Origin of the sequence: Streptomyces sp. NPDC098101 (genome assembly GCF_044760185.1) — a bacterium.
Classification (GTDB): domain Bacteria; phylum Actinomycetota; class Actinomycetes; order Streptomycetales; family Streptomycetaceae; genus Streptomyces.
This window is the reverse complement of sequence record NZ_JBIWAS010000001.1, coordinates 1476175-1529888: the sequence shown is the minus strand read 5'-3', so window position 1 is coordinate 1529888 and position 53714 is coordinate 1476175. Positions and strand designations below refer to the sequence as shown.

Here is a 53714-nt window from a genome sequence, read left to right as displayed (position 1 = left end):
GCTCCGCAAGACCCCGCTGATGCGGGTCGAGCACGACGGGGCGTACGCGCTGGTGGCGTCGAACGGCGGGGCCGTGAAGCACCCCGTCTGGTACCACAACCTCGTCGCCTCGCCGCAGGTCGAGCTGCGCGACGGCACCGAGGTGTGGGACATGGAGGCGCGTGTCGTCACCGGCGAGGAGCGCCGGGAGTGGTGGGACCGGGCCGTCGCCGCCTTCCCCGACTACGCCGACTACCAGCGCAAGACGGACCGGGAGATCCCCGTGTTCGTGGTGGAGCGCACCGGCTGACCGGCCGGTCGGCGGGAGGGCCCGGGCCGGTGCCGGCCCGGGCCCTCCCGCGTGCGACCGCTCAGCCGGTGCGAAGGACCCGGAAGCGGCCGGGCTCCGCCGGGTCCCGGTCGGCGACCTGGACCGGCGCCCAGGTCCACTGCCGGACGCCGATGCCCGGCGCGCGGGAGAACCGGATCGGCCCCCGGGTGCCCTCCACCGCCACGCGCGGCCACGACGCGGCGACGGTCGCCCGGTCCGTGCCGTGGGAACGCAGGATTGCGGCGAGGACGGTGACGGTGTCCCAGCCCTCGAAGGCGACGAAGGAGGGCGCTTCGCCGAGCCGTTCGCGCAGTTCCTTGCCGACGCGTTCACCGAGCGGGCCGAGGTGCTCGGGCAGGTAGCGCAGGAACGGGATCCCGGCGCCGTCCCCGCCCAGGGCCTCGGCCCATTCCGCGAACTCCGGCTGTCCTGCGGGAGCCCCGATCAGGACGTCCGCGAGCCGCCGGTCTCCCCGGACGGCCCGGACGATCGGCACCGCGGGCTCCGGGTGGCCGACCAGAAGGAGGAGCGCCGTCGCGCCGTGCTCAACGAGCGCGTCGCACAGGGCCTCGGGGGTGAGGGCGTTCGCGTCGAGTGCGACGACGCTTCCGCCGAGGGGAGCGAGGCGGTCCCGCAGGATCCGGGTCCCGGACGCCCAGTAGACGCTCGGCTGGGTCGCCACGGCGATCCGGTGCCGGCCCGTGCCGAGGAGGAAGTCCGCGTAGAGCCGCCAGCCGTGGGACTGGGCCGGGGCGAGGCGCGCGACCCACTCCGTCGGTTCCTCGGTGAGCGCGTCGAGCACGGCGGACGAGCAGAGGAACGGCACGCCGAGGGCGTCGGCGCGGGCGGCGGCCGCACGGGCGACGACGCTGTGGTACTCCCCCGCCACGGCGGTCACGCCCAGGCCGGCCAGTTCGTCCACGGCCGCCTCGGCCCGCTCCGGGTCGGCCGCGGTGTCCCGGACCAGGAGCTCCAGCGGTCTGCCATCGATCCCGCCGGTGTCGTTGACCTCGCGGACGGCCAGGTCGAGTCCCGCGAGCAGGTGCCGGCCCGCCTCGGCCCAGCCGGGCCGCGTCAGCGGGACGAGGGCGCCCAGCCGGATGGAAGACCCGCTCCGGTGCTCCGCTCCGGACGGCGACGGCAACGTGCTCGGCGACGGCGACGACGTACTCGGTGACGGTGACGTGCTCGGCGGCGTGTTCGGTCGCGGGTTCATCGGGCGGCGTCTCCCCTGGGGATGGTCACGCCGGACATTGGATCCACCGCCCTCGTCGGCGGGCAACCGATTATCCGTCCGCCGGGCCGCCGGGCCGCACCGCCGCTCGCCTCTTCCCCCGGGCCCGGTCGCCCGCCCCCGCACCGAGGCCCGGTCCCCCGGTCACCCGGGTCAGGCCCACCCCCAGCAGGACGACCGTCATGCCCGTCACCGTCCGTACGGTCAGCGGCTCGTCGAGGACGAGGGCGCCCAGGGCCACGGAGACCACCGGCAGCAGGTAGCCGACCGTCGCGGCGCTGGTGGGGCCCTCCTCCGCGATCATGCGGTAGTTCAGGTGGAAGGTGACCCCGGTCGCGAGGACGCCGAGGACGACGACGGCGACCACCCCGGTCCAGGTCACCGCCGCCGGACCGCCGACGGCCGGGGCGGGCGCGCTCAGGGCGGTCGCCGCCAGGAGCTGCGAGGCGGAGAGGGCCAGGGGCGCGGTGCCCCGGCCGGTGAGACGGCGGGCCATGTACGCGAAGGCCACCGCGTAGCTCGCGGACGCTCCGAGCAGCGCGAGCGCGCCCGCGCCCAGGAGGCCGGAGCCCCCGCTCCAGGGCGCGAAGATCAGCAGGACGCCGGCGAAGCCGAGGACGAGGCCGCCGAGGCGGGCGGCGCGGAGCGGGCGTTCGGTGCCCAGCGCCAGGCCGACGAGGAGGGACCAGAGCGGGGTGGTGGCGTTCAGGACGCCCGCCACTCCGCTGTCGACGGTCTGTTCGCCGATCGAGAAGAGCAGGAACGGAAGCGCGTTGCAGAAGAAGGCCGCGACGGCGAGGCGCCCCCAGGTGCCCCGGTCCCGGGGCAGCCGCTGCCCGGCCCCGTACGCGAGCGCCAGGAGCACCGCCGCGCCGAGGAGGCACCGCACGAAGGTGATCCACCCGGGGGTGAGGCCCTCGTCGAGGGAGATCTTGATCCAGAGGAAGCCCGAGCCCCAGAGCAGGGCGAGGACGCCCATGCGTATCGCCGATGTCATGGCTCCACGCTCCCCCCGCCCCGGCGTGCAGGACAAGCGAAGGATTGTGCATCCGGCGTTAAGCTCTGCTACATGCTGGACGTGAGACGTATGCAGGTGCTCCGGGCCGTCGTCGCCAGCGGCTCCGTCACGGGCGCCGCCGCGCACCTGGGTTACACCCCTTCCGCCGTGAGTCAGCAGATCGCCGTCCTGGAGAAGGAGGCGGGCATCGCGCTGCTCGAACGCTTCGGCCGGGGCGTGCGGCCGACCGCCGCCGGGCGGCTGCTGACCGAGCACGCCGCCGCCATCGGCCGGCGGGTGGCGGAGGCCGAGACCGCCCTCGCGGATCTGCGGGCGGGGCGTACGGGGCGGATCGCGGTCCGCTACTTCGCCACGGCGGGCGCCGACCTCGTCGCCCCCGCCCTGGCCCGCTTCCGGGCCGAGCACCCCGGTGTGCGGGTCGATCTGAGGATCGCGGAGGGCGCGCCCGACGCGGACGCGGACCTCACCCTCGTCGTACGGCCCCGGGGCGGCGCCCCGGACGCGTACGGCGAGGGTCTCCGGCTCGTCCACCTGGTCGACGACCCGTACCGGGTCGTGCTGCCGAAGGGGCATCCGCTGGCCGGTCGCCGCGCCGCCGTCGACCTGGCGGAGCTGGCCGCCGAGCCGTGGGTCGGCAGCGAGCGCCCGGGCCCCTGTCTCGACGCGGTCCTGGACGCCTGCGCGGCGGCCGGGTTCAGCCCGGACATCGCGGTGGAGTGCGAGGAGTACGCCACCGCGCAGGGTTTCGTCGCCGCCGGTCTCGGGATCAGTCTGGTCCCGCTGATGGGCCTGGGCGGCCGCCACCCGGGCGTGGTCGTCCGCAGGGTCCGGGGCCCGGAGCCGGTGCGCGCGATCCACGCGGCGGTACGGGAGTCCTCGCTGGACCTGCCCGCCGTACGGAGCCTCCTGACCGCGCTCCGGGAGGTCTGAGCGTCCGGGTCAGGCCGGGGCCAGGACCGTCAGGAGGCGGGCGACCTCCCGGGCCACGGCCGCGCGGGCCGGGGTCAGGTAGTGGCGGGGGTCGACCGCGTCCGGGTGGTCGGCGAGGTGGGTGCGGACCGCCCGGGTGAAGGCCTTGTTGAGATGGGTGGAGACGTTCACCTTGGTCATGCCGGCCGTGACGGCGGTGGCGAGGTCCGCGTTCGAGACGCCCGAGGAGCCGTGCAGGACCAGCGGGACGTCGACCGCGACGCGCAGCCGGGCGATCAGGTCGAAGTCGAGGACGGCGTCCCGGGTCAGCATCTGGTGGGAGCTGCCGACGGCGACGGCGAGGGCGTCGACCCCGGTGGCGGCGACGAAGGCGCGGGCCTCCTCCGGGTCCGTGCGGACGCCCGGGGTGTGGGCGCCGCCCTTGCCGCCGACCTCGCCGAGTTCGGCCTCGACCCAGACGCCGTGGCGGTGGCACTCCTCCACGACCTCGCGGGTCGCGGCGACGTTCTCGGCGTAGGGGAGCTTCGAGGCGTCGAACATGACGGAGCCCAGGCCGAGTCCGACGGCCTCGCGGACGAGGTCGGGGTTCTCGGCGTGGTCGAGGTGGACGGCGACGGGGACCTTGGCGGCGCGGGCGATCGCCAGGGAGGCGAGGGCGACCGGCTCCAGGGCCCCGTGGTAGCGGACGGTGTTCTCGCTGATCTGGAGGACGACCGGGCGGTCGGCGTTCTCGGCGCCGGCCACGATGGCCTGGGCGTGTTCGAGCTGGAGGACGTTGAAGGCCCCCACTCCGGTGCCCGCCGCGCGGGCGCGGCGGGCGATCTCGTCGGTCGGCGTCAGCGGCATGGCGCGTCTTCTTCCGGGGTGTCGGGCAGGGGTGTCGGAGCGTCGGGCACGGACGCCGGGGTGTCGGGTACGGACGTCAGGGCGCCGGGCGTGGACGCCGGAACGTCGGGCACGGGCGTCGGGCCCTCGGGCACGGACGCCGGACCGTCAGGCATGGACGTCGGAGAGGACCACGGAGCGGGTCAGGTTGCGGGGGGTGTCCGGGTTCAGGCCCTGGGCCTCGGCGACGGCGACGGCGAGGCGCTGGGCGCGGATCAGGTCCGCGAGCGGGTCGAGGCCGCTCTCGGAGAGGATGCCGCCGACCTTCCGCACGTCGTCCGCGAGTCCGGCGGGGAGGGCGCCGAAGCCCCAGGCGACCCGGCCGGGGCCGGTGATGCTGATGGGGCCGTGGCGGTACTCCATCGCGGGGTACGCCTCCGTCCACGCGCCCGCCGCCTCGCGCATCTTGAGCCCGGCCTCCAGGGCGAGTCCGTAGGTCCAGCTGCTGCCGAGGAAGGTGAACTGCCCGGCCGTGAGGACGTCCTCGTCCAGCGGGGAGGCGAGGGCCTGTTCGGCGTCGCGCGCGGCCTCCTCGACGGTGGCCACGCCCTCGGGGAGGGCGCCCTCGGCCTCCAGGTGCGCGCGGAAGAGGGCGAGCGCGGTGGTGGCGAAGCGGGTCTGGACGACCGACTCCTCGTCCGCGAAGTCGAGGACGGCGACCTCGTCGGCGAGGTCCATCACCGGCGTGGCGGGGTCGGCCGTGACCGCGCCCGTGGGTACGGTGCCGCGCAGTCGGGCGAGGACGGCGAGGACCTCGCTGGTGGTGCCGGAGCGGGTGAGGGCCACGACCCGGTCGTAGCGGCGCCCGTAGGGGAACTCGGAGGCGGCGAAGGCGTCGGTCTCGCCGTGGCCGCCGGACTCGCGCAGCTCCGCGTAGGCCAGGGCCATGAACCAGGAGGTGCCGCAGCCGACGACCGCGACCCGCTCGCCCCGCCGGGGCAGGGCGGCGACGTGCCGGGGCAGGGTGCGGGCCGCCTGGCGCCAGGTCGCCGGCTGGGAGGCGATCTCCACGGCGGTGCGGGTGGTGCTCATGCCGATCTCCTTGCAAGAAAGACTGCGCGATATTGAACGAACATGCTTGAACTCCGACCTATTCAAGCAGAAACATGCACAGCGTTTCCAGATCCCGCACCCTCCGGAGGCTAGAATCGGACGCTCGCACGACCGGGAGGGAGGGACCCATGTCCAAGCACGAGCGGTGGAACACGCTCCTCGAACTACTGGCGGCCTCGGGAAAGATCGAGGTGGAGGAGGCGGCGACGACGCTCGACGTCTCCGCGGCCACGATCCGCCGGGACCTCGACGAACTCGCCGAGCAGCAGCTCCTCGTGAGGACACGGGGCGGCGCGGTGGCGCACGGCGTGTCGTACGAGCTCCCCCTGCGGTACAAGTCGACGCGGCACGCGCCGGAGAAGAAGCGGATCGCGGAGGCCGCGGCCGATCTGGTCACGCCCGGCGAGGTCGTCGGGCTCAACGGCGGCACGACGACGACGGAGGTGGCGCGGGCGCTGGCGCTGCGGTTCGCGAGCGGGCGCGCCGAGGTCCCGGGACCGGTGACGGCACCCCCGGGTCCGGCGCTGACCGTGGTCACCAACGCGCTCAACATCGCGGGCGAGCTGGCGGTGCGCCCGCAGATCAAGATCGTCACGACGGGAGGCGTCGCCCGCCCCCAGACCTACGAGCTGGTCGGCCCGCTGACGGTCGGGGTGCTCAGCGAGGTGGTGCTCGACGTGGTGGTGCTGGGGGTCGACGGGATCGACGCCGAGCTGGGCGTGATGGCGCACCACGAGGACGAGGCGAGCATCAGCCGGCTCTTCGCGGAGCGGGCGAGCCGGGTCGTCGTGGTGACCGACTCCTCGAAGATGGGCCGCCGCGCGTTCGCGCGGATCTGTGGTCTGGACCGGATCGACACCCTGGTGACCGACACGGGCATCGCGCCGGAGACGGCCGCCCAGCTCACCGAGGCCGGGGTGAAGGTCCTCACCGTCTGACCCGCCCACCGCCATTGGTCTTCCCCTGAACCAATCATTGGCCAAGGTTGCTCGGGATCCCGGCTGTTAACTCAGTAATTACCGCACGGGCGTATACCTTTGGGCGTCCTTCCCTCCATCATGTGTCCGACGTGCCGCCGGGGCGCGCCGTGACACGAGAGGCGGGGCATGATTCCCATCAGCCGCAGGGGGTTCGTCGGCATCGGCGCGGGGCTCGTGGCGGGGGCGGCGCTGCCGCCGGCGTCCGCGTCGGCCGCCGCGCGGGCCGCGACCGGCACCCTCACCGACGTCAAGCACGTGGTGGTCCTCATGCAGGAGAACCGCAGCTTCGACCACTACTTCGGCACCCTGCGCGGGGTGCGGGGCTTCGCCGACCGCGCGGCGGGCAATCTGCCCGGCGGCTGGGGGACCTTCAACCAGCCCAGCCCGGGCGGCCGCCAGTACCCCTGGAAGCTCAGCGACACCCCGCCGGCCGGAGGGGTGGACGGGGAGACCCTCGCGCAGTGCAACGGCGACCTGCCGCACAGCTGGACCTCGCAGCACGCGGCCTGGAACAAGGGGCGCCTCGACAACTGGGTGACGGGCGTGGGCAACGTCCGCACGCTCGGCCACCTCGACCGCGAGGACATCCCCTTCCACCACGCGCTCGCCGACCACTACACGATCTGTGACGCATACTTCTGCTCGGCGCTCAGCGCCACCGGCCCCAACCGCACCTTCCTGTGGAGCGGGAAGATCGACGCCTCCAGCAAGGACGGCGGCGAGGAGCGGGGGCTGACCTGGGAGACGTACGCGGAGGCACTCCAGCGCGCCGGGGTGAGCTGGAAGGTCTACCAGAACGCCCAGGACAACTACGGCGACAACGGCCTCGCGTACTTCAAGAGGTTCACCGACGCGCGGCCCGGGGACCCGCTGTACGACCGGGGCATGGGCTCGGTCCCGAAGGTGACCGGCTCGACCCCGGACGACATCGCGGCGGCGATCCGCGCGGACGTCCTGGCGGGGACCCTGCCGCAGGTGTCGTGGGTGGTGGCGAGCGAGGCGTTCTCCGAGCACCCCTACGCGCCGCCCGGGGACGGCGCGCACTTCGTCGACCTCGTCTACCGGGCCCTGGCCGCGAACGCCGAGGTGTTCGACTCGACCGTGCTGTTCCTCAACTACGACGAGAACGACGGCTTCTTCGACCACGTGCCGCCGCCGGTCGCCCCGCCGGGCACACCGGGCGAGTACCTCGACGGCGTGCCGATCGGCCTGGGCTTCCGCGTCCCCATGCTTGTCATGTCCCCGTGGACCCGGGGCGGCTGGGTGAGTTCCGAGGTCTTCGACCACACCTCCGTGCTGCGCTTCCTGGAGACCTGGACGACGGCCCTCGGCACCCCGGCCGCCTGTCCCCACATCAGCGCCTGGCGGCGGAAGGTGACGGGCGATCTGACCGGCGTCTTCGACTTCGCCCACCCGGTGTACGGGGTGCCCGCCGGGCTTCCGTCGACGGCGAAGGTGATCGGGCAGGCCACCTGCAAGCCGCTGCCGAACCCGGTCCCGCAGAACAACGCCCTGCCCGCGCAGGAAGCGGGCACCCGGCCGGCACGCGCCCTGCCGTACCAGGTGAACGGCAACCTGGACCGCTTCGAGTTCGGCTCCGGCGGCAAGATCCTGGCCTGGTTCTCGATGACGAACCGGGGCACGGAAGCCAGGCGGGCCGCGCACTTCTCGATCCATCCGCACCAGCACCGCGACACGGCCGCCTGGCAGTACACCGTGGACCCCGGCGGCACGGCCTCCGACTTCTTCAACATCGGCACGGGCTCGGGGTCCGGGAAGTACGACATCTCGATGATGGGACCCAACCGCTTCCTGCGCCGGTTCATCGGCGACGCCTCCAAGGCGGGCAAGGACGTCGAGGTGGCGGCCCGGTTCGCGACCGAGCCCGGGACGGGGAAGACGGCCCTCTGGTTCAGGATGACCAACGCCTCCGCCGGGCCCGTCACCTTCACGATCCGCTCCAACGCCTACCGGACGGACGGGCCGTGGACGTACACGGTCCCGGCGGGCTCCGCCACCGAGGACTTCTTCAACGCCGTCGCGTACCAGCGGGGCTGGTACGACTTCACGATCACCACCGGCGTCGACGGGACCTGGTCGCGCCGGTACACCGGTCACATCGAGACCGGGGCCCCGAGCGTCAGCGGCTGAGTCCGGCGGCCCGGGCGCGGGGTCCCCGCGTCCGGGCCCCGGGCGTCAGCGCCCGGCGTGGGCGGCGCGGCGGGCCGTGGCGTCGAGGAGGGCGAGCGCGTCGCCGGCCGTGCGCCCGGGAGCCCGGTTCCACGGGCCGATGAGGTCACGCCACCCCCGTGACCGCAGCTCGGTCATGATCCAGGCGGCCGCCTCGTTCATGGTGTCCGCACCGCCGTAGCCGAGGCGGTGGGCGGCGAGGAGCGCCCCGCAGACACAGCGGGCCCCACGCCTGTCGCGCAGCTTGTACGGGGCGTTCTGCCAGCCCCACTCGGTCAGCACGAGGCGCGCGTAGCCGAGGTGGACCGAGGGGCGCAGCTCGGCCCCGCCGATGCGGCGCCAGGCGTGCAGGCGGTCCGGCAGTACGGCTCCGATCCGGCCGGGGAGGCGGCGCTCGACGGGGGCCGGCGCCGGGAGCGCGTCGAGCGCCTCGGCCACGAGCCGGTCCACCGGCACGCTCAGCAGGTCCCGCCAGTCCCGCACCTCCCCCGACGACGGCCCGGGGGCGGGTGCGAGCGGTTCGGAGGTGGGCGCGAGCGGTTCGGGGGCGGTCCAGTCGGTGACGATCCGCTGCCAGACGGCGCTCTCGTAGAGGGCGGCGGCCTCGCGGTCGAGGGTGTCGGGGGTGTCGGGGGTGAGCTGGGGGGCGGCGGGGGGCATCGGGCGGCTCCTGGGTCGGTCGCTCCATCCTTCGAGAAGAATGTCGGCTTTGCGCGCTTTGCACTTGAGCGACACCGGATGCCACCCAAGACGCCCCATCGACCCCGAAAACCCCACCCGACAGTTTTTCGCCCTATTTCCCCATCAACGGAATTACATCGCATATTCGGACATAACCCACCGGGTGACGCGACTCACTCCGCACGGACCGCCGCACGGCGCCGACCTCTCCCACCCCGTACCGCACAAGGAAGTTCGACACCTTTTCGGGCCGGCCGATCTTGAATTCCCCGAATTCGGTGATCCTTTTACACGTGCCGCCGCTCTGATCCTCTTGTTATTCGCCGCATTACTGGCCTACGGTCACCCCCATTCGAGCGGAACGCCTAATCCTGCCACCGCTCGGAAACCTCCCTTTTCACCCGACGGCAGGAGCGGGGGACCCACGAATACGCCGGTCCGGTGATCCGGAACGGCTCGGGGTGCAGCCGCGTGCGCGCGGCCGGACATCTCCCGTCCGAACCCGACAGCTCACCTCGTAGGCGCCGGAGAGGAATCCGTCATGCCTGCACACGGTAAGCACCGCCGCCCCCGCCGCAGCCACGTCTCCCGTGGTCTCGCCCTGGTCGGCACCGGTGGAGCCGCGCTGTCCCTGCCCCTGATCGCCCCCGCCACGGCCGGTGCCGCGCCCGCCGCCGGCGCCCCGGAGATCGCCGCCAAGACCTTCGCCGCTCCCGCTGCCCCGGCCGCCGCCAAGGCCCCGGCCGCCCCGGCGACCGCGCGCACGTACACCGTCGTGAGCGGCGACTCGCTTTCCCTGATCGCCCACAAGAAGGGAATTCAGGGAGGCTGGAAGAGCCTTTACCGCGCCAACCAGAGCGCCGTGGGTGACAATCCGTCACTCATCCACCCCGGTCTGGAACTGACGATTCATCGGGGTTCCGCCAAGGCCGTCCCCTCTCAGGCGAAGACGCAGGAGAAGACGGAGCGAAAGGCCGAGCGGAAGGCGGATCGGAAGGCCACCGCGAAGGCGGAGAAGTCCGCCACGACCGACCGGGCGAGCCGCTCCGAGCGCCGCGCGACCGCTCCGGCCGCCGGCGCCGCCACCGGAGCCTCCGCCGCCGCCCCGGCCGCTGCCGCCGCCCCGGCCGCCGCTCCGGTCGCCGCCACCCAGTACGCCGACAACCTCGACGGCTGGATCCGGCAGTCGCTGGACATCATGGCCCAGCACGGCATCCCCGGTTCCTACGAGGGCATCCACCGCAACATCATGCGCGAGTCCTCCGGAAACCCGCAGGCCATCAACAACTGGGACATCAACGCCGTCAACGGCACCCCCTCGAAGGGCCTCCTCCAGGTCATCGAGCCGACCTTCCTGGCCTACCACGTGCCCGGTACGTCGATGGACCTGTACGACCCGGTCGCCAACATCACCGCCGCCTGCAACTACGCGGCCGACCGCTACGGCTCCATCGACAACGTCAACGGGGCGTACTGACCGTCGTCAACGGGGCACATCGGTGCCCCGACGCCGGAAGTGCCCGGTGAACCAGGAGGTGGCGAGCTCCGCCACCTCCTCCAGGGCACCGGGCTCCTCGAAGAGGTGGCCGGCCCCCTCCACCACGGCCAGCCGGTTCTCGCAGCGCAGCAGCGCCCCGGCCCGCCGGTTGAGGTCCAGGACCAGCGGGTCGTCGCCGCCCACCACCAGGAGGGTCGGGGCCCGCACCCCGGCCAGGCGGTCGGCCGCGAGGTCCGGCCTGCCGCCGCGCGAGACGACGGCGGCGACGGGGGACGCGGGGTCGCCCGCCGCCCACAGCGCGGCCGCCGCTCCCGTACTCGCGCCGAAGTAGCCGAGCGGGAGCCCCGCGACGTCGGGCCGCTCGGCCAGCCGTTCCGTGGCCCCGGCGAGCCGGCCCGCGAGGAGCGGGGTGTCGAAGACGTGCGCCCGGTCGGCCGCCTCGGCCTCGCTCAGAAGGTCGAACAGCAGGGTCCCGAGACCGGCCCTGTTCAGCTCCGCGGCGACCGCCCGGTTCCGGGGGCTGTGGCGGCCGCTGCCGCTGCCGTGGGCGAACAGGACCAGGCCGGCGGCCCCCTCGGGCACGGCGAGCCGCCCCGCGAGGGTGGCGCCGCCGACCGGGATCCGTACGTCCGCCTCCCGTACGACGGGGTCGCGCGCGGCCCGGCTCCGGTCCAGACAGGCGATCACCTCGTCGTCCGGCGTCTGCGGGAACTCCCGGTAGAACTGGCCGACGGCGTAGAACCCCTCCGGGGTGCGGACGCTGACGGTCTCGTCGGCCTCGCCGCCGAGCCGGGCCGTCCAGCCGGGCGGCGCGACCGGCACCGCGAGGACGATCCGGGCCGCGCCCCGGGCACGGACCACCCGGCAGGCCGCCAGGGCCGTGGCGCCGGTGGCGAGCCCGTCGTCGACGACGAGGACCGTCCGCCCCTCCAGGGGCACGGGCGTCCGGCTGCCCCGGTAGCGGCGGGTGCGCTGGTCCAGCTCGGTCAGCTCGCGCTCCTCCACGGCGGCCAGCGCGCGGTCGTCCACCCCGGCCTCGTGGAGCACCCGGTCGTTGAGCACCCGCACGCCGCCCTCGCCGATCGCCCCCATCGCGACCTCCGGCCGGTGGGGCACGCCCAGCTTCCGGACGAGGCAGACGTCGAGCGGGGCGTCGAGGGCGTCGGCGACCTCGACGGCCACCGGCACGCCGCCGCGCGGAAGGCCGAGGACCACGACGTCCCGGCCCTTGAGGTGGTCGAGCCGGGCGGCGAGCTGCCGCCCCGCGTCGCTGCGATCGCTGAAGAACATGGTCCGACGCCCTTCCGCCCGGGCGGGCCCGGGGAGGAACGCGGCGCCCGTCCCCTGCCCGTCCCTCCAGGGTAGACGCGTCGGCCCGCCCCGCCCGGCCGAGGCGGCTCAGGCGGCTCAGGCCGCGAGGAAGGCCTCGATGGCCTCGGCGAGGGCTTCCGGGGTCTCCTCGGGGGCGTAGTGCCCGGCGTCCTCGATGACTTCGAGGCGCGCGTTCGGATACCAGCGCAGCCAGGTCCCCTCCATCGCCTCGGTGCCGAGCGCCGGGTCGTGCGCGCCGACGACGAGGAGGACGGGCGTGGGGTTGTCGCGGACGCGCTCGTGGAAGTCGGCGCGGGACCAGGAGTCCAGGTAGGCGCGGAAGGCCGTGGCGGAGGAGCGGCCGAGGGAGCGGTCGACGAGCGTGCCCAGCCAGGCGTCGTCGTACCGGCCGCCGGTGGTGTGGTCGATGATCGCGCGCCGGTTGGCCGGTTCCCCGGCGGCTCCGGCGAAGAGCTCCCAGGACTCCCCGTCGAGGGGGAATCCGGCGGCGGAGACCGGCGAGACGCCGATGAGCGAGCGGACGCGGCCGGGCGCTTCGAGGAGCATCAGCTGGGCCGCCTTGCCGCCCATCGAGTGGCCGATGACGGAGAAGGAGTCCCAGCCGAGGTCGTCGGCGACCGCCAGGGCGTCGGCCGCGACCTCTTCCATGGTGTAGGCGCCCTCGTGGTCGAGGGCCTCGCCGTAGCCGCGGCAGTCGATGAAGGCGTAGGTGCCGACGGCGCCGTCCAGATGGGCGCGCAGCGGGGCGAAGCTGGTGCGGTCGCCGAACCAGTTGTGGAGCACGAGGGCCCTTCCCGGCCCTTCGCCGTGGACGTCGTACGGAAGAACCCGGCCCGTCATCGTGCCCCCTGGTCGCGCGGTGGCGCCGCCGCGCGTGGCCGCGGCGGCGCCACCGAGTGTGACGGTCCGGACGCGTATGGTCAACGACGTCGTGCGCGAAGGGCCCTTTCGGGATGCGGGGGCTTCGGCTCCGGGGGCATCCTTGCTGTGTGACCTCGCACGGTGCTTCCGGCCCCGGCCCGGCGGGCGGCACCGGGCGTCCGTCCGGGAGCGGAGCCGGCGACGAGCCCGCTCCCGTCGCCCTGACGTGGGCGCTCGCGGAGGCGGCGCTCGGCGCCGTGGAGGAGGTCGGCGGATACGCGGGCGGGGTGTACCTGCGCTCCGAGACGCCGGGGCTGCTGCGGCTCGCGGTGCTCGTGGGGCTGCCGGGACCGGTGTTCCGTCCGTGGTGGCGGATGCACACGAACCGGCCGTTCCCGGTGGCGGAGGTCCACCGCTCGGGCCAGGCCGTCCACCTCGCCGACGCCGAGGACGCGATGCGGCGCTTCCCCCAGCTGGTGGCGAGCCTGCCGTTCCCCTTCGCCTCCCTGTACGCGCCGGTGAGCGCGGGTCGTGAGCGCTTCGGCGTGCTCGTGGCGCTGCGCTCGCCCACCCCCGGCGTGCCCGTGGACGCGCGGGACCGGAGCCGGATGACGCGGGGCGCGCTCCGGCTCGGCGAGGCCCTCGCCGAGCTGTCCCGTCAGGGGACGGCGGTCGAGTGGGCGGGCGATCCGGTGTGCGTGCAGCTGCCGACCGGTTCGGGGCCGCCGGTGCGGTTCGGCTCCTTCGACTGGGACCTGGCCGCGGGCACCGTGACGATGGACGACGGGCTCCTGAAGATCCTCGGCGCGGGCGTGCCCTCGTCCTGCACGATCGAGACCCTCATGTCCCTCCTGGAGCCGGAGGACGGGTACGCGCTGTGGGCGGCGGCCCGGCACGCGACGGGCGCGGGCGGGCGGCCCCTGGTGCGCAGGCTCCGGCTGAAGGGCCCGGACGGCGGGCTGCACCTCCTGGAGGTGTCCGCACGGGCGCGGCGGACCGGCCCCGAGAGGGGCTCCCGGCTCGTGGGCACCCTCGTCGACCTCGGCACCGGCCTGATCGGCTCGGACGCCACCGACCGGCTGCCGCGGGCGCTCCTGGCCATCGACCGGCTGGGCCGCGTCACGTACGTCAACGAGCGCACGGAGCAGCTCCTCGGCCGGCCGCGCAGGGACCTGGCCGGGCGGCCGCTGTGGGAGGCGCTGCCCTGGTTCGGGCACCCCTTCCACAAGGAGCAGTTGCGCGCCGCCCTGCTCTCCGGGGAGCCGGTGCGCTTCCTGGCCCGTCCGGAGGGGGGCCGCTGGCTGTCGGTCTCGCTGCATCCGGGGCGGGACGGGTTGACGCTGGTGCTCCAGCCCGAGGAGGGGGCGGGCCTTTCGAACAGGGCCGGGACGGGCCGGCGCCTCGCCGACGAGTTGGCCTCGCCCGGGGACCGGGCGGCGGACCTGTACCGGCCGGTGGCGCTCGCGATCGCGCTCACCGAGGCGGTGACGGCGCGCCAGGTGTCGGCGGTGGTGACGGAGGAGCTGTTGCCGGCGTTCGGCGGGCGGCAGCTGGCGATCTACCTGCTGAGCGACCGGCGTCTCTACCTGGCGTGGGAGACGGGTTTCCCGAAGGGCTTCCTCGAGCCCTTCGACGGGGTGGGCCTGGACGCGCGGGTGCCGGGGGTGGTGACGCTGACGACGGGCAGGCCCCTGTTCTTCGAGTCGATGGAGCAGCTGGGCCGGGCGTATCCGGGTCTTCCGCTGGACGCGGACTCGGGGGCGCGGGCGTTCCTGCCGCTGATCGCCTCGGGCCGGCCGGTGGGCTCCTGCATCCTCGGCTTCGACCAGCCGCGCGGGTTCAGCCCGGAGGAGCGGACCGTGCTCACGGCGCTCGCCGGGCTGATCGCGCAGGCCCTGGAGCGGGCGCAGCGGTACGACACGGAGTCGACGGTCGCGCGGGGGCTCCAGGACGCGCTGCTGCCGCACCGGCTGCCGGTCCGGGTCGGGGTGGACACGGTGGGCCGCTACCTGCCGGGCACGCAGGGCATGGACGTGGGCGGGGACTGGTACGACGTGATCGAGACGGGTCAGGGGCGGCTCGCCCTGGTCATCGGCGACGTGCAGGGCCACGGGGTGGCGGCCGCGGCCACGATGGGTCAGCTGCGCAGCGCGGTACGGGCGTTCGCGCTCGGGGGCCACCGGCCGCAGGACGTCATGCGGGGCACCAACCGGCTGCTGATCGACCTGGACCCGGGGCAGTTCGCGAGCTGCTGCTACGTCCTGCTCGATCCGGAGACGGGCGAGGCGCGGGCGGTGCGGGCGGGGCATCCGCAGCCGTTGCTGCTGCGGCCGGACGGGACGGCGGAGCAGGTGGACCTGGCGGGCGGGATGGTCCTGGGGATCGACGACCGGGCCTCGTACCCGGTGTCCCGGCTGCGGCTGGCCCCCGGGTCGGTCCTCGCGCTGTTCACGGACGGGCTCGTGGAGCGGCCGGGGCGGGACATCGACGAGGGGATCGAGCGGTTGCGCCGGGCGCTGGCCGCAACGGCCTCCCTGCCGCTCTCGGAGACGGCCGACCGGCTGACCCGGGAGGCCCGGCAGGCCACGGCCCGGCCGGACGACATCGCCCTGCTGCTCGCGGCGCGGTGGCCGGAGGGCGGCTGAGCCGTACGGGCGTTCCGCGCCGGGCGGAGGGCCGCGGGAGGAGTGCGCGTACGTGTGGGCCGTCACCCGGTCGGGCCCGTGGCACTGGTCGGCGGCCCCGGCCCCGGGGAGGCTGGGGGTGCCGCGCCGATCAGGCCGGACGAGTCAGGGCGGCAGCCCCGAGGAGGACACGTGCAGCAGGACAAGCAGCCCGAGTACGGCCCCGTGGTCTTCCGCGACCGCTCGGCCGGGTACGCGTTTCTGACCCGCTCCACCGCGACCAGTGACCGGACCATCGAGTGGGACGACGGCAACACGTATCCCGTCGTCGACGTCGAGATCTCCTCCGAGAGCCACCCGTTCTACACGGGCAAGGCGCGGACCGTGGACACCGAGGGCCGGATCGCCAGGTTCGAGCGGCGCTTCGGGGAGCAGGGCTCCTCCGAGGACTGAGCCCTCGGCCGCCCGTTCACCGCGGGTCACGGGGACGGCCCGCGTCCGCGCGGGAGCGTGGCGGCGGTGGTGGCCGGGGAAGTACGGCGGGGCGGGAGCGCGGGTCCGTCGGACCGCGTTCCCGCCCCGGCCGGTGGCAGGCGAGCGGGGGCGCGAGGCCCACCGCTCATCGGCTCCGGAAGGCGATCAGGCCTTCACGACGCCGGACTCGGCGACCTTGATGCGGGCCTTGGTGGAGCCGGAGGGGGAGCCGAGGGACTCGATCTTCTTGACCAGGTCCTGGCCCTCGACGACCTCGCCGAAGACGACGTGCTTGTTGTCGAGCCAGTCGGTGACGATCGTGGTGATGAAGAACTGCGAGCCGTTGGTGTTCCGGCCGGCGTTGGCCATCGACAGCAGGAACGGGCGGTCGTGCTTCAGCTGGAAGTTCTCGTCCGCGAACTTCTCGCCGTAGATGCTCTTGCCGCCGGTGCCGTTGCCGTTGGTGAAGTCGCCGCCCTGCAGCATGAACTGGGGGATGACGCGGTGGAACGGGGATCCGGCGTAGCCGAAGCCGTGCTCGCCGGTGGCGAGCTCACGGAAGTTCTGCGCGGTCTTCGGCACGACGTCGTCGAACAGCTTGAAGACGATGCGGCCCGCGGGCTCGTCGTTGATGGAGATGTCGAAATAAACGTTGTCGCTCATGGGGACATCCTGTCATTACTCGCGCACCGGGTGCGCACGGGCCGCCTCCGGTCGTGTCACGGCGCGCCGCCGCCCCGCCTCCCGTGGGGAGCCGGGGCGGCGTTCGCGTCGTCGGACACGGGGGCGGAGAAGGGGTGTCAGAGCAGTCCGCCGGTCTCCGGGGCCTGGAGGGCGCCCCCGGTGCCCTGGACGGTGTCGTGGAGGACGGTCTCGACGCCCTGGTCCTCCTGGAGGAGGGCGAGGGGGCTGCCGACGGGGTTGTTCCCGACGGCGGCGTTCGCCTGCGGCGGAGGCGTGACGAGGGCGGTGACGACACCCGCGGCGAGGGAGGCGATGGCGAGGATGCTGCGCTTCTTCATGCCCTGGTCAACTGCTGAACGGCCGAGGGGTTACGGGCTTTCCCCGATCGGACGCGGATCGGGCCCGGTCCGGCCGCGCACCCAGACGAGCAGCAGCAGTGAGGCGACGGCGGCGAGGGCGCACCAGGTGGAGACGAACTCGGTGGTCCACAGGAGGGCGCAGACGGCGGCCCCGGCCCCGGTCAGGAGCCCGAGGAGCCGCAGGAGCCGGTCGCGGGCGAGGAGCAGGGCGCCGACGGTGGCCAGGAGGTACGCGGCGAGGAGCAGCGGCGCGTACGGCAGGTCGACGACGTAGCCGAGGGTGCGGCCGCGGATCTCGGCGGTGACGGGGCGGGTGGCGAGCCGGTACGCGAGGAGGCAGGCGGTCGCGAGCCCGGCGGCGAGGGGCACGAGCAGGCGCGGCCGGTCGGCGGGGCGGGCGGCGGTCAGGACGCCGACGGGGATCCAGAGGGGCAGCAGGGGCAGGGCTATGACGGCCCAGGCGAGGGTGGCGGGTCCGGCTCCGCCGCCGGCGTGCCAGACGGCGGCCTCCACGACCTGGTGGGCGCCCAGGAGCAGGGGCAGGGCGGCGAGCGGCGCGTCCCCGGGACGGCGTACGGAGGCGAGGGAGGCCACGCCCACGGCGCCGATCCCGAGGCCCGCCCAGAGGTCGGCCGCGGCGCTCCAGCACATAGCGCACTTTTATCTCATATCGGCCGGAACCATACGTTCGTGGTGCGTGTCTTCACCAGTGACACCACTGTCCCCGAGCATCAGGAATGGGGGACGTCATGCATCACCGTCGTGCGTTCGCCGTTGTCACCGCCGCCGCCGCGGGAGTCCTGCTGACCGCCGGGATCGGCGCCACGGTCCCGGCGGGTGCGACCGGCACTCCGCCCCGGAACGGACCGGCCCCGGCCACGGCCCTGGTCGTCAACGCCCGCTGGGGCGGCCCCGCGACCTTCGACCGGCTCGTGATCGACGTACGGGGCGCCGTGCCCTCGGTCACCGTGCGCCAGGTCTCCGCGCTGTACCAGGACGGCTCGGGCCGGAAGGTCCCGCTGGCGGGGAAGTACTTCCTGGAGATCAGGCTCTCCCCCGCCGCCGCCCACGACGACGCCGGGAGGTCCGTGTACCGGGGACCCCGGCCGGCCAAGGTCTCCCTGCCCGCCCTCAAGGGGGTCGCGCTGACCGGCGACTTCGAGGGCGTGGTCACCGTCGGGGCCGCCTTCGACACCAAACCCGCCCCCAAGACCTTCCGTCTGCACTCCCCGGAGCGCCTCGTGGTCGACGTCCCCCATCCGGTGGGCTGCCGGCCCTGAGAGACGCCGGCGGCGGGGCCGTCCGGACGGGCGGTCCCACCGCTGTGCGGTCAGCGCTCCCCGGGACCGGCCTCCAGGTACACGGGGATTCCGGTCCTGCGGGCGCGGTCGATCGCCACGAGGCGGACGAACTCGGCCGGGTCCATCTCCCGCTCCCACTCGTCCAGCGTGCGCAGGCCGTACTCGCTGTGCTCCGCCGGATCGAGGACGACGGCGGCGATCTGGTCGTCCGTCAGCTCACCGCCGTCGAAGACGAAGCCGATGTGGTTGGCGGGCCAGTCGTCGCCCCGGTCGGTCGTGAAGTGGGTGCCGAGCAGCCGGGGCTCCCCGGTGAAGGCGATCCCGGTCTCCTCGCGGCACTCGCGCACCGCCGTCTCCCAGGGCGTCTCCCCCGGGTCCATGTTGCCGCCGGGCCACTGCCACATCCCGGAGTGGTAGGTGGCGCGCAGTTGGAAGGGGCGGCCCCTGGTGTCGGTGAAGTAGAGGCAGGCGTAGGCCGTCGCTCTCGGCAGGGTCGCTACGTACTCGACGGGCGGCAGCCAGGTGTTCGCCATGGGCGGCTCTCTCTCGACGGGCCGATGGGATCGCCTCCATCCAAGCGGTCCGGGGAGCCCGGCCGGGCCGCTCACCGGTGGATCACCGGATCGTGTGATCGCCCCTTCTCCCCCGTCGCCCCGGGGCGGGCCCAGGGGTCATCGGCCGTTCGGCAGGAAGCGGCGCAGACGGCGGCGGACGAGGTGCTCGTGGACGAGCCGGCCGACGAGGGCGCCTCCGTAGACGACGAAGCCGACGCCGACGAGCCAGGACTGGAGGACGAGGACGGTTCCGAACTGGCCGTACGTCACCGCGTTCGAGGCGATGAGGGGCGAGAAGACGAGCTGGGAGAAGATCCGCAGCCCGAGGAGGCCGAGGGCGGTGAGGACGCCTCCGGGAAGGAGGGCGCGCCAGCGGATGCGTCCGCAGAGCAGGAAGCGCTGGGACCACCAGAAGAAGAGGAAGGTGCCGATGAGGTCGCCGAGGGCGACGGCGGCGGTGGTGAGGGCCGGCGCGTTCTCGGGGGCGGGGAAGGCGACGAAGACGAGGAGGGCGGCGACGAGGACGGCGAGCCAGACGACGTGCCGCCACATGGTGTGCCAGCGGGCCGTGGGGAGGTCCCAGACCCGCTCGTATCCGGTCTGCACGGCGGATCCGAAGGTGACGCCGAAGGCGGCGAGGGCGGCGAGGCCGAAGGCGGTGGTGCGTTGCAGGGCCTGTCCCGGCTGGCCGAAGAGCCGCTCGACCTCCTCCTGGGAGACCTCGGTGACGCCGAGGCCCTGGACGAGCCAGCGGGCGAATCCCTGTCCTCTGGCGAGGTCGGCCGCCGCGACGACGATGAGGAGGGGGACGAGGGTGAGGAGGCTGAGTGCCGCGAAGCCCATGGCGCGGTGCATGAGTTCCATGGCACGGCCGCGGTTCCACGCGAGGCCGACGGGAGAGGCGGCGACGCGGTCGTGGAGCCGTCGGAACCAGTGGCCGTGTTCGGTGGGGGCACCGTCGTGCGGCGGACCGGGTGTGGAGGGCATGACTCGTGAGGTACCCGGCCCGGCGGCGCGGCATCGCGGGGGTGCCGCCGAACGGGTGGGTCGGGTGTGCGGAGGAGCGGGGCCGGGCGTCGGGCTCCGGAGGTTCGGACCCTTGTGAGGCGGGCGCGGGGACGGATCTCGGGAGCAGAAGGAGCGGCGTCGGGCGCCGGGCGCGGGGTTCAGGTGCGGAGGGGGCGGGCGCCGGGGCCGGGGCGGACGGTGACGTCGCGGGCGGAGAGGGTGGCCCGCTCCTCTCCCTCGCACTGGACGACCACGCGGACGGGGGCTCCGCAGTCGGTGTGGCGGATGTCGAGGACGGGGCCGTCGGGGTCCTCCGTGTGGGTGTCGCCCCACTGTTTGAGGGCGAGGAGCACGGGCCAGAGGTCGATGCCCTTGGGGGTGAGCCGGTATTCGTACCGCGTTCGGGTGCCGGGTTCGCGGTAGGGCTCGGCGCGCAGGATCTCCGCCGCGACGAGCTTGCGGAGGCGGTCGGCGAGGACGGCCTCGGAGAGCCCGAGGTGCCGGCGGAACTCGTCGTACCGGCGTACGCCGTTGAACGCGTCCCGCAGGATCAGCAGGGTCCACTTCTCGCCGACCAGGTCCAGGGTGCGCCGGACCGAGCAGTTCTCCGTGTCCGTCTCCAGCCACTTCATCGTCACACTCTAGCCACCTGACTGCGTCGTTGACAGTCAGCTTTCGCGGAGGCTAGCTTCGCCATAAAGAGCCAGCGGGAGTCGGCTGGTCGAGTCGGGTGGAGAGTGGCATGGGACGCACGCGCACGGTCGAGTGGGAGGACCCCGCGGCCTCCGCGCGGGCCGCGGGGACGATGGCGGGGCTGGACTTTCTGCGGGAGATCGCCGCGGGAAGGCTGCCCGGACCGCCGGTCGCCGCGCTTCTCGGGTTCGGCCTGGAAGAGGTCGAGGACGGGCGGGTGGTGTTCTCCTTCGAACCGGCCGAGGAGCACTACAACCCGATCGGGAGCGTGCACGGCGGCGTGTACGCGACGCTGCTGGACTCGGCGGCCGGGTGCGCGGTGCACTCCACGCTCCCCGTGGGGACGGCGTACACCTCGCTCGACCTGTCGACCCGTTTCCTCCGCCCGATCACGATCGCCACCGGCAAGGTCAGGGCGGTCGGCACGGTGCTGAGCCGGGGGCGTCGCACGGCGCTCGCGGAGGCGGGGCTGTACGACGCGGAGGACCGGCTGCTCGGCCACGCGACCAGCACGTGCATGGTGTTCCCGGTCCCGGCGTAGCCTTCCGCGTCACACGGGCGCGGGGCGGTCCGGCGGGCCGGGGCTCAGCGGACGCCGGGGACCGGGCGGGTGCGGGTGCAGCCGTCCGGGACGGTGTCGGGGAAGCCGCTGGCCTGGAGGGCCGCGCTCACCAGGGTGGCCAGCAGGTCGATGTCGGAGCCCATGTCCAAACGGACCGTCACCCATCCGGATCCGGCGCGCAGACGGACGGCGCTCGACCCGAGGAGGGCCGGCCGCAGCTTGGCGATCATGGCGCGGGTGAGGTGGACGTCGGCCTCGTGTTCACCGTGGAAGTGCACGATCTCCTGTGTCGCGGTGCCCAGCCCGACCTCGGCGCCGCAGTGGGCACGGCCGGGGGTCAGCGAGGGCCAGCTCATCAGACGTTCACTGGCGTGTCTGGCCGTGTTCATACGAGGAGCGTGCCGGGCGCCGGAGCCGCGCACAAGCGTCCTGCGGAAAGAATCCGGCCGACGCGCAAAACAAGCCATCGGGAGGGCTCTCGTGGCCGTGCGGCACGGCGGCGCGTGGGGCGGAAGTGACTCTGCGTCACGGTGGGGGCGCCCGCCGCCCGGCTCCACTTCGTGGGAGCGGGGGCTTCGGGTTCTCCCGGTTGTACGGCGGGCGGGTCGTCGAACTAGCGTGGCGCCCATGGAACTCTTGGGAGAGATCACGGGCGACCGCCCCCTGCTGGTGCTCGCCGTCAAGGAAGAGGCGCAGTTCCTCGACACGGGGCTGCCGGTGCTGCTCACCGGCATGGGCAAGGTGAACGCCGCGACCGCGCTGGCGACCGTGCTCGGCCGGGGGCCCCGGCCGTCCGGGATCGTGAACCTGGGAACGGCCGGGGCGCTGCGGCCCGGCCTGACCGGGACGCACGTCGTCGGCACCGTGGTGCAGCACGACTTCGACGGGCGGCTGCTCGCCATGCTGACGGGCGAGTCCTACGGGGCTCCGCTGACCCTGCCGGACGGCGGTGACGTGGTCCTGGCCACCGGCGACACCTTCATCTCGGACGAGGTCGCCCGCGCCCGGCTCGCGGAGCAGGCGGCCCTCGTCGACATGGAGGGGTACGCCCTCGCGCACGTCGCCGCGGTCGCCGGGGTGCCGCTGCGCGTCGTGAAGCACGTCAGCGACGAGGCCGGTGAGGGCGCCGCGCGCACCTGGCGCGAATCGGTCGCCGGGTGCGCGCGGGTCCTGGCCGACTGGGCGGCGGCGAACGTCCCGTACCGCCCCTGAGGGTTCCGGCCCCGGTCAGGGGTTCTGGAAGTGGGCCTCCGGGTGGGCCGCGGTCGGGCCGTTCAGGACCGGCCGCGGAAGTCCGCGCAGGTGCCGGTCGAAGAAGGCGGAGACGTACGTCCGGGTGAGGGCGACGGCCCGGTCGGCGGGCAGCTCCGGCTCGGGCAGGCCGAAGTGACGTGAGATCACGGGGCCGTCCGAGAAGGAGAAGTGGTCGGATCCGGCCAGTGTGATCCAGCGCTTCCAGCCGTCGAGCGCGGACCACGTCCGGTCCCAGCTGGTGTCGATCCCGCCGGGCAGGTGCATCTCGTCGTGGGTGCCGAGCATCATGAACGGGCGGCCCCGCAGGCCCTCCGCCGGAAGCTCCTCCCAGAAGGCGCCGTCCATGTTGATCCCGGCGTCGATGCGCCGGTCGGCCGCCATCGCGGTGGCCGCGCTCGCCCCTCCGATGGAGTGGCCCGCCATGCCGATCCGGCGCGCGTCGATCACGTCGGCGTACCGCCAGACGGACCGGGGGCCGACGAGCCGGTCCAGGACGTACCGCATGTCGGCCGCCCGGGTCGAGGTGACCACGCTCCCGTGCACCCCGCCCTCGTCCAGGGCCTCGCAGGCGACACAGGTGAGGGTGCGGCCGCCGGGGAGGCTGATCCCGAACGACTCGTAGGCGTGGTCGACGGAGGCGACGACGTAACCGCGCGAGGCGAGGTCCTCGGCGAGGGCGGTGAGCGTCCAGCGGGAGACGCTGAAGCCCGGTGAAAGGAGCACCAGGGGGCGGTGGCCCGGCGCGGGCCGGACGTCGGTCCTGCTGTGGGTGCGCGTCCGGGCGAGCGCGTCGCCGGAGACGCCGGGCCCGAGCTGCTCGGCGAGCAGCCGCGCCTCCTCCCGGGTGGCGTACGGGGCGGGGCCGCCGCCGGAGCGCGCGGCCGGATAGTGGAGCGTGACCATGAGCGCCCGCCCGTCGGCGGTGGGCACCCAGGGGTCGGTGCGGGACCGGTCGACCAGCGGCAGGACCGTACTGCCGACGGCGTGCGGTCCGGTGGGGGCGGGGAGGACGGCGGGCCGCGCCGACTGTGCGACCGCCGCGCTCGCGCCGGGGGCGGGGGCGTCGGGAGCGGCCGCGGTGGCGACTCCTGCCGTTAAGGCGAGGGAACTGGCGAGAACGGTGGCCGCGACGGCTCTGGTGAGTCGAGTCATGCGGGCACGGTAGGCGCCCCGGACGGTCCCGCGCGTCCGTCCCTGGGCTCACTTCCGATCAACCTCGGGTCTGAGAAGGGGCCTTGCCCCGGTCCGCCCAGAGGGGGGCCCGTACCGCCGCCCACACGTTCCGGTGTCCGGTGCCCGTGGATTCCGGCGCCGGGTGCTCACGAGCCCGCTCGACTCGCCTCTCCCGCGCCCGTCCTGACGTACCGGCCGACCAGGGGAATCCGCGGGGAATCCGCGGGGAATCCGTGCGGCGAGACGACCTTGACAGCGTGGAAGGACGCCTGCCTATGGTGAGGAGTCCCCGCCCGCGTCCGGGCGGGTCCGGAGCCCGGGGGGAGGCGCGCGTGCTCGCAGTGACCACCGCGCCGTACGCCCCGGTCCGGGCGGGTGCCCGGCTCGTCTGCCGCCGGCACGTCGACTTCTGCCGCACCGCCTCGGCCATCTGTCCTTCCCCTCGCGCCTGACCCCGCCCTGCGGGTCCGCGCGTCCCGTGCCCGTCCGGCGCGGGGCTTCGCGGCGATCCCCCGTGCCGCGCCCGGGTCCACGCGCCCCGTGACGTCCCGTCGCCCGGTCCCGCGCAGCCGTGCCCCGCACCGCTGCCGTGCCGCCGTGCGCCCCTGCCGTTCGGAAGGACTCCCATGCCCCGCCCCGCCCTGCACCTGGCCGTCGAGATCGACGGCGACGGTGCCCATCCCGCCGCGTGGCGCCGTGCCGCGCACTCCCCCGGAGAGCTGCTGAGCCCGCGCCGGCTCGCCCGGACCGCGGCCGCCGCCGAGAACGCCGGGTTCACCCTGGTCACCCTGGAGGACTCGATCCTGCCGCCCGGTTCCGCCGACGGCACCGGCCCGGTGGGCCGGATCGGCGCGGTGGAACGGGCCGCGTTCGTGGCCGCGTCGACGAGCGTCCTCGGCGTCGCCCCCGTCCTCGCGACCACGTACGCCGAGCCGTTCCACGTCTCCTCGCAGATCGCCTCGCTCGACCACGTCTCGGCCGGCCGGGCCGGCTGGGTGGTGGGGACCGAGGAGGACCCGGCCGCCGCGCGCGCCTGGGGCCGGGCGGTCGTCGAGGGCGCCGACGCGATCGCCCGCGAGGCCCGCGACGGGGTCCGGGTCGTACGGGACCTGTGGGACTCGTGGGAGGACGACGCGGTGATCCGGTCGGTGGCCACCAGCCGCTACCTGGACCGGTCGCGGCTGCACTACGTGGACTTCGAGGGCGAGACGTACACGGTGAAGGGGCCGTCGATCGTGCCGCGCCCGCCGCAGGGCCGGCCCGTGGTCCTGGCCCCCGCCGGTCTCGTCCCGGCGGAGCTGACCGACGTGGCGCTCGTCGGCGGGCCGACTCCGGCCGAGGTCGGCGCGGCGGGCGCGGCCGCCGGTGCGCCGCTCGCCTTCGCCGAGGTCGAGGTGGCCCTCGACACCCCGCGCGAGACGGCCCGGGAGCGGATCGCCGACCTGGAGCGGCACGCGCCGTGGGAGGAGCGCCCCGACCGGCTGCGGTACACCGGTCCGGCCGCCGGTCTGGTGGAGCTGCTCACGGAGCTCGGCGGGCACGTCGACGGGGTGCGGCTGCGGCCGCTCGTCCTCGACGAGGACCTCTCCGTGCTCTCCCGGCTCGTCCTGCCCGAGCTGTTCGTGCGGCGGCTCGCGGCCCGGCCGCTGCCGGGCACCACCCTCCGCACCTCCCTGGGCCTCCCCCGGCCCGTCAGCCGCTTCACGACCGCCGGCGCCGCCGCCACGCCCGTTCCGGAGGAGACCCGATGACCCGCACCGATCCGCACGACGTCCCGCGCCCGGACGCGCAGCTGCACTTCGGGGTGTTCTTCCAGGGGGTCAACCACTGGACGATCTGGTCGGACCCGTCCAGCGGTTCCCAGATCGACCCGGCCACCTTCCTGCGGGTGGCCAGGACCGCCGAACGCGGGCTCTTCGACGCCTTCTTTCTCGGCGACGGCCTGCGGCTGCGCGAGTCGGCGGGGGGCGTCCACGAGCTGGACGTGGCGGGCCGGCCCGACTCGATCACCCAGCTGTCGGCGCTCGCCGCCGCGACCGAGCGGATCGGGCTCGTCTCCACCTCCAACACCACCTACAACGAGCCGGGCGACCTCGCCCGGCGGCTCGCCGGCCTCGACCTGCTCTCCGGCGGCCGGGCCGGCTGGAACGTGGTGACCACGCACAACGCCTGGACCGGGGAGAACTTCCGGCGCGGCGGGTTCCTCGACCACGCCGACCGCTACCGGCGCGCCGAGGAGTTCCTGTCCGTCGCGCGGGCCGTGTGGAACGGCTGGGCGGAGGGCGCGGTGGCGGATTCCGCCGAGGCCCGTTCCTGGTCGGTGCCGGGGGCGGTGGGGCGCGTACGGGCGGAGGGCTCCCAGTTCGACGTCGACCTGGTGCCGACCCTGCCGCGCAGCGCCCAGGGGCATCCGGTGATCTTCCAGGCGGGCGACTCGGGGACCGGCCGGGACTTCGCGGCCCGCAACGTGGACGTCATCTTCTCCGCGCACGGTACGGACTTCGACGACGCGCTCGCCTTCGCCGAGGACGTCCGGGGCCGGCTGCGGGCGGTGGGCCGGGCCGAGGACGCGCTGCGGATCCTGCCGGGCACGGAGATCGTGATCGGGGCGACCGAGAAGGAGGCGGAGGAGAAGTCCCGCTGGGTGCGCCTCGAACAGGTCACGCCCGCGGTGGCGCTCGGCATCGCGAGCCGGCTGTGGGGCTTCGACCTGTCCGGGCGTGACGCCGACGGGCCGCTGCCCGCCGAGGATCCGGTGGTCGCCGAGGACAAGGGGAAGTTCGGGACGCGCTGGGTGGACGACCCCCGGGCGGTGGTGGCCGAATGGCGGGCGAAGGCCGACGCCAACGGCTGGTCGCTGCGCGAGACGGTGATCGAGCTGGGTCCGCAGCGCGGGCACGTGGGGACGCCCGCCGGGCTCGCCGAGAAGTTCGCGCGGTTCGTCCGGCACGGGGCCCTGGACGGTTTCAACGTCTCGCCGTACCTGGTGCCGGACGGCCTCGACGACATCGTGGAGCTGCTCGTGCCGGAGCTCCAGGAGCGGGGCGTGTACCGGACGGCGTACACGGGGACGACGCTCCGGGAGCACCTGGGGCTCGCCCCGGTGGGGTGATCCGCGCGGTCAGGGGGCGTCGGGCGGGCGGACCACCAGGAGGGCGGCCACGTCGTCGTCGGGGCCTCGGCCGCCGTAGGCCGTGAGGTCGCGGTGGAGGAGTTCCAGGAGGCCGTCGGAGGGCTCCCGGTCCCAGCCGCGCAGCCGCGCCTCCAGCGGGTAGAAGGCGCCCGCCCGGTCGCGGGTCTCGCTGACGCCGTCGGTGTAGAGGAGCAGTCGGTCCCCCGGCCCGAAGGGGACCTCCTCGATCCGGTGGCGGCTGTCGGCGAGGCCCGCGAGGTTGACGGGGAGCGAGGGCTCCGCGAAGCGCACCGGCGCGACCCCGGCCCCGTGTTGGAGGAGCGGGGCGGGGTGGCCGCAGCTGAGGAGGCGTACGACGTCCCGGTCGTCGGGGAGTTCCACGAGGACGACGGTGGCGAAGCGCTCGGCGGCGTCGGAGTCCGGGTCCCAGGCGCCGTACCGGGCGAGGCCCTCGTCGAGCCGGTCCGCGAGGACGGCCAGGTCCTCGGCGTCGTGGACGGCCGCGCGGAACGCGCCGAGCAGGACGGAGGCGGTCTCGACGGCGCCGAGGCCCTTGCCCTGGACGTCGCCGAGCATGACGCGCACGGCTCCGGGGACCTTGACGGCCTCGTAGAAGTCGCCGCCGATCCTGGCCTTGGCGGCGGCCGCGACGTACAGCAGGTGGAGTTCGAACCGGCCGAGGCGGCGGGGCAGGGGGCGCAGCACGACCCGCTGGACGACCTCGGCGACGGCGGTGAGTTCGCGCAGGTCCTGTTCGCGGCGGGTGCGGACCCTGCTGGCCCAGGCCGAGGCGGCGGTCACGACGGCGAGGACGGTCTCGCTCGCGAAGGATTCCGGCAGGGGGTCCCCGCCCCGGTTGAAGCTGAGCAGCGCGCGGACCGTCATCGCGAGCAGCCCGATGCCGACCGTCCCGCGCACGCTCCAGGTGACGGCGGCGAGCGCGGGGGCGGCGACGAGGAGGCGGTCGAAGCGTTCCTGGTCGGGGGTGAACAGGTCGGCGAGGGCCGTCAGGAGCAGGACCAGGAAGGGCAGGGCGCGACCGATGGTGAGCTGGGTGCGCGTCGCCGTGCCTGGACTGCTGCGGGGACCGGCTGCGGGCATTTCATGATCGTACGCAGGGCTCTCGGCCGGGCCCGCGTGAGGTCGGCTCCGGGCGTGTCCCCCGGCGGGCGCCGCCGGGCAGGGCGAGGGCGGCGGGCAGGGCGAGGGCGGCGACGGCCGCCAGGGCCGGGAGCGCGGCGCCCCGGGCCGGTACGAACCCTCCGTCCGGTACGAGGGCGAGCAGGAGGGTCGCGGTGGCGACGCCGAGCGCCGGGCCGACGTTCATCGCGGTCTGCTGGAGGCCTCCGGCGACTCCGGCGTGGGCCTCGGGCGCGCGGTGCACGACGACGGAGGTCGCGGTGACCATGAGCGTGACGAAGCCGGCGCCGAGGAGGGCGGAGCAGACGCCGACGGGGAGGGCGCCGGCCGTGGTGTCCAGGCGGGAGAGGAGCAGGACGCCGAGCGCGAGCAGGGCGGCTCCGGCCGTCGCCGTGCGGCGGGGCCCGAAACGGCGCTGGAGGGGCGGGCAGAGCGGCGCGCCGAGCACCATGAGGAGGGCGAGCGGCAGGAAGCGCAGCGCGCAGCCGAGGGGGTCGAGCCGCTGGACGTCCTGGAGGAAGTACGTCGCCACGAACAGCGAGCCGAAGAGGGCGGCCGAGGCGGCGAGGAGCACGGCGAGCCCGGCGACGACGGGTCCGCTCCGGAGCAGTTCGGGAGGGAGCAGGGGGCGTGCGGCGCGGCGTTCGTGCCGGGCGAGGACGATCCCGGCGACGACGGCCCCGGCGCACGCGAACGCCCCGGTCCCGGCGCCGCCGGGACGGGCGGCCTCGACGAGCCCGTGGACCAGCAGGCCCAGGGTTACGGCGAACAGGAGGGCACCGAGCGGGTCGAGGGCGGAGAGGCTGGGGGTGGTGCGGGGTGGAGGGGCGGTGCGGCTGGGAGCGGTTCGGTCGGGAATCCCCGTTTCCCGAGGGCGCGGTTCCCGGGTCGTCAGGGCCAGGAGGCCGATGGCGAGGGTCGGCGGGACGCTCAGGAGGAAGACCGAGCGCCAGCCGTACGCGGAGACCAGCGCGCCGCCCACGAGCGGTCCGGCGGCGGCCGCGAGGCCGATGACGGCGGTGCGGACGGCGATCGGAGCCGCGAGCCGTTCGGGCGGGAAGGCCGTGCGCAACATGCCGAGGGTGGCGGGCTGGAGGAGCGCCCCGCACACCCCCTGGAGCACGCGCAGCGCGATCACGGCCCCGATGCCGGGGGCCAGGGCGATGCCGGCGGAGGCGGCGGCGAACCCGAGGGCGCCGACGGCGAAGACCCGGAGGTGGCCGTGGCGGTCGCCGAGGCGGCCCGCGAAGACCAGGAGGCTCGCGACGGCCACGAGGTAGCCGGTGCTGATCCACTGGACCTGGCCGACGTCGGCGTACAGGTCGCGCTGGAGCGCGGGTTGGGCGACGGTCAGGACCGTGCCGTCGAGGGCGACGACGGCGGCTCCGACGACGCTGCAGGCGAGGACGGGGACGCGGCGCCGGTTCACGGGGCCGGCTCCACGGGCCCGAGGTGGGCGTCGAGGGCGGCCGCGAGCAGCGGGCCGGGATCGGTGCCGCCGGTCGCGAGCCGGAGGCTGCCCCAGTGCCAGAGCTGGGCGATGCCGTGCAGGTTGGCCCAGAGGGCGCCCGCGACGACGACGGGGTCGGCGCCGGGGCGGACGCGGGCGACCAGTTCGGTGAGCCGGGCGAAGAGCGGCAGGCTCGTCTCGCGCAGCCCGAGCCGCCCGCTCTCCAGCAGGTCGTGCCGGAACATCAGCTCGTACATGCCGCGCCGCGACCCGGCGTAGTCGAAGTGGACGCGGGCGAGGAGCGCGATCCGCTCGCGCGGCACCGCGCCCGCCCGGTCCTCGGCGGCGACGCGGGCGGCCAGTTCGGCGAAGCCCTGCCGGGCGATGGCCGACAGGAGGTCGAGGTGGGTGGGGAAGTGACGGCGGGGGGCGCCGTGGGAGACGCCGGCGCGGCGGGCGATCTCGCGCAGCGAGAGGGCCTGGGCGCCCTCGGCGTTCACGAGCTCGACGCCGACCCGGACGAGCCGCCCGCGCAGCCCGTCGTCGCCGTGGTCGTCGCCGTAGCCGTCGCGCGGCCCGTCTTCTTCATGGCCGCCGAGCCGCCCGTCGCCCCCGGGGCCGTCGGGTAGCCCGCCGTCCCCCTCTTCCTGCCGCTCCTGGTCATGCCCCTCGCGACTTTCGTGATCTCTCCTCATAGACACTGTCTACCAAGACCGCGTAGACAGTGTCTACCCATCCCCGCGCCCCGGTCCGTTAGACTGGACGGCAGCGAAGGGGAGTAGCCCTGCGAACCGGTCGTCGACACACTGGAACCCCCGGGTTCCCGGTGGCCGGGTCCACGGACGACGTGGACGGGCGAGACCTTCGGCCAGGCATCAACCGTGTCCGCGCATCCGTGGGCGCGGTCCGTCATGCCGGGCCGAGTGGTCCTCCCGTCGCCCACCGAGGTGTCGCGCGGGGCCCGGCGGCCCGGACCGAGCAGAGAGCCCCGGTATGCACCTCGACCCCTTGGCGATCCTCACCGCCTTCGGGCTGATCTTCCTCGCCGAGCTTCCCGACAAGACGATGTTCGCGTCCCTCGCCATGGGCACGCGTATGCGTCCCCTGTACGTGTGGTTCGGCACCTCCACCGCCTTCCTGGCGCACGTCGCCATCGCGGTGGGCGCCGGCAGCCTGCTCGGGCTGCTGCCGGGCTGGATCGTCAAACTCGTCTCGGCGCTCATGTTCGGCTTCGGCGCCTTCATGCTGCTGCGCGGCGGGGACGACGACGAGGACGACGACACGGGCGGCCGGACGGTCACCGGCTTCTGGCCCGTCTTCTCGACCGCCTTCATGGCCGTGTTCATCAGCGAGTGGGGCGACCTGACCCAGATCACCACCGCCAACCTGGCCGCCACCAACGGCACCTGGTCGACGGCGATCGGTTCGTTCGCCGCCCTGACGAGCGTCTCCGCCCTCGCCCTGGTCGCGGGCCGCTTCATCGCGAAGCGCGTCCCGCTCAAGACCGTTCAGCGCATCGGCGGCGTGTGCATGGCTGGGCTCGCGATCTGGTCCCTGACCGAGGTCTTCACCGGCTGACGCCGCCCCGCCACTCCCCCGCTCCCCCGCCCCACCGCTCCTCTCGCCCCGTCGCCCCCTCGTCCCGGAGGGCGGCGGGGCAATTCGTTTGCCCCCGGGCGATCACGGAGGAGAGGCTCGCCGGGCGACGAGGCCCCGTCGCCGACCCCAGGGAGCAGAGTGCCGTCCTTCACCTACAGGATCACCAAGTACGACCCCGCCGACCGCGACGAGCACGGTTCCTACGTCGGCGACGAGGACACCGTCAGCGACCACGGCCCGGTGGAGGCGGCCTATCTGGCGGCCGTGGCCGCCTTCGCCGGGGCGGTGGGGGTCGACCACGTGGACGTTCGCGAACCGCAGGTGGCCGGCCCCGTCTCCTTCGGCCGGGAGCCGGCGGTCGAGGGCGACGGCCTGGCCGGACTGTTCCCGGCCGGCCTCGAAGGCTTCCACGACGGAGCCACGGTCCCGCTGCCCGTGGCCCTGGAGCTGGTCCGGGCCATGCTGCGCGACAACGGCGTCTGGTGCCGTCTGGAGGCGGAGGACGCGTTCACCGTGCACGTCGGGTGGGACCAGTACCTCTACGTCGGCAGCGACCGCCCCTGCGAGGAGGCACTCACGCGCACGCGTGCGCTCGGCCTCTTCCCCGAGCGCCTGTCCGTGTCGCCCTACGCGGCGGAGCTGGACGAGGAGCCGGGAGAGCAACGCCCCGCCAACGGCGACTTCTGGGACCTCGTGCGCCGGCGCGTCGGCGAAGGCCGGGCGGCCCTCCTGGAGGAGCACCACGTCGCCAACGCCTCCCGGTGGCACCGGCTCACGGAGCACAACCTCGACGAGGTGCGCGCCCGGCTCGCTCCCCGCGCCCGCGTGGCGGTGTGGCCGGACCTGCCGACCGGCGTCGACGCGACCCTCGCCGCACCGCCGGACGAAGGCCTGGTGGAGTTCCTGCCGGAGGACGGCGACCGGCCCCTCCTCACCGCCGTCCTGCCCGACGCCGACGGCGTCCTGCGGGCCCGGTGGAGGACCGAGCAGACCCCCGGCGACCGGGACTGGGCCTTCCTCAAGAAGCTCCGGCGCGGCCAGGTCGTCACCGGAACCGTCGCGCACATCGCCTCCTTCGGCGTCACGTTCGTGGACATCGGCGGCTTCACCGCGATGATCAACCTTCCCGAACTCTCCCGGGACCACGTCGACTACCCGTCCGACGTCGTCACGGTCGGCCAGGAGGTCACGGCCGTGATCCTCGACGTCGACATGAGCCGCGAGCGCGTGTCGCTGTCTCTGAAGGCCCTGGAGGACCCGGGCAAGGACTAGGGAGAACCGACGAAAGGACCGGAGGACCCGGCGAGGACCCAGCGCGAACCCGGCGCGAACCCGGCGGCGTCCGGACCCTTGATGAAGCAGTGAATCACTGCTTCACTCCTTCCATGCCCTACCGCCGCACCCCCGCCGTCCAGGCCCGGCTCGACGCACAGCGCGCCTCCGTCGTCGAGGCGGCCCTCGGGCTGCTCGCCGAGCAAGGCTACGCGGGGTGCACCGTGGCGGCCGTCGCCGCCCGGGCCGGAATCGCCACGGGCAGCGTGTACCGCCACTTCGACGGCAAGTCCGAGCTCGCCGTCGAGCTCTTCCGGACCGTGGTGGGCCGGGAGGTCGCGGCCGTCTCCGAGGCGGCCGGGCACCCCGGGCACCGTACGGCCGCCGAGCGGGTCGTCGCCGTCATCGAGACCTTCGCCCTGCGCGCCCTGAAGTCGCCGCGCCTCGCCTACGCACTGCTCGCCGAGCCCGTCGACCCGGCCGTGGACGCGGAGCGGCTCGTCTTCCGGCGGGCGTTCCGGGACGTGTTCGCCGCCCGCGTCGAGGAGGGCGTCCGCTCGGGCGAACTGCCGCCCCAGGACCCCGTCCTGACGGCCTCGGCGCTGGTCGGGGCGGGCGCCGAGGCGCTCGTCGGCCCGCTGGCGGAGGGATCCGTCGGGCCGGACACCGTACCCGCACTCGTCACCTTCACCCTGCGAGCACTGGGAGTCCCCGATGCCGACCACGCATGAGGTCACCAACCAGGTCCCCCCGCTGACCGGTCACGACGTCTCCGCCGACCCCGCCCTCCTGGAGGCGCTGCGCCGGGAGGGCGCCGGCTGGGCCGAGGCGGAGGTCCGCGAGCTGGGCGTACGGGCCGGTGGCGCCGAGGCCCAGGAGTGGGGGCGGCTCGCCGAGCGCCACTCCCCCGTCCTGCACACCCACGACCGGTACGGCCACCGGATCGACGAGGTCGAGTTCCACCCGTACTGGCACTCCCTGATGGACGTGGCCGTGCGGCACGGGCTGCACGGCGCGCCCTGGCGCGACGAGCGGCCCGGCGCCCACGTGGCGCGCGCGGCGAAGGTGTTCGTGTGGGGGCAGGCCGACGCCGGTCATCTGTGCCCGGTCTCGATGACGTACGCCGCCGTGCCCGCGCTGCGCGCCCAGCCGGAGCTCGCCGAGGCGTACGAGCCGCTGCTCGCCTCCCCGTCGTACGACTTCGGGCTGCGGGTGCCGACGGAGAAGCGCGGGATCATCGCCGGGATGTCGATGACCGAGAAGCAGGGCGGTTCGGACGTCCGGGCGAACACGACCCGGGCGGTCCCGGCGGGCGAGCCCGGTCTGTACGCGCTGACCGGTCACAAGTGGTTCACCTCGGCTCCCATGTCCGACGTCTTCCTCACCCTCGCGCAGGCGCCCGGCGGACTCTCCTGCTTCCTGGTGCCGCGCGTCCTGCCGGACGGCAGCCGCAACGCGATCCGCCTCCAGCGCCTGAAGGACAAGCTGGGGAACCGGTCGAACGCCTCCTCCGAGATCGAGTACGAGGGCGCCCTCGGCCGGCTGGTCGGCGAGGAGGGGCGCGGGGTGGCGACCATCATCCGGATGGTCAACATGACGCGGCTCGACTGCGCGATCAGCTCGGCGTCCGGGATGCGCCTCGGGCTCGTGCAGGCGGTCCACCACGCCACGCACCGGAGCGCGTTCGGGGCGCGGCTCGTCGACCAGCCGCTGATGCGGAACGTCCTGGCCGACCTGGCGGTGGAGGCGGAGGCGGCCACGCTCGCGGCGCTGCGGCTCGCCGGGGCGGTGGACCGGGCGGCGCGCGGCGACGCGGAGGAGGAGCAGCTGCGGCGACTCGGCCTCGCGGTCACCAAGTACTGGGTGTGCAAGCGGGCGCCCGCGCACGCGGCCGAGGCCCTGGAGTGCCTGGGCGGCAACGGCTACGTGGAGGACTCGGGCCTGCCGAGGCTCTACCGGGAGTCGCCGCTGCCCTCGATCTGGGAGGGGTCGGGGAACGTGGCCGCGCTCGACGTGCTGCGGGCGATGGTCCGTCAGCCGCAGGCGGTGGAGGCGTTCTTCGCGGAGGTCGACCGGGGCGCGGGCGCCGACCGGCGCCTGGACGCGGCGGTCGCCGGGCTCCGCAAGGAACTGGCGGGGCTCGGGGACCCCGACGAGGCGGCGTACGGGGCGCGGCGGCTCGTGGAGCGGCTCGCGCTCGTGTTCCAGGGCTCGCTGCTGGTGCGGCACGGGAGTCCGGCGGTGGCGGACGCGTTCTGCGCCTCGCGGCTCGACGGCGACCGGGGCCTGGCCTTCGGCACGCTTCCGGCGGGCCTGGACACGGCGTCGATCATCGAGCGGAGCGGGCCGGACGCGGCGGTCTGAGGAGACGGAGCGGCGCAGTGCCGCGCGCGACGGGGCTCTCCTCCGGCGCGCGTTCCCTCCGCCCGCCTCAAGGCGGACAGGATCCGTCCTACTTCGCGCCTACCGTCATCGGAGCGTCCCGCCCGGGGGCGCCGACGGAAGGACCGTGAGATGAACGAGCAGACCGGCGCGGCGCCGAAGGGCTACACCAGCGTGGCGCCCTGGGTCGTCACCGACGACACCGGAGCCTTCCTCGACTTCGTCGCCGAGGTCTTCGGGGGCGAGGAGCTGGCGCGCGTGTTCACCGAGGACGGCTCGGTCGGCCACGGCGAGATCCGGATCGGGGACACCGTCGTCCTGGCCTTCGACCGGCGCCCGGACTGGCCGGTGACGCCCAGTCTGCTGCGCGTGTTCGTCGCCGACGCGGACGCCGCGTTCGCCCGGGCCGTCGCGGCGGGCTGCCGTGTCGTCACCCCCCTGTCCGACAGCGCCTTCGGGCAGCGGGGCGGGCGCGTCCGGGACCCCTTCGGCACCCTCTGGTGGGTGACGAGCCACGTCGAGGACGTCTCCGGGGAGGAGATGTGGAAGCGGCTCCAGGAGCCGGTGTACGCGGAGGGGATGCGGGTGGCGCAGGCGACGCTCGACGCGGAGCTGAGCGGCCGGGAGCGGGGGCGCGGCAGCGCCCCGGTCGGGCCGGCCTCCTGACTCCGACACGCGCACGGCGGGCCGGTGCCCCGCCGTGCCTCACCGGCCTCCCGGTGGCAGGCTGAGGGGTCACGCTCCCGGGGGCGGGTCTCCCGGGTCGCGGTGGTCGCCGGAGCGCGAGGGAGGAGTCCCGTTGGACGGCGAGGCGATGCACGAGGAGCTGGACGCGCGGGCGGCCGGGGTGGCGGAACGGGTGGTGGCCTGGCGGCACCATCTGCACCGGCACCCGGAGCTGTCCAACCGGGAGGTGAACACGGCCCGGCTGGTGGCGGACCACCTGCGCGCGCTCGGGCTCGACGAGGTCCGTACGGGCATCGCGGGCCACGGGGTCGTGGGGGTCCTGCGCGGCGGGGCGGCGGGCGAACGGGTCGTAGCGCTGCGGGCGGACACGGACGCGCTGCCGGTGCGGGACCTGTGCGGGGCGGACTTCGCCTCCGAGGTGGTGGATGCCGACTGTCCGGGCGGCCCGTTCCCGGTGTCGCACGCCTGCGGCCACGACTGCCACACGGCGATGCTGCTCGGCGCGGCGACGGTCCTCGCGGAGGTCCGCGACCGGCTGCCGGGGACCGTCCTGTTCGTCTTCCAGCCCGCCGAGGAGGGACCGCCGGTGACCGAGGAGGGCGGGGCGCGGGCGATGGTCGAGGCCGGCGCCTTCGCCGATCCGGTGCCGACGATGGTCTTCGGGATGCACGTGACGCCGTACCCGAAGGGGTACGTGGGGTACCGGATCGGCAATCAGTACGGCGCGTCCGTGCTCGTCCGGATCGTCGTCACCGGCCGGCAGACGCACGGCTCCACGCCCTGGCAGGGCGTCGACCCGATGCCGGCGGTCGGCGCGGTCCTGACGGGCATCGGCCAGCTGTACCGGCAGGTCTCGGCCTTCGATCCGGTCACGGTGTCCATCGGGCACGTGGAGGACGTCGGCCGCTTCAACATCGTCGGGGAGACGGTGACCCTGTGGGGCACGATCCGCACCGCCGTCGAGTCGGACATGGCGGAGGTGCGGCGGCGGCTCACGACGCTCGTGGAGCACTCGGCGGCGGCGTACGGGGCGACGGCCACGGCGGAGTACCTCCAGCCCGTGCCGCCGGTGCACAACAGCGGGCCGTGGGTGGCGGCCGGGCTCCCGACCTTCCGCCGGGTGGCCGGCGAGGAGCGCGTGGTGGAGACGGGCGGGACGCTCGGGTACGACGACGTCTCCGAGTTCGTACGGCGGTTCGGCGGCCTGTACGTGACGCTCGGCGTCCAGGACGCGGCCCTGGACGCGTCGGGCCGGCCGGTCCCCGTGGAGGGCGGGCGCGGTCTGGTGACCAACCACCACCCCGGCTTCTACGCCGACGACTCCGCCCTCGTCACCGGTGTCCGGCTGCACGCGCACGTGGCGTACGACCATCTGAGGGGAGCGCTCGTCACCCGGGAGGAGACTCCCGACGCGGGCGGGACGCTCCCGGTGCGGCGACCGCCGTCACGAAGGCCCTGAGGAGGGCCGAGTCGGCGGCGGCGGGCCGGACCAGGGCGTATTCGAGGGGTGGGACGTCGCGCAGGGGCACGTAGGCGATGCCCGGCCGGGGGTGGTAGCGGGCGCCGCGCGCCGCTCCCGGGGCGACGCCCCGGCCCGTGGTCACGTGGGAGAGGACCTCCTGCCAGGTGGCGGCGACCGGGCCCCGGCCGACGGGGGCTCCGGAGGGGGTGCGCCCGGGGTAGTGGTGGTCGAGCCAGTACCGGGGGTGGTCGCCCCCGGGGGTGATCAGGGGCAGTCCGGCGAGGTCGTCCGGGCCGAGCGAGGACCGGCCGGCCAGGGGGTGGGCGGCGGGAAGCAGCAGGACCCGGTCGTCGCGCAGGACGACGGGGCCGGTGGTGAGTCCCGGCTCGCGGACGGGGAGGGCGGCGAGCTGGACGTCGAGCGTGCCGTCGAGGAGGGCCCGGACCCCGCCGTCGAGGGGGACCTCGCGGACGGTGACCTCGCAGCCGGGGTGGGCCGCGAGCAGGGCGTCCGCGGCGGCCGCGAGGAGTTCGCCGCCCCAGGGGGTGACGAACCCGGCGCGCAGCGCGCCGAGGACGCCGCGCCCGGCGGCGGTGGCCCGCTCCACGGCGGCGCACAGCTGCCGGTGGGCGGGCAGGAGGTCCTCGTACAGGCTCCGGCCGACGGGGGTGAGCCGGACGCTGCGGCTGGTCCGGGCGAAGAGCGGGGTGCCGACGCGCCGTTCCAGCTTCTTGACGGTCTGGCTGATCCGGCCGGTGGAGACGCCGAGGCGTTCGGCGGTGCGGCCGAAGTGGAGTTCCTCGGAGAGGGTGAGGAACGCCTCCAGTTCGTACCGTTCGAGCACCGGCCCCCCTCGTGGTCGAGCGTCGCGATCGTTCACCGGCCGCCCCGGCCGGGCACCGCGATCGTTGAGCGGGACTCAACGCCGCTTCCATGATGACAGCTTGTTCCGCCGGGCCGGCACGGGGGAGCCTGGGGTCTCCCCATCCCACTACGGAAGAGGTTCCGTGGCTCCGCGCCCGCTCGCACCGGCTCCGAACGTGCCGCTCCTCGCCGTGGCGGGGGCGGTCGCCGTCGCCAACCTCTACTTCCCGCAGCCGCTGCTCGCCGCCGTGGCGCGCGGCCTGGAGGTTCCGGAGCGGACGGCGGGCCTGATCGCCCCGGCCGCACAGTTCGGGTACGCGCTCGGCATCCTGCTGCTCGTGCCACTGGCCGACGCCGCGCGGCTGCGCCGCCTCACCTCGGTGCTGCTCGCCCTGACCAGCGCGGCACTGCTCGTCGCCGCCGCCGCGCCCGGCATCGTCACCCTCGCGCTCGCGACGCTCGCGCTCTCCACGACGACGGTGCTGCCACAGATCCTCACCCCCGTGGCGGCGGCGCTCGCGGAGCCCGGACGGCGGGGCCGGGTCGTGGGTCTGGTGGGCCTCGGCCTCACCCTGGGCTCCACCCTGTCCCGTACGGTCTCGGGGGCCGTCACCGACGCGACCGGCACGTGGCGGACGGCCTATGTGGTCGCGGCCGTGGCGACGGCCGCGCTGCTGTGCGTGCTGCCGCGCCGGCTGCCCGAGCGTCTCGGCCCGCCCGGTGAGCGCGGCGGCGGAGCGTACGCGAGGCTCCTGGCCGGGCTCCCCCGGCTCCTGGCGGCCCACCGGGAGCTGCGGGTCTCGGCGCTGCTCGGGGCCTGCGTCTTCGCGGCGTTCAGCGTCTTCTGGGCCGTACTCGCCTTCCATCTGGCGTCCCCGCCGCTCGGGTACGGGCCGGGGGCCGCCGGTCTCTTCGGAGTCCTGACGCTCCCGGCGGCGCTGCTCTCGGCGGCGGCCGGGCCCCTCACGGACCGGTGCGGGGCGACGGCCGTGAGCGCCGGGGGCCTGGGCTGCGCGGGGCTCGGCCTCGTGGTGGCGGGCCTCCTGCCGTACTCCCCGGTGGCCCTGGCGGTCGGGGCGAACCTGCTCGTGGTCGGGGTCGGCTCGTGCCAGGTGGCGAACCAGGCCCGGATCTTCGGGATCGGCCGGGCGGTGGCGGCCCGGGTCAACACCGTCTTCATGCTGGCCACCTTCGGCGGCGGGGCGGCCGGGTCCCTCGCCGGGACGTGGCTGTACGCGGCGTACGGCTGGCGGGCAGCGCTGCTCGCGGCGGGGGCGTGCGTCGCCGTCGGCGGGCTCGTCCCGGCCGTGGTCCGGGCGCGGCGGCGGTCCCGACTTGCGTCTCCGTCGTCACACGGGAGGCTGGGGGGTATCCGCCCGCGCACCCCGCAGGGAGAGACATGATCCTGGACCTGACCGCCCTCGCCGACGAGCACCTGGCCGCGGCCCGCACCGCGCCGCACGGGCGGAGCGCCCATCTGGTGATGCACGACGGGGTGCTCCGGCAGACCGTCATCGCCCTGACGGCGGGCACGTCCCTGGACGAGCACAACGCGCCGCCCGCCGCGAGCCTCCAGGTGCTGCGGGGCCGGGTGAACCTCACGGCGGCCGACCGGGCGGAGGAGCTGCGGGCGGGAGCGCTCCGCATGATCCCCAAGGAGCGGCACGGTCTGACCGCCCTGGAGGACGCGGTGGTCCTCCTGACCGCCGTGAACGACTGACCCGGCCCTCCCCGCACCCGGTCACCCGATCGCGTCGAGGTCCTCCGCGTAGTGCTCGATGGCCCGGCGGTACGCGCGGACGGACGGGTCCCCGCTGGTCCCGGCGAGCAGGCGCAGCAGCAGGGCGACCGCATCGTGGTGCCGGCCGGTGTTGTGGAGGGCCATCGCGAGGAAGGCGCGCAGGGAGCCGTCCTCGGGGAACTCGTCGGTGGCGCGGGTCAGGAGGGCGACCGCCTCCTCGTAGCGGCCGAGCACCCGGTACGTGCTGCCGAGGCCGAGGAGCGCGCCGCGCCGGTCGTCGGACGCGAGCCGGCCGGTGGTGTCGTCGAGGGCCCGTTCGTAGTACGGCACGGCCTCCGCCTCCAGGCCCAGGACGTCGTGCGCCCAGGCCGTCTGGTAGGCGATTCCGGGGTCCTTCGGCCACCGGGCGGCGAGCGCGACGAGCCGCTCGCGGGCCTCCTCCCGCTCGCCCCGTTCGCGCAGCGCGACCGCCTCGGCCAGCAGGCCGTCCCTCTCCTCGTGATGCTCCATGGCGCCATCCTCGCAGCTCGCGGCGGACGTGCCCGCGCGGGCTGCCAGGTGACGGGCCGCCATAGCGGGCGGGCCGGATTGTGGCGTCCTCACCCATGGAGGGCGGCTCCGGAGAGGCCGTAGCGTCCCGGCCGATCCCCCGTCAGGAACGAGCCGCCCGGGAGCCCCCATGCGTCCACCCCGTCCCACCCGCTCGCGCGGGCCACGCCGTCTCGCCGCGCTGCTGCTGTGCGCCGCCGCGGCCCTCTTCCCGACCGCGAGCCCCGCCGGGGCCGCCGCTCCCCCGCCCGTGCCCGGCACGCTCCAGGGGTACGACATCGGCTCCGTGTTCAGCGCGGGCGTCTCGTCCGGCGGGTACATGGCCACGCAGCTGCACGTGGCGTACTCGGGGACGTTCGAGGGCTCGGCGGTGTTCGCCTCGGGGCCGTACGACTGTGCCCGCGGGCAGCTCGCCACGGCGCTCAACGCCTGCATGGACACCACGCAGAACCTCCAGCTCGCCGCCCTGGAGCAGGCCACCCGCGACCGGTCTGCGCAGGGGCAGATCGATCCGGTGGCGAACCTGGCCGGCGACCCGGTGTACGCCTTCAGCGGGTCGGCGGACACGACGGTGAAGCGGCCGGTGGTGGACGCGCTCTCCGACTACTACGGGCGGTTCGGCGCCCGGGTCCGCTACGACCGGTCCACGGCGGCGGGACACGCCTGGATCACCCCGCTCGGCCCCAACTCCTGCGGGGTGACGCAGACCCCGTTCCTGAACAAGTGCGGGACCGACGCGGAGGGGGCGCTGCTCGGGCACCTCTTCGGGTCGGTGGCGGCGCCCGGTTCCGGGACGGGCGGCTCGCTGATCCGCTTCGACCAGAACGCGTACGCGCCCGGCGGTTCGGCCTCGGCGATCTCGATGGGCGCGGAGGGCTTCGCGTACGTGCCGAAGTCCTGCTCCGACGGGGCGCGCTGCCGTCTGCTCGTGGCGCTGCACGGCTGCAAGCAGGGGTACGCGTACCAGGGGTTCGGGACCCGGTTCGTCGAGGGCGCCTACCTCAACGAGTACGCCGACACCAACGACATGATCGTGCTGTATCCGCAGGCGGCGGCCACGGGGACCCTGGAGAACCCGAACGGCTGCTGGAACTGGTGGGGTTACCTGGGTGACACGGCCTACGCCCGGCACGGCGGGAAGCAGATCGAGGCGATCATGGGCATGGTGCGGGCGCTGCGCGGCACCGGGACGCCGCCGCCCTCGTCCGACCGGACCGTCCTGTCCAGCACGGACGCCGAGGACGGGTACGTGAAGGCGGCCGCCGACGGTTCGGGGGCGGCGGTCGGCACCCTGGAGGACGTGTCCGGGCTGGCGCTCGGCCGGGGGACGGACGGGAAGGTGAACCGTACGGTGGTCTCCTTCGACACCTCGCGGATCCCGGCCGGCAAGGAGATCGCACGGGCCTGGCTGACCGTCACGCGGTCGAGCGGCTCGGGCGACCCCTGGGCCTCGCCCGCCGGGAACCGGCTCCTGGTGGACGTGCGGACGGGCTGCTTCGGCGGGTGCGCGGTCGAGCCGGCGGACTGGTCGGCTCCGGCCTCGGTGGCGGGCGGAGCGCGGATCGACGCGTTCCCGTCCGGGAGCGCGGTGTCGACGGACCTGTCGGCGGAGGCGCTCGCGGCCCTGAACCGGGGCGGGACCACGCAGTTCCGCCTGGGCTTCGCGTCGGCGCCGACCGGCACGGCGTACCTCTTCGTGAACCGGGACGCGCCGGTGACGCTGACGGTCGAGTACCGGTAACCGGCGGGGGTTCGCCGTCGGGGCCCGGCATCGAGGTCCGGTGTGGGGGTCCTGCGTCGGGGTCCGGTGTCGGGTCCCGGCGGCAGGGTTCGTTCAGAGGGCCGGGGCGAGGCCGCCCGCCGCGGGTCCCGGATCCGTGGCGGGGCGGGGGACGCCCGGCCCGAAGGCGCTGCCCCGCAGCCACTCGGCCCAGCCGAGGTTCCAGTCGCCGAAGCCGTTGCCGAAGGGGGACATGGGCTCCCCGTACCCGTTGACCACCCGGACGAGGTCCCCCTCGCGCACGGTGCGGAACAGCCAGGCGGCGTCCTCGGTGCTCATGCCGGTGCAGCCGTGGCTGACGTCCTCGCTGCCCTGCGCGTCGAGGGACCAGGGGGCGGCGTGCAGGTACTCGCCGCTCCAGGTCACCCGGGTGGCCCAGCGGACCTTCAGGTCGTAGAAGTCGTCGCTGCCCCGGGCGATGCCGATGGAGTCGCCGCGCATACGGACCACGGGTTCCTTCCCCAGGACGACCTTGGTGCCGGTCCGGGTGCGGTACCCGGCCTTGCCGGTGGTGACCGGGAGGGTACGGAGCAGCCGCCCGTCGCGGTACACGCGCATCCGGTGGGCGGCGACGTCGGTGACGGCCTCGATCCGGGCGCCGGTGGTGAAGGCGAGGGGGCGCGAGGGGCCGCCGTACAGGTCGCCGGTGATCCGGGTCCCGTCCAGGCCGCTGTGGACCCGGACGGTGGCGCGGGCGGGCCAGTAGCCCCGGGGCCGGTAGTGGAGCGTGGTGGCGTCGATCCAGTACCAGGAGCCTTCGACGTGGGGTTCGGCCCGTACGTCGAAGGCGCGTTCGACGGCCCGGCGGGCCCGGGGGTCGTCCGCGGGTACGGGGTGGCTGAGTTCGGCGGTGACCGGGTGGCCGACCCCGTACGTACCGCCGTCGTCCGGTCCGAAGGAGACGGTGAGCCGGTCCCCCGCGGGCACCCCGGCGGTGCGGAAGTCCAGGCGGGCGCGGGCGCGGCGGGGGCCGTCGGTCCCCGGCCGCTCGACCACGAGGCGGGCGGCGTAGCGGCCTCCCGCCGGGAGCGGGGCGGAGCTGGTCCAGCGGGTGCCGTCCCCGCCGGTCGCTCCGGCGATCCGGCGGCCGCGCCGGTCGGTGACGGTCACGTCGGCCAGTACTCCCCCGGTGCGCAGCGCCAGCTCCACCGGTCCGGAGGCCTTCGCGTCGAGCGTGAACGGCGTTCCCGTGAGGACGGGTACGGAGCCGGGCCCGGATCCGCCTCCGTCGTCCGCGCGCAGCGGGACCGTGCGGTGGAGTCCGGCGCACAGGCCTCCGCCTCCGGGACAGCCGTCCACCGAGACGACGGTGGGGGGAACGGCGTCCGGGACCGAGGCGGCCGGTACGTCCCGGTCGGCGTCCCCGGCCGCGTCCGGCCCCGTGGGTGACGGGGCCGCCGTACCGGCGAGGACGGCACCGACCGCGAGGGACAGCGCGCTCCACCCCCGCACGTATCTGCGTGACGACACGTCGGACACCCTCTCCTTCCACGCGGTGGCGTCGGCGGACGACGCCGACCCGGGCCGCGAATCCGATCGAATCCGATCGAATCCGATGATCCGATGAAAGGAGGGAAAGATGATCAAGGCGTCGGGCGTGGCGGCGGAGTCGGGTGCGAGACGACTCGAATGGGTCAGCGGGGCGGCTCCGGGAGCTCCTCCCCGGTCTCCAGGAGGGACTTGAGGCTGGAGATCAGGGCGGGCCAGCCTTCGCCGACCAGCTCCTTGATGGTGCCGTCGGCCGCCAGGTCGCCGTGGGTGACCGTCAGTCTGACCGTGTCGCCCGACGGTTCGATCGCGAAGGTCACCCGGGACCGGGGCTCCGCGACGAGACGCTCGTACGCGTCGCGGCCGAGGCCGACGGCGTCCGCCCAGGCCGGGGTGAAGGTGTGCCAGGTGTACGAGAGGAGGCGTCCGGGCTCGGCAGCGAGGACCACCTGCTCGGGGTCGGCGGTCCTGCGGCCGCCCTCCTCCCAGACCATGGGGGCACCGGGGGACCAGTCCGTCTCGAAGGCCACGCCCCAGTAGCGGCGGGTGAGCTCCGGGGCGGTGAGCGCCTTCCAGAGCTCGTCGGGGGTGGTCCGGATGTAGGTGGTGTAGACGAACGTGTCGCTGCCCATCGCGCTGCCCTCGGATCTGCTCCCCCGCGGCTTCCCCTCCCCTCCAGCCTAGGCGGGCGCCGGAGGTACGTGCCAGCGATGGGCGGCCGACGGGAGCCGTGTGCGGCCGGTGCGCGTCGGCGTCTCGCCGAGCCCTCGCCGAGCCCTCGCCCGGTCCGTGCCCGCCTCCGTCCTGCCCCCGTCCGGTCCTCGCCTGGTCCTCGCCCCGTCCTCGCCGGTGCGATGATCCTTCTTCCGTTGAATAGGTGCGGAAGAAACTATTCAACGGACTGCTAGCGTGTCCGGATGTCCCTCAAGCACGCCGTCCTCGCAGCTCTCCTGGAGGGCGAGGCCTCCGGATACGACCTGGCGAAGATCTTCGACGTGTCCGTCGCCAACTTCTGGGCCGCCACCCCGCAGCAGCTCTACCGCGAACTCGACCGGCTGGCCGAGGCCGAGCTGATCACGGCCCGGGTGGTGGAGCAGGAACGGCGTCCCAACAAGCGGATGTTCAGCCTCACGGAGTCGGGCAGGCGGGATCTGGCCGCCTACACGTCGACGCCCCCCCGCCCGAGCGCCGTCCGCGACGAGCTGCTGGTCCAGGTGCAGGCCTGCGACGAGGGGGACACCGCGGCCGTCCGCGCGTTCGTGGCCCGGCGGATGGAGACGGCCCGGACGAAGCTCGCCCGCTACGACCGGCTGCGGGAGCGGATGCTCGCCGGCCGGGACGAGGAGACGTATCTCGGCGAGGCGGAGCGCGTCGGGCCGTATCTCACCCTGATGCGCGGCCGGTTCTTCGAGGAGGAGAACCTGCGCTGGGGCGCCCGCGCCCTCGCCGTGCTCGACCGGCGTGCCGCCGCGGAAGCCGTGGAGGGGAAGACGGGGAAGGGTACGGCCGAGGCGACGCCGGGCGCGTGACGGGTCCGGAGGGATGACCGGGGGTCCTACTCTGCGGTAACGTCACCGGCCGGCCGCCGGAGGCTCCGGCGGCGCATCGGGACGGATCGGGGACGGACCTCCATGAACGTCGGTGACCTCGTCGAGGACTTCAGCCTGCCGGACGAGACGGGCGCTCCACGCTCCCTGACCGGGCTGCTGGCCGAAGGGCCGGTCGTCCTCTTCTTCTACCCGGCGGCGCTCACCCCGGGCTGCACCGCCGAGGCCTGCCACTTCCGCGATCTGGCGGCCGAGTTCCGCGCCGTCGGCGCGCTGCCCGTCGGAATCAGCTCCGACGGGGTGGAACGGCAGCAGGAGTTCGCCGAGCGGCACTCCCTCGGGTATCCCCTGCTGTCCGACACCGACGGTGCCGTGCGGGAGCGCTTCGGCGTCAAGCGCGGGTTCTCGATCGCTCCGACGAAGCGGGTCACGTTCGTGATCGGCCAGGACCGGCGGGTGCGGGAGGTCGTGCGCAGCGAACTGCGGATGAGCGCGCACGCGGACCGCGCGCTGGCCGCCCTGCGCGGCGCCTGAACCGCCACGACGTGCGGAGGCGCGGCACCTGGGTGAGACTCGCTGCAAACGCCCGGCCTCTCCTCGGTCGGCAGCGGAACGGAGCGTGCAGGAATGGACGACTACCCTCTCCTCAACCTCTTCTGGACCATGCTGTGGTTCTTCCTCTGGATCATGTGGCTGTTCCTGCTGTTCAAGGTGGTCACCGACATCTTCCGGGACCACGAGCTGAACGGCTGGGCCAAGGCGGGCTGGTTGATCTTCTGCATCCTGCTCCCGTACCTCGGGGTGCTGGTCTACGTCATCGCCCGCGGCAAGGGCATGAGCCGGCGTGACGCCAAACAGGCGAAGGACAGCGAGGCCGCGTTCCAGGACTACATCCGCAAGGCCGCCGGGACACAGGGCGGCGGCGCGAGCGCCACGGACGAGCTGGCGCGGCTCGCGGACCTGAAGGACAAGGGCGCCATCACGGCGGAGGAGTTCGAGAAGGCGAAGACCAAGGTCCTGTCCTGAGGCACCGGGCCCGTGGAGTCTCCCCCTGGAGACCCACGGGCCCGGCGGCTTTCGTGGCGAGAACGCACCCCCTGAATGCGTATCTGAAATACCACTTTGATACGGTCGGATCGTGAAGCTGACCAAGTTCACCGACCTGGCGCTCCGTGCCGTGATGCGCCTGGCGGTCACCGCACCGGAGGAGTCCGTCACCACCCGCGAGGTGGCGGAGTCGATGGACGTGCCGTACGCCCACATGGCGAAGGTGATCACCCGGCTCCAGCACCTCGGCGTGGTCGAGGCCCGGCGCGGACGCGGCGGCGGGCTCGCCCTGACGGAACGGGGCCGGCGCTCGTCGGTGGGCTGGCTGACCCGCACCCTTGAGGGCGAGGAGGAAGTCGTCGCCTGCGAGGGCGACCCACCCTGCCCGCTCAGATCGGCCTGTCGACTCCGGGGCGCGCTCCGCGAGGCGCAGGAGGCGTTCTACCGCGTGCTCGACCCGCTGACCGTGGCGGAACTCGTGTCCTCGCCGACCGGTCCGCTCCTCCTCTCCCTCTCCCCCCGCCCCACTCCCTGACCGCACCCCCCGACCGCACGCGCCGCAGGGCGTGCGCTTCCTTCCACCCTTAAATAGGTAGATGATCTACCAGTTTGGAGTTCCCGTGCTGTCCGAGCAGTCCGTCCCGGTCGTCCGCGCCACCCTGCCCGCCGTCGGCGGCGCCCTGGACCGGATCACCGAGCGCTTCTACGGGAGGCTCTTCGCCGCCCACCCCGAGCTGCTGCGCGACCTGTTCAACCGGGGCAACCAGGCCAACGGCGAGCAGCGGAAGGCGCTCGCGGGCTCCATAGCGGCCTTCGCCGGGGCCCTCCTGGAACACCCGGACCGGCGCCCCGACGCGATGCTGTCGCGGATCGCGCACAAGCACGCCTCGCTCGGGGTCACCTCGGAGCAGTACAAGGTCGTGCACGAGCACCTGTTCGCCGCGATCGTGGAGGTCCTCGGCGACGCGGTGACGCCCGAGGTCGCACGCGCCTGGGACGAGGTGTACTGGCTGATGGCCAACGCCCTGATCGCCGTGGAGGCCCGGCTGTACCAGGAGTCCGGCGTCACCGAGGGCCAGGTCTGGCGGACGGTGGAGATCGCCGAGCGGCGGGAGGAGACGGCCGACACGGTCTCGTTCGCCCTGCGCCACGCGGACGGGAGCCCCACCGCCGCGTTCCGGCCGGGTCAGTACGTGAGCGTCCGGGTCGCCCTGCCCGACGGCGCCCGGCAGATCCGCCAGTACAGCCTCTCCTCCGCTCCGGGGCGCCCGCAGTGGCGGATCACCGTGAAGCGGGTCGACGGCGACCCTGCGGGCGAGGTCTCCTCCTGGCTGCACGCCCACGCCCGCGAGGGGGACACGGTGGAGGTGTCGGCCCCGTTCGGCGACCTGGTCCTGCCCGGGGGCGACGGACCCCTGCTGCTCGCCTCCGCCGGGATCGGCAGCACCCCGATGCTGGCGATGCTCGACCACCTGGTGGACACCGGATCGACCCGCCCCGTCGTGGTCGTGCACGCCGATCGCGCTCCCGCGACCCACGCGCACGCCGCCGAGCTGCGGCGCCTCGTGGACGCGCTGCCGCAGGGAACCCTGCACCTCTGGTACGAGGAGCCGGGCGACTCCGGTGCCCGGCCGGGCCGCGCGGACGTCACCGCACTCGACCTGCCGGCGGGCACGACCGCGTACCTCTGCGGGCCGCTGCCCTTCCTGCGCGCGGTACGCGGTGACCTCCTCGGCCGGGGCACCGCCGCGGCCGACATCCACTACGAGGTGTTCGGCCCCGACCTGTGGCTGGGCACCGAGGGCTGACCCGGCCTCTCCCTTCCGGGCTTCCTTCGGACTCTCTCCACTTCTCCTTCGATCTCCAAGCAGCATGGCGTTGCCGCTACGGATACTGCATAGTGAGGTGCCATGTCGGCCTCGCATTCAGCGGGTCCGGGAGGAACGGACGGAAGCGGCGGAGACGATGGGATCGTTCGGGTCAGCAGACGGCGGTCGCGGTGCCGGGCGACCGGTGCGCGGGATCGCCCTCGACATCGGCAGCTCCCGGACCCGCGCCTGGGCTCCGGGGGCGGGCGTCTTCGCGGACGTGCCGAGCGGCCCGGTGCGGCGCGGCCGCGTGACCGACGCGGACTCCCAGCTCCGGCTGCTGCGGCGCCTGACGGCCGCGGCACCGGGCGGCGACGGGCACGACACCGTCGTGATGCTGACCCACCCGGTGCTCGCCGGCCGGGAGGAGCGGGAGGCGGTGAAGCGGGTGGTCGACGGTCTCGGCGCGGTACGGGTCTTCGCCGTGGACAGCGCCCGCGCCGCGGCGGCCTACGCCGCCCCGCCCGGCGACGGCCCGCTGCTCGTGGTCGACCTCGGCGCGCAGTTGACCGAGGTCACGCTCGTCGTGGACGGCCTCGTCGTGGACGCCCGGCTCGCCGAGGTCGGTCTCGACGACCTTCCGGAGTCGGGGAGCGCCCCGGACTCGGTCGCCGGGACGGCCGCCGACCTGGTGAGCGACCTGTGGCGGCGCGACCGCACGGGCGCCGTGCGCGGGGCGCTGCGCCGGGGCGTCCTGGTGACGGGCGGCGGCGCCCTCCGCCTCGACGTGACCGGCCGGCTGGCCCATGCCCTCCGGGCCCGTCTCCGTCTGGCCAACGACCCGTCGACCAGCGTCGTCCGCGGCGCGGGCCTGATGCTCGCCTCCGCCCTCCGCCACCCGACCGCCTCCCCCGCCTGGATCTGACACCGGTCGGGACGGAGGGGCGGAAACGGCCGAGGCGAGACGGACCGGAGGAGACAGCCCGGACGGCCCGGCCGGGCGAGGTGGGCGGGACGAGACGGCCCGGGGTGAGGCGGGCGGGGCGAGGCGGACGGGGTCAGCAGCCGGTCGCCCAGATGTGGGAGTCGCCGCGGTCGTTGGCCGCGCCGCTGTACCCGACCTCCTGGCCGGGGGCGAGACAGATGGTCATGCCGCCGCCCTGCCAGGCGTTCTCGTAGACGCGGACGTGGTCCTTGATGCCGGGACCGGAGATGCCGTGGTTGGCCCAGGAGGAGTCGGTGTCGGAGATCCAGCTCTCCCACCAGCCGTCGTCCCCGCTCCAGTTGGCGCGCTGGCCGCCGAAGTCAGCCTTCTGCTGGTGCTGTGACCGCATAGGTACGCCGGGTCGGCGGTCGTGGCGGTTGGATGTGCGGTGACGTCCGATCCGACCGCTGGAGGCGCGGTGGCCGAGCCTGTCCGTGTGCGCAGGCTGACCTACCAGGATGGGCAACAGTTGCAGCAGATCGTGCGCCGGGGCAGCACCAACTCGGTGCGCTATCGGCGCGCGATGATGCTGCTGGCTTCGGCCGGCGGGAATCGGGTGCCGGTGATCGCCCAGCTGGTGGCGGCCGACGAGGACACCGTGCGCGATGTGATCCACCGCTTCAACGAGATCGGCCTGGTTTGCCTGGACCCTCGGTGGGCGGGAGGCCGTCCCCGCCGACTCAGTAATGACGAGGAGGACTTCGTCATCGCGACGGCCACTACCCGCCCGGTCAAGCTCGGCCAGCCGTTCACCCGCTGGTCGCTGCGCAAGCTGGTCGCCTACCTGCGGACAGTGCACGGCCGGGTGATCCGCATCGGCCGTAGTGTCACCTTCCAGCGCACCAAGACCTGGAAGGAGTCCCCGGACCCCGAGCGTGAGGCGAAGCTTGACCGGATCGAGCACGTTATGGACCGCTTCCCGGACCTGGTCTTCGCCTTCGACGAGTTCGGCCCGCTGGGGATCCGGCCCACCGCTGGCTCGGGCTGGGCGAAACGGAAACATCCCGACCGGGTGCCGGCCACTACCACCGCACCCACGGAGTCCGGTACTTCCACGGCTGCTACTCGGTGGGCGACGATCGCCTGTGGGGCGTGAACCGGGAAAAGAAGGGAGCCGCGGATACGCTGGCCGCGCTGAAGTCGATCCGCGCCGCCCGGCCCGACGGCGCCCCGATCTACGTGATCCTGGACAACCTGTCCGCCCACAAGGGCGCCGACATCCGTCGCTGGGCGAAGAAACACAAGGTCGAGCTCTGTTTCACCCCGACCTACGCCTCGTGGGCGAACCCGATCGAAGCGCACTTCGGACCGCTGCGGCATTTCACCATCGCCAATTCGAACCACCCCAACCACACCGTGCAGACCCGGGCCCTGCACGCGTACCGCCGCTGGCGCAACACCAACGCCCGCCACCGCGACGTCTTGGCCGCCGAACGCAAGGAACGCGCCCGAATCCGCAGCGAGAAGGGCATCCGCTGGGGCGGCCGACCTGCTTTCGCCGCATGATCAGGCAACCCGGCGAATGTTCCAGATCACTCCACGATCTCCGCCGCGGATCTGTCTGGACTACTTGACCAGCCGGAAGGCGGGGTGCCCAGCCCAGGCCCGCAGGAACTCCGCCGTTCCCAGCGCCATCCAGTCGTCGTCCGCGATCCCCAACACCCCCGGAAGGCCAGCGACGACCGACGCCTGTCCGTCCAGCAGTTCGACTTTGGCCACGCCTCCGATGACGTCCATGACGGCGGCGGTCAGCAGGGCCGTGGCCACATGGTCGATCTCGCGATTGCTGCAGGCGCTGACATTGACGGCATGGGTTGGTCTGAAGCCGAGGATGGCCTCCACCTCGGGTTCCTCCGCGTGCTCAGCCTCGAAGGTGCTCTCGTCGCCGACACCCGGCCCCATCAAATAGACCAGGAAGGGCCGACGCCACTCCTCGCGCTGCGGATTGAATCCCACCAGGGCTGTGAGCTCCTCATCCGTGGCGATGTTGCCGAGGAGTGGAAGCGGGAAAGGTTTTCGCCAGTCCTTCTCTCGCCTGTCCTCGACGCCCAGTCCCTCTGCGGGCACGTTGACGTCGAAGAACCCAGGCCGCTTCTCGGTGAAGTGGGAGGAGAGCTCCACCATCAACGCGCGGAACTCCCGCAGCGCAGCCGGGGAGAGCGGCTCCGCCAACTCGATCACCAACGTCGGACCAGACATGCTGGGAGCCTAGTTTGTTCGGCTCCTCGACCGCTCAGAATTGTTCCCACACCGAGTCCAGCCGGTTCGAGCACCGATGCCGCCAACCCGGCGAACCTTTGCGATCAGAGCACTAGACGCAGAAGTTCCCGCTGGGACATTCGGCGGCTCCGGCGGAGGAGGCGAGGGCGAGACCGGTGGTGGCGGCGAGCAGGGTCGCGGCGGCGGTGGCGAGGATTCGCTTCACGGGAGGGTGTGGCCTTTCTGCGGGTGGGACGGGGACGCGGACGCGGGCAGTTCGGCTGCCCGCCGCAGCGCGCGGTCGCGCAGTTGCCGGTATGCGGTGAGTTCGTCGCGGTGCAGGGCCCGCACGGTGACCAGCTCGGCGGCCTCAAGCCGTGCGCGTACGGCGTCGAGGCCGGTCTCGCGGGCACAACGGGTGGCGACGGCCGGGTCGGGGCGGTCGGGGCGGGGTCGGCCCGGCGGGGCCGCGCACGCGGTCCAGCGGGCGAGGGCCGCACGGTGGGCGGGGTCGGCGCGCATCCGGTCCTGGGCCTCGGCACGGAGGTTGTCGACGGTGACCTGGGCGCGGAACCAGCGGTGCTGGTCGCCGTAGAGCCGGTGGCGGGCGGTGGCGAGGCAGCCGTCCGTGTGGGCGGTGACGGTGGCGCCCGTCGCGAGGGTCACGGAGAGTTCACGGGGTCCGGTGCCGAAGAGCGCCGCCCGGAAGGCGCGGTCCTCGTCCGGGGCGCGGGGCCTGGCCGTGGGGGCGAGGCCCCGGGCGCTCAGGCAGTCGGCGACGAGGCGGCGCTCGGCGGCGCCGAGGAGGGCGTCCCGGGCCGCTTCGGCGGTCGGGGTGACGGGCGCCCCGGGTGTTCCGGCGTCGACGGTGGCGCAGCCGGCGAGCAGGAGGGAGGCGGCGGTCGCCGCGAGGACGTGACGGGTGCGCGAGGCAGCGCGAAGCATGAGGTCCCCCTTGGATCGTCCCTGTTCGGAGGGCCGGCGGGTGGTCGTGTCGCCGACTCGGGGTGATCATGTCCCGAGGGTGCGGCCGCCATTCCGAGGCTCACTCGAACGAGTCGAACGCGCCGGTGCGTGCGCCCCTCGGGCGCCTGCCGGGCGCCTCCCGGGTGCCTCGGGGCACCCGTCCAGATGCCCCCGAACGCCCGTGGGACGTGTGGCGAGCGGAGGGGAGGGAGGAAGGACGGGAACGACAAAGCCCCGGTTGGACGGGGGATTCCAACCGGGGCCGATCGCCGTGACGGGCGAAGGGCGGTCACCTCTGGGGGGGGAACCTGGGGACCGGGCCCCTTCGCCGTCACATACGTATGAACGGTGGACCTTTCCCGAATGTTCCGAGAGTTCCCGAGTGGGCGATGTGAGTCACCTCACCCCATTTCGGTGAAGCCCTGCTACCTCGCCGGAACCCGTCAATCCTTCTCGGGGCGGTAGACGGTCCCGGGCTCCGCCTTCCCGGGAGCGAGGAGTTCCGGCACGGTCACGAAGGTGAAGCCCCGCCGCTTGAGCTCGTCGATGATCGGGGGAACGGCCGGGACCGTGCCGTCGTAGATGTCGTGGAGCAGGATGATCCCGTCGCCGTGCGCCTGGTCGAGGACGCGCTGCTGAATGAGGGCCGAGTCGTCGGTCGAGTAGTCCTTGGCCGTGATGCTCCAGAGGATCTGGGCGAGTCCGAGTTCCCGGCTGACCTCGGACACCGTGTCGTCGGTACGGCCCTGCGGCGGACGCATCAGGGTGGGCTTCCGGCCCGTGATCTTCTCGACGGCGTCCTGGGTGCGCTCCAGTTCCTCGCGGACCTCGGCGGCGTCGAGGTCCGTCAGGATCCGGTGCGTCCAGGTGTGGTTGGCGACCTCGTGCCCCTCGTCGGCTATGCGCTTGACCACCTTCGGGTAGCGGTCGACGTGCTTGCTGCCGAGCAGGAAGAAGGTGGCGGGGACCTGCTTCTCCTTGAGGATGTCGAGGAGTTTCGGCGTGTCCTTGCCCGGTCCCGCGTCGAAGGTCAGCGCGATGCACTTGACCTCCGTGCAGTCGACGCGGCGGCCCGTGCCGCCCGGCTTGTCGTCCGATCCGGCCTCCTCCCGCGCCTCCTGCGGGGTGAGCGGGTCGACGCCGCAGCCGCTCAGCGTCACCATCAGCGACGCGGCGGCCAGCAGGGCGACGGCCGTTCCCCCTCGTCGGCGCAGCCTGGATCGGAACATGGTGGAACCCGCTTTCCCCGGTGATGTTCGGCAGGGTCGCGGCCATCGCCTGGTCAGGGCGGGCCGTGCGACCGAACATGCACACTACACAGGGTGTATACCGGGGGTGACGGCGGGGTCGAAGGCCTGTTCGCGGGCGCACGAGAGCCCCGGGAGCGCCCGTCCGCGTCTCCCGGGGCGGCCTGGCGGTGGCGCCTCTTGCGTCGGCGCCTCCCACTGAGCGCGACGTCCTGCGGTGCCCGTCGTTCAGCGGGAGGCGAGCAGCAGGCGCGCCTCCGTCTCCTGGTCGCCGGAGACGGTGTGCCGGGACTGGACGTCGAAGCCGGTGGCCAGGACCTTCTCGACCTCGTCGACGGCGTGGTAGCCACCGGTGAGCGTGACGCCGACCAGAGCGGACAGAGGGGTGGGAGACACCTCTTGGTGTTCCCCTCCTGCCGTGTCGTACGTGGCGGCCCAGACGGTGGGGGACGGACCCGTCGCCGCCTGCGGGCCGGACGTCGCGATGTCCTCCAGCCGGTAGACACCGTCTAGGACGTCGAAGACGGCCTGGGCGTCCTCCCTGCCGCAGTCGCTCAACTGGACGGTGACGTCGGTGTCGATGTGCGGGTCGTACACGTCGCTCATCTCCTCACGGCCCCCCGGTCGCCAGTGACGCCTCGCACCCCTCGCGCCGGGCACGCGTCGCGCCACCTCTCCAGCATCCCCCCCCGGACCGCCGCACCGCGAGG

The 53714-nt window shown here is 74.1% G+C and carries 53 protein-coding genes, 2 pseudogenes and 1 riboswitch (1 of these 56 running past the window's edge); of the genes and pseudogenes, 28 read left to right on the top strand and 27 right to left on the bottom strand.

Annotated features, from left to right (window positions below; all coding sequences use genetic code 11):
- Positions 1-289 carry the 3' portion of a nitroreductase family deazaflavin-dependent oxidoreductase gene (locus tag ACIQVI_RS06350; RefSeq protein ID WP_403591727.1) on the top strand. The gene continues 149 nt to the left of window position 1, outside the view, so only the last 289 of its 438 coding nucleotides appear in the window; the start codon falls outside the window, past its left edge; the stop codon is at positions 287-289.
- A gap of 61 nt (positions 290-350) precedes the next feature.
- On the opposite strand, the gene ACIQVI_RS06345 is transcribed toward ACIQVI_RS06350, so the two are convergent.
- Both ACIQVI_RS06345 and ACIQVI_RS06340 read right to left on the bottom strand, forming a co-directional pair.
- Positions 351-1406: an ABC transporter substrate-binding protein gene (locus ACIQVI_RS06345; protein ID WP_403592292.1), complete on the bottom strand. Its 1056-nt coding sequence runs from the start codon at positions 1404-1406 to the stop codon at positions 351-353.
- Between the two features lie 190 nt (positions 1407-1596).
- Entirely contained in the window at positions 1597-2541 is a 945-nt protein-coding gene (locus ACIQVI_RS06340) for a DMT family transporter (RefSeq protein ID WP_403591724.1), read from the bottom strand.
- 72 nt (positions 2542-2613) lie between these two features.
- On the opposite strand from ACIQVI_RS06340, the gene ACIQVI_RS06335 reads away from it, so the two are divergent.
- Complete coding sequence (locus ACIQVI_RS06335) at positions 2614-3492, top strand: LysR substrate-binding domain-containing protein (RefSeq protein ID WP_403591721.1); 879 nt, start codon at positions 2614-2616, stop codon at positions 3490-3492.
- A 9-nt stretch (positions 3493-3501) separates the two neighbouring features.
- On the opposite strand, the gene ACIQVI_RS06330 is transcribed toward ACIQVI_RS06335, so the two are convergent.
- Together ACIQVI_RS06330 and ACIQVI_RS06325 are read right to left on the bottom strand one after the other, a co-directional pair.
- Complete coding sequence (locus ACIQVI_RS06330; protein WP_403591718.1) at positions 3502-4338, bottom strand: ketose-bisphosphate aldolase; 837 nt, start codon at positions 4336-4338, stop codon at positions 3502-3504.
- 147 nt (positions 4339-4485) lie between these two features.
- A complete protein-coding gene (locus ACIQVI_RS06325) occupies positions 4486-5409 on the bottom strand; it encodes an SIS domain-containing protein (protein ID WP_403591715.1) in 924 nt (307 codons plus the stop codon).
- A 149-nt stretch (positions 5410-5558) separates the two neighbouring features.
- On the opposite strand from ACIQVI_RS06325, the gene ACIQVI_RS06320 reads away from it, so the two are divergent.
- Together ACIQVI_RS06320 and ACIQVI_RS06315 are read left to right on the top strand one after the other, a co-directional pair.
- Positions 5559-6368, top strand: a complete 810-nt coding sequence (locus ACIQVI_RS06320; protein WP_403591712.1) for a DeoR/GlpR family DNA-binding transcription regulator — start codon at positions 5559-5561, stop codon at positions 6366-6368.
- 168 nt (positions 6369-6536) lie between these two features.
- The gene (locus ACIQVI_RS06315; protein WP_403591710.1) at positions 6537-8561 is read left to right on the top strand and encodes a phosphocholine-specific phospholipase C; all 2025 of its coding nucleotides are present in this window, start codon (positions 6537-6539) and stop codon (positions 8559-8561) included.
- A gap of 45 nt (positions 8562-8606) precedes the next feature.
- Here the strand turns inward: ACIQVI_RS06315 and ACIQVI_RS06310 are convergent, their stop codons facing one another.
- On the bottom strand, positions 8607-9260 hold the full coding sequence (locus ACIQVI_RS06310; protein WP_403591707.1) for a hypothetical protein: 654 nt from the start codon (positions 9258-9260) through the stop codon (positions 8607-8609).
- A gap of 373 nt (positions 9261-9633) precedes the next feature.
- A riboswitch (cyclic di-AMP (ydaO/yuaA leader) is annotated at positions 9634-9818 on the top strand.
- A gap of 4 nt (positions 9819-9822) precedes the next feature.
- Between ACIQVI_RS06310 and ACIQVI_RS06305 the strand changes: the two genes are divergently transcribed.
- Positions 9823-10758 carry a transglycosylase SLT domain-containing protein gene (locus ACIQVI_RS06305; RefSeq protein ID WP_403591705.1) on the top strand — a complete coding sequence of 312 codons (936 nt, stop codon included), beginning with the start codon at positions 9823-9825 and terminating at the stop codon, positions 10756-10758.
- A gap of 6 nt (positions 10759-10764) precedes the next feature.
- On the opposite strand, the gene ACIQVI_RS06300 is transcribed toward ACIQVI_RS06305, so the two are convergent.
- Positions 10765-12069, bottom strand: coding sequence for a phosphoribosyltransferase family protein (locus ACIQVI_RS06300; protein WP_403591702.1), 1305 nt, complete (start codon positions 12067-12069; stop codon positions 10765-10767).
- 117 nt (positions 12070-12186) lie between these two features.
- Positions 12187-12951, bottom strand: a complete 765-nt coding sequence (locus ACIQVI_RS06295; protein WP_403591699.1) for an alpha/beta fold hydrolase — start codon at positions 12949-12951, stop codon at positions 12187-12189.
- Positions 12952-13100: 149 nt separating this feature from the next.
- Between ACIQVI_RS06295 and ACIQVI_RS06290 the strand changes: the two genes are divergently transcribed.
- Both ACIQVI_RS06290 and ACIQVI_RS06285 read left to right on the top strand, forming a co-directional pair.
- Positions 13101-15617: a SpoIIE family protein phosphatase gene (locus ACIQVI_RS06290; protein ID WP_403591696.1), complete on the top strand. Its 2517-nt coding sequence runs from the start codon at positions 13101-13103 to the stop codon at positions 15615-15617.
- 171 nt (positions 15618-15788) lie between these two features.
- Positions 15789-16049, top strand: coding sequence for a type B 50S ribosomal protein L31 (locus ACIQVI_RS06285; protein WP_121828543.1), 261 nt, complete (start codon positions 15789-15791; stop codon positions 16047-16049).
- 186 nt (positions 16050-16235) lie between these two features.
- Here ACIQVI_RS06285 and ACIQVI_RS06280 read toward each other — a convergent pair whose 3' ends face one another.
- From ACIQVI_RS06280 to ACIQVI_RS06270, 3 genes are all read right to left on the bottom strand, one after another.
- A complete protein-coding gene (locus tag ACIQVI_RS06280) occupies positions 16236-16733 on the bottom strand; it encodes a peptidylprolyl isomerase (protein WP_403591693.1) in 498 nt (165 codons plus the stop codon).
- A 137-nt stretch (positions 16734-16870) separates the two neighbouring features.
- Positions 16871-17092 carry a hypothetical protein gene (locus ACIQVI_RS06275; protein WP_403591690.1) on the bottom strand — a complete coding sequence of 74 codons (222 nt, stop codon included), beginning with the start codon at positions 17090-17092 and terminating at the stop codon, positions 16871-16873.
- Between the two features lie 30 nt (positions 17093-17122).
- Entirely contained in the window at positions 17123-17764 is a 642-nt protein-coding gene (locus tag ACIQVI_RS06270) for a DUF6629 family protein (protein WP_351973961.1), read from the bottom strand.
- 98 nt (positions 17765-17862) lie between these two features.
- On the opposite strand from ACIQVI_RS06270, the gene ACIQVI_RS06265 reads away from it, so the two are divergent.
- Complete coding sequence (locus ACIQVI_RS06265; protein WP_403591687.1) at positions 17863-18393, top strand: hypothetical protein; 531 nt, start codon at positions 17863-17865, stop codon at positions 18391-18393.
- Between the two features lie 50 nt (positions 18394-18443).
- Here the strand turns inward: ACIQVI_RS06265 and ACIQVI_RS06260 are convergent, their stop codons facing one another.
- The 3 genes from ACIQVI_RS06260 to ACIQVI_RS06250 all read right to left on the bottom strand — a co-directional run bounded on the left by ACIQVI_RS06260 (position 18444) and on the right by ACIQVI_RS06250 (position 20608).
- Positions 18444-18947 (bottom strand): NUDIX domain-containing protein, encoded by a 504-nt coding sequence (locus ACIQVI_RS06260; RefSeq protein ID WP_121828538.1) that lies wholly within the window; start codon positions 18945-18947, stop codon positions 18444-18446.
- A gap of 138 nt (positions 18948-19085) precedes the next feature.
- A complete protein-coding gene (locus ACIQVI_RS06255) occupies positions 19086-19955 on the bottom strand; it encodes a YhjD/YihY/BrkB family envelope integrity protein (protein WP_351973964.1) in 870 nt (289 codons plus the stop codon).
- A gap of 179 nt (positions 19956-20134) precedes the next feature.
- Entirely contained in the window at positions 20135-20608 is a 474-nt protein-coding gene (locus ACIQVI_RS06250) for a winged helix-turn-helix transcriptional regulator (protein ID WP_403591683.1), read from the bottom strand.
- Between the two features lie 110 nt (positions 20609-20718).
- Here ACIQVI_RS06250 and ACIQVI_RS06245 point away from each other — a divergent pair, with 110 nt between their 5' ends.
- Complete coding sequence (locus ACIQVI_RS06245) at positions 20719-21210, top strand: PaaI family thioesterase (protein ID WP_403591680.1); 492 nt, start codon at positions 20719-20721, stop codon at positions 21208-21210.
- A gap of 44 nt (positions 21211-21254) precedes the next feature.
- Here ACIQVI_RS06245 and ACIQVI_RS06240 read toward each other — a convergent pair whose 3' ends face one another.
- Complete coding sequence (locus tag ACIQVI_RS06240) at positions 21255-21620, bottom strand: luciferase family protein (protein WP_351973967.1); 366 nt, start codon at positions 21618-21620, stop codon at positions 21255-21257.
- A gap of 238 nt (positions 21621-21858) precedes the next feature.
- Between ACIQVI_RS06240 and ACIQVI_RS06235 the strand changes: the two genes are divergently transcribed.
- Complete coding sequence (locus tag ACIQVI_RS06235; RefSeq protein ID WP_383403375.1) at positions 21859-22443, top strand: nucleosidase; 585 nt, start codon at positions 21859-21861, stop codon at positions 22441-22443.
- Between the two features lie 15 nt (positions 22444-22458).
- Here ACIQVI_RS06235 and ACIQVI_RS06230 read toward each other — a convergent pair whose 3' ends face one another.
- The gene (locus ACIQVI_RS06230) at positions 22459-23637 is read right to left on the bottom strand and encodes an alpha/beta hydrolase family protein (RefSeq protein WP_403591675.1); all 1179 of its coding nucleotides are present in this window, start codon (positions 23635-23637) and stop codon (positions 22459-22461) included.
- Between the two features lie 647 nt (positions 23638-24284).
- Between ACIQVI_RS06230 and ACIQVI_RS06225 the strand changes: the two genes are divergently transcribed.
- Both ACIQVI_RS06225 and ACIQVI_RS06220 read left to right on the top strand, forming a co-directional pair.
- Positions 24285-25409 (top strand): LLM class flavin-dependent oxidoreductase, encoded by a 1125-nt coding sequence (locus tag ACIQVI_RS06225; RefSeq protein ID WP_403591672.1) that lies wholly within the window; start codon positions 24285-24287, stop codon positions 25407-25409.
- On the top strand, positions 25406-26770 hold the full coding sequence (locus ACIQVI_RS06220) for an NtaA/DmoA family FMN-dependent monooxygenase (RefSeq protein ID WP_403591669.1): 1365 nt from the start codon (positions 25406-25408) through the stop codon (positions 26768-26770). Before ACIQVI_RS06225 ends, ACIQVI_RS06220 begins: the two co-directional genes overlap by 4 nt.
- A gap of 9 nt (positions 26771-26779) precedes the next feature.
- Here the strand turns inward: ACIQVI_RS06220 and ACIQVI_RS06215 are convergent, their stop codons facing one another.
- From ACIQVI_RS06215 to ACIQVI_RS06205, 3 genes are read right to left on the bottom strand one after another with little or no spacing between them, the layout of a single operon-like run.
- The gene (locus ACIQVI_RS06215) at positions 26780-27892 is read right to left on the bottom strand and encodes a PP2C family protein-serine/threonine phosphatase (RefSeq protein WP_403591666.1); all 1113 of its coding nucleotides are present in this window, start codon (positions 27890-27892) and stop codon (positions 26780-26782) included.
- Between the two features lies 1 nt (position 27893).
- The gene (locus tag ACIQVI_RS06210; protein WP_403591663.1) at positions 27894-29360 is read right to left on the bottom strand and encodes an MFS transporter; all 1467 of its coding nucleotides are present in this window, start codon (positions 29358-29360) and stop codon (positions 27894-27896) included.
- On the bottom strand, positions 29357-30076 hold the full coding sequence (locus ACIQVI_RS06205) for a TetR/AcrR family transcriptional regulator (protein WP_403591660.1): 720 nt from the start codon (positions 30074-30076) through the stop codon (positions 29357-29359). The genes ACIQVI_RS06210 and ACIQVI_RS06205 overlap by 4 nt, the downstream gene beginning before the upstream one ends.
- Before the next feature lie 298 nt (positions 30077-30374).
- Here ACIQVI_RS06205 and ACIQVI_RS06200 point away from each other — a divergent pair, with 298 nt between their 5' ends.
- The 6 genes from ACIQVI_RS06200 (at position 30375) to ACIQVI_RS06175 (ending at position 36780) form a co-directional block, all read left to right on the top strand.
- Positions 30375-30959 carry a TMEM165/GDT1 family protein gene (locus ACIQVI_RS06200; RefSeq protein ID WP_351972971.1) on the top strand — a complete coding sequence of 195 codons (585 nt, stop codon included), beginning with the start codon at positions 30375-30377 and terminating at the stop codon, positions 30957-30959.
- 159 nt (positions 30960-31118) lie between these two features.
- Positions 31119-32252: a S1 RNA-binding domain-containing protein gene (locus tag ACIQVI_RS06195; protein ID WP_403591656.1), complete on the top strand. Its 1134-nt coding sequence runs from the start codon at positions 31119-31121 to the stop codon at positions 32250-32252.
- Between the two features lie 113 nt (positions 32253-32365).
- Complete coding sequence (locus ACIQVI_RS06190) at positions 32366-32983, top strand: TetR/AcrR family transcriptional regulator (RefSeq protein WP_402444511.1); 618 nt, start codon at positions 32366-32368, stop codon at positions 32981-32983.
- Positions 32967-34616, top strand: coding sequence for an acyl-CoA dehydrogenase family protein (locus tag ACIQVI_RS06185; RefSeq protein ID WP_403591652.1), 1650 nt, complete (start codon positions 32967-32969; stop codon positions 34614-34616). The genes ACIQVI_RS06190 and ACIQVI_RS06185 overlap by 17 nt, the downstream gene beginning before the upstream one ends.
- A gap of 150 nt (positions 34617-34766) precedes the next feature.
- The gene (locus ACIQVI_RS06180; protein ID WP_403591649.1) at positions 34767-35300 is read left to right on the top strand and encodes a VOC family protein; all 534 of its coding nucleotides are present in this window, start codon (positions 34767-34769) and stop codon (positions 35298-35300) included.
- A 133-nt stretch (positions 35301-35433) separates the two neighbouring features.
- Positions 35434-36780, top strand: coding sequence for a M20 family metallopeptidase (locus tag ACIQVI_RS06175; protein ID WP_403591646.1), 1347 nt, complete (start codon positions 35434-35436; stop codon positions 36778-36780).
- Here ACIQVI_RS06175 and ACIQVI_RS06170 read toward each other — a convergent pair.
- The gene (locus ACIQVI_RS06170; RefSeq protein ID WP_403591643.1) at positions 36710-37627 is read right to left on the bottom strand and encodes a LysR family transcriptional regulator; all 918 of its coding nucleotides are present in this window, start codon (positions 37625-37627) and stop codon (positions 36710-36712) included. The genes ACIQVI_RS06175 and ACIQVI_RS06170 overlap by 71 nt on opposite strands.
- A 163-nt stretch (positions 37628-37790) precedes the next feature.
- Here ACIQVI_RS06170 and ACIQVI_RS06165 point away from each other — a divergent pair, with 163 nt between their 5' ends.
- Both ACIQVI_RS06165 and ACIQVI_RS06160 read left to right on the top strand, forming a co-directional pair.
- Positions 37791-39050 carry an MFS transporter gene (locus ACIQVI_RS06165; protein WP_403591640.1) on the top strand — a complete coding sequence of 420 codons (1260 nt, stop codon included), beginning with the start codon at positions 37791-37793 and terminating at the stop codon, positions 39048-39050.
- On the top strand, positions 39047-39367 hold the full coding sequence (locus ACIQVI_RS06160) for a cupin (protein WP_383403420.1): 321 nt from the start codon (positions 39047-39049) through the stop codon (positions 39365-39367). Before ACIQVI_RS06165 ends, ACIQVI_RS06160 begins: the two co-directional genes overlap by 4 nt.
- Before the next feature lie 21 nt (positions 39368-39388).
- Here the strand turns inward: ACIQVI_RS06160 and ACIQVI_RS06155 are convergent, their stop codons facing one another.
- Positions 39389-39898 (bottom strand): tetratricopeptide repeat protein, encoded by a 510-nt coding sequence (locus tag ACIQVI_RS06155; RefSeq protein ID WP_403591637.1) that lies wholly within the window; start codon positions 39896-39898, stop codon positions 39389-39391.
- A 169-nt stretch (positions 39899-40067) separates the two neighbouring features.
- Between ACIQVI_RS06155 and ACIQVI_RS06150 the strand changes: the two genes are divergently transcribed.
- The gene (locus ACIQVI_RS06150; protein ID WP_403591634.1) at positions 40068-41678 is read left to right on the top strand and encodes a poly(3-hydroxybutyrate) depolymerase; all 1611 of its coding nucleotides are present in this window, start codon (positions 40068-40070) and stop codon (positions 41676-41678) included.
- Positions 41679-41771: 93 nt separating this feature from the next.
- Here ACIQVI_RS06150 and ACIQVI_RS06145 read toward each other — a convergent pair whose 3' ends face one another.
- A complete protein-coding gene (locus ACIQVI_RS06145; RefSeq protein WP_403591631.1) occupies positions 41772-43187 on the bottom strand; it encodes an Ig-like domain-containing protein in 1416 nt (471 codons plus the stop codon).
- 164 nt (positions 43188-43351) lie between these two features.
- A complete protein-coding gene (locus ACIQVI_RS06140; RefSeq protein ID WP_403591629.1) occupies positions 43352-43837 on the bottom strand; it encodes an SRPBCC family protein in 486 nt (161 codons plus the stop codon).
- Between the two features lie 285 nt (positions 43838-44122).
- Here ACIQVI_RS06140 and ACIQVI_RS06135 point away from each other — a divergent pair, with 285 nt between their 5' ends.
- The 6 genes from ACIQVI_RS06135 (at position 44123) to ACIQVI_RS06110 (ending at position 48532) form a co-directional block, all read left to right on the top strand.
- Positions 44123-44734, top strand: coding sequence for a PadR family transcriptional regulator (locus ACIQVI_RS06135; protein ID WP_403591625.1), 612 nt, complete (start codon positions 44123-44125; stop codon positions 44732-44734).
- 102 nt (positions 44735-44836) lie between these two features.
- Positions 44837-45286, top strand: coding sequence for a peroxiredoxin (locus ACIQVI_RS06130; protein ID WP_351972773.1), 450 nt, complete (start codon positions 44837-44839; stop codon positions 45284-45286).
- A gap of 93 nt (positions 45287-45379) precedes the next feature.
- Complete coding sequence (locus tag ACIQVI_RS06125) at positions 45380-45778, top strand: SHOCT domain-containing protein (RefSeq protein ID WP_351972772.1); 399 nt, start codon at positions 45380-45382, stop codon at positions 45776-45778.
- Between the two features lie 112 nt (positions 45779-45890).
- Positions 45891-46334 (top strand): RrF2 family transcriptional regulator, encoded by a 444-nt coding sequence (locus ACIQVI_RS06120; RefSeq protein ID WP_403591620.1) that lies wholly within the window; start codon positions 45891-45893, stop codon positions 46332-46334.
- Positions 46335-46419: 85 nt separating this feature from the next.
- Positions 46420-47607 carry a globin domain-containing protein gene (locus tag ACIQVI_RS06115; RefSeq protein ID WP_403592289.1) on the top strand — a complete coding sequence of 396 codons (1188 nt, stop codon included), beginning with the start codon at positions 46420-46422 and terminating at the stop codon, positions 47605-47607.
- A gap of 157 nt (positions 47608-47764) precedes the next feature.
- Positions 47765-48532 carry a rod shape-determining protein gene (locus ACIQVI_RS06110; protein ID WP_403591617.1) on the top strand — a complete coding sequence of 256 codons (768 nt, stop codon included), beginning with the start codon at positions 47765-47767 and terminating at the stop codon, positions 48530-48532.
- A 133-nt stretch (positions 48533-48665) separates the two neighbouring features.
- Here ACIQVI_RS06110 and ACIQVI_RS06105 read toward each other — a convergent pair.
- Positions 48666-48923 (bottom strand): annotated as a pseudogene (locus tag ACIQVI_RS06105) (hypothetical protein); the annotation flags it as partial.
- A gap of 87 nt (positions 48924-49010) precedes the next feature.
- On the opposite strand from ACIQVI_RS06105, the pseudogene ACIQVI_RS06100 reads away from it, so the two are divergent.
- Positions 49011-50098: pseudogene (locus tag ACIQVI_RS06100) on the top strand (IS630 family transposase).
- 60 nt (positions 50099-50158) lie between these two features.
- Here the strand turns inward: ACIQVI_RS06100 and ACIQVI_RS06095 are convergent.
- The 4 genes from ACIQVI_RS06095 to ACIQVI_RS06080 all read right to left on the bottom strand — a co-directional run bounded on the left by ACIQVI_RS06095 (position 50159) and on the right by ACIQVI_RS06080 (position 53610).
- The gene (locus tag ACIQVI_RS06095) at positions 50159-50791 is read right to left on the bottom strand and encodes a DUF6368 family protein (protein WP_403591614.1); all 633 of its coding nucleotides are present in this window, start codon (positions 50789-50791) and stop codon (positions 50159-50161) included.
- A 222-nt stretch (positions 50792-51013) separates the two neighbouring features.
- Positions 51014-51736 (bottom strand): hypothetical protein, encoded by a 723-nt coding sequence (locus ACIQVI_RS06090; protein ID WP_403591611.1) that lies wholly within the window; start codon positions 51734-51736, stop codon positions 51014-51016.
- A 464-nt stretch (positions 51737-52200) separates the two neighbouring features.
- Positions 52201-52986: a polysaccharide deacetylase family protein gene (locus ACIQVI_RS06085; RefSeq protein WP_403591608.1), complete on the bottom strand. Its 786-nt coding sequence runs from the start codon at positions 52984-52986 to the stop codon at positions 52201-52203.
- Positions 52987-53232: 246 nt separating this feature from the next.
- A complete protein-coding gene (locus tag ACIQVI_RS06080; RefSeq protein ID WP_351972390.1) occupies positions 53233-53610 on the bottom strand; it encodes a hypothetical protein in 378 nt (125 codons plus the stop codon).
- Positions 53611-53714 lie beyond the last annotated feature (104 nt).

What these genes read in the sequence shown, in the direction of transcription:
- ACIQVI_RS06235 (WP_383403375.1), top strand. Translation starts at nt 21,859, where the DNA reads ATGGAACTCTTGGGAGAGATCACGGGCGACCGCCCCCTGCTGGTGCTC.
- ACIQVI_RS06180 (WP_403591649.1), top strand. Translation starts at nt 34,767, where the DNA reads ATGAACGAGCAGACCGGCGCGGCGCCGAAGGGCTACACCAGCGTGGCG.
- ACIQVI_RS06230 (WP_403591675.1), bottom strand. Translation starts at nt 23,637, where the DNA reads ATGACTCGACTCACCAGAGCCGTCGCGGCCACCGTTCTCGCCAGTTCC.
- ACIQVI_RS06305 (WP_403591705.1), top strand. Translation starts at nt 9,823, where the DNA reads ATGCCTGCACACGGTAAGCACCGCCGCCCCCGCCGCAGCCACGTCTCC.
- ACIQVI_RS06085 (WP_403591608.1), bottom strand. Translation starts at nt 52,986, where the DNA reads ATGTTCCGATCCAGGCTGCGCCGACGAGGGGGAACGGCCGTCGCCCTG.
- ACIQVI_RS06245 (WP_403591680.1), top strand. Translation starts at nt 20,719, where the DNA reads ATGGGACGCACGCGCACGGTCGAGTGGGAGGACCCCGCGGCCTCCGCG.
- ACIQVI_RS06095 (WP_403591614.1), bottom strand. Translation starts at nt 50,791, where the DNA reads ATGTCTGGTCCGACGTTGGTGATCGAGTTGGCGGAGCCGCTCTCCCCG.
- ACIQVI_RS06110 (WP_403591617.1), top strand. Translation starts at nt 47,765, where the DNA reads ATGGGATCGTTCGGGTCAGCAGACGGCGGTCGCGGTGCCGGGCGACCG.
- ACIQVI_RS06315 (WP_403591710.1), top strand. Translation starts at nt 6,537, where the DNA reads ATGATTCCCATCAGCCGCAGGGGGTTCGTCGGCATCGGCGCGGGGCTC.
- ACIQVI_RS06320 (WP_403591712.1), top strand. Translation starts at nt 5,559, where the DNA reads ATGTCCAAGCACGAGCGGTGGAACACGCTCCTCGAACTACTGGCGGCC.
- ACIQVI_RS06135 (WP_403591625.1), top strand. Translation starts at nt 44,123, where the DNA reads ATGTCCCTCAAGCACGCCGTCCTCGCAGCTCTCCTGGAGGGCGAGGCC.
- ACIQVI_RS06090 (WP_403591611.1), bottom strand. Translation starts at nt 51,736, where the DNA reads ATGCTTCGCGCTGCCTCGCGCACCCGTCACGTCCTCGCGGCGACCGCC.
- ACIQVI_RS06185 (WP_403591652.1), top strand. Translation starts at nt 32,967, where the DNA reads ATGCCGACCACGCATGAGGTCACCAACCAGGTCCCCCCGCTGACCGGT.
- ACIQVI_RS06275 (WP_403591690.1), bottom strand. Translation starts at nt 17,092, where the DNA reads ATGAAGAAGCGCAGCATCCTCGCCATCGCCTCCCTCGCCGCGGGTGTC.
- ACIQVI_RS06330 (WP_403591718.1), bottom strand. Translation starts at nt 4,338, where the DNA reads ATGCCGCTGACGCCGACCGACGAGATCGCCCGCCGCGCCCGCGCGGCG.
- ACIQVI_RS06340 (WP_403591724.1), bottom strand. Translation starts at nt 2,541, where the DNA reads ATGACATCGGCGATACGCATGGGCGTCCTCGCCCTGCTCTGGGGCTCG.
- ACIQVI_RS06160 (WP_383403420.1), top strand. Translation starts at nt 39,047, where the DNA reads ATGATCCTGGACCTGACCGCCCTCGCCGACGAGCACCTGGCCGCGGCC.
- ACIQVI_RS06190 (WP_402444511.1), top strand. Translation starts at nt 32,366, where the DNA reads ATGCCCTACCGCCGCACCCCCGCCGTCCAGGCCCGGCTCGACGCACAG.
- ACIQVI_RS06240 (WP_351973967.1), bottom strand. Translation starts at nt 21,620, where the DNA reads ATGAACACGGCCAGACACGCCAGTGAACGTCTGATGAGCTGGCCCTCG.
- ACIQVI_RS06150 (WP_403591634.1), top strand. Translation starts at nt 40,068, where the DNA reads ATGCGTCCACCCCGTCCCACCCGCTCGCGCGGGCCACGCCGTCTCGCC.
- ACIQVI_RS06215 (WP_403591666.1), bottom strand. Translation starts at nt 27,892, where the DNA reads ATGCCCGCAGCCGGTCCCCGCAGCAGTCCAGGCACGGCGACGCGCACC.
- ACIQVI_RS06130 (WP_351972773.1), top strand. Translation starts at nt 44,837, where the DNA reads ATGAACGTCGGTGACCTCGTCGAGGACTTCAGCCTGCCGGACGAGACG.
- ACIQVI_RS06205 (WP_403591660.1), bottom strand. Translation starts at nt 30,076, where the DNA reads ATGAGGAGAGATCACGAAAGTCGCGAGGGGCATGACCAGGAGCGGCAG.
- ACIQVI_RS06225 (WP_403591672.1), top strand. Translation starts at nt 24,285, where the DNA reads ATGCCCCGCCCCGCCCTGCACCTGGCCGTCGAGATCGACGGCGACGGT.
- ACIQVI_RS06250 (WP_403591683.1), bottom strand. Translation starts at nt 20,608, where the DNA reads ATGAAGTGGCTGGAGACGGACACGGAGAACTGCTCGGTCCGGCGCACC.
- ACIQVI_RS06335 (WP_403591721.1), top strand. Translation starts at nt 2,614, where the DNA reads ATGCTGGACGTGAGACGTATGCAGGTGCTCCGGGCCGTCGTCGCCAGC.
- ACIQVI_RS06270 (WP_351973961.1), bottom strand. Translation starts at nt 17,764, where the DNA reads ATGTGCTGGAGCGCCGCGGCCGACCTCTGGGCGGGCCTCGGGATCGGC.
- ACIQVI_RS06255 (WP_351973964.1), bottom strand. Translation starts at nt 19,955, where the DNA reads ATGCCCTCCACACCCGGTCCGCCGCACGACGGTGCCCCCACCGAACAC.
- ACIQVI_RS06200 (WP_351972971.1), top strand. Translation starts at nt 30,375, where the DNA reads ATGCACCTCGACCCCTTGGCGATCCTCACCGCCTTCGGGCTGATCTTC.
- ACIQVI_RS06155 (WP_403591637.1), bottom strand. Translation starts at nt 39,898, where the DNA reads ATGGAGCATCACGAGGAGAGGGACGGCCTGCTGGCCGAGGCGGTCGCG.
- ACIQVI_RS06300 (WP_403591702.1), bottom strand. Translation starts at nt 12,069, where the DNA reads ATGTTCTTCAGCGATCGCAGCGACGCGGGGCGGCAGCTCGCCGCCCGG.
- ACIQVI_RS06265 (WP_403591687.1), top strand. Translation starts at nt 17,863, where the DNA reads ATGCATCACCGTCGTGCGTTCGCCGTTGTCACCGCCGCCGCCGCGGGA.
- ACIQVI_RS06260 (WP_121828538.1), bottom strand. Translation starts at nt 18,947, where the DNA reads ATGGCGAACACCTGGCTGCCGCCCGTCGAGTACGTAGCGACCCTGCCG.
- ACIQVI_RS06280 (WP_403591693.1), bottom strand. Translation starts at nt 16,733, where the DNA reads ATGAGCGACAACGTTTATTTCGACATCTCCATCAACGACGAGCCCGCG.
- ACIQVI_RS06125 (WP_351972772.1), top strand. Translation starts at nt 45,380, where the DNA reads ATGGACGACTACCCTCTCCTCAACCTCTTCTGGACCATGCTGTGGTTC.
- ACIQVI_RS06080 (WP_351972390.1), bottom strand. Translation starts at nt 53,610, where the DNA reads ATGAGCGACGTGTACGACCCGCACATCGACACCGACGTCACCGTCCAG.
- ACIQVI_RS06220 (WP_403591669.1), top strand. Translation starts at nt 25,406, where the DNA reads ATGACCCGCACCGATCCGCACGACGTCCCGCGCCCGGACGCGCAGCTG.
- ACIQVI_RS06325 (WP_403591715.1), bottom strand. Translation starts at nt 5,409, where the DNA reads ATGAGCACCACCCGCACCGCCGTGGAGATCGCCTCCCAGCCGGCGACC.
- ACIQVI_RS06310 (WP_403591707.1), bottom strand. Translation starts at nt 9,260, where the DNA reads ATGCCCCCCGCCGCCCCCCAGCTCACCCCCGACACCCCCGACACCCTC.
- ACIQVI_RS06295 (WP_403591699.1), bottom strand. Translation starts at nt 12,951, where the DNA reads ATGACGGGCCGGGTTCTTCCGTACGACGTCCACGGCGAAGGGCCGGGA.
- ACIQVI_RS06140 (WP_403591629.1), bottom strand. Translation starts at nt 43,837, where the DNA reads ATGGGCAGCGACACGTTCGTCTACACCACCTACATCCGGACCACCCCC.